Source organism: Streptomyces sp. NPDC030021 (genome assembly GCF_055574035.1).
This window is the reverse complement of sequence record NZ_JBVIAH010000014.1, coordinates 1-54,416: the sequence shown is the minus strand read 5'-3', so window position 1 is coordinate 54,416 and position 54,416 is coordinate 1. Positions and strand designations below refer to the sequence as shown.

Annotated in this window: 53 protein-coding genes, 1 tRNA gene and 2 pseudogenes (1 of these 56 running past the window's edge); 23 read left to right on the top strand and 33 right to left on the bottom strand. The window is 71.5% G+C overall.

All coding sequences use genetic code 11. From position 1 onward, the window contains the following. The 11 genes from ACZ4YL_RS25970 to ACZ4YL_RS25920 form a co-directional block, all read right to left on the bottom strand. On the bottom strand, positions 1–492 hold the 5' portion of the coding sequence (locus ACZ4YL_RS25970) for a pilus assembly protein TadG-related protein (RefSeq protein WP_468119711.1). The gene continues 150 nt to the left of window position 1, outside the view; only the first 492 of its 642 coding nucleotides appear in the window; the start codon lies at positions 490–492; its stop codon lies off the left edge, out of view. Continuing rightward, complete coding sequence (locus ACZ4YL_RS25965) at positions 489–746, bottom strand: hypothetical protein (protein ID WP_468119709.1); 258 nt, start codon at positions 744–746, stop codon at positions 489–491. The genes ACZ4YL_RS25970 and ACZ4YL_RS25965 overlap by 4 nt, the downstream gene beginning before the upstream one ends. 110 nt (positions 747–856) lie before the next feature. Next, on the bottom strand, positions 857–1,543 hold the full coding sequence (locus ACZ4YL_RS25960; RefSeq protein WP_468119707.1) for a response regulator: 687 nt from the start codon (positions 1,541–1,543) through the stop codon (positions 857–859). A gap of 3 nt (positions 1,544–1,546) precedes the next feature. Then, entirely contained in the window at positions 1,547–2,437 is an 891-nt protein-coding gene (locus ACZ4YL_RS25955) for a DUF5936 domain-containing protein (protein ID WP_266353438.1), read from the bottom strand. Positions 2,438–2,456: 19 nt separating this feature from the next. Next, complete coding sequence (locus ACZ4YL_RS25950) at positions 2,457–3,395, bottom strand: type II secretion system F family protein (RefSeq protein ID WP_468119705.1); 939 nt, start codon at positions 3,393–3,395, stop codon at positions 2,457–2,459. Beyond that, positions 3,392–4,735 carry a CpaF family protein gene (locus tag ACZ4YL_RS25945; protein ID WP_468119703.1) on the bottom strand — a complete coding sequence of 448 codons (1,344 nt, stop codon included), beginning with the start codon at positions 4,733–4,735 and terminating at the stop codon, positions 3,392–3,394. The genes ACZ4YL_RS25950 and ACZ4YL_RS25945 overlap by 4 nt, the downstream gene beginning before the upstream one ends. Continuing rightward, positions 4,732–5,100: a TadE/TadG family type IV pilus assembly protein gene (locus ACZ4YL_RS25940; protein ID WP_369475522.1), complete on the bottom strand. Its 369-nt coding sequence runs from the start codon at positions 5,098–5,100 to the stop codon at positions 4,732–4,734. Before ACZ4YL_RS25940 ends, ACZ4YL_RS25945 begins: the two co-directional genes overlap by 4 nt. Before the next feature lies 1 nt (position 5,101). After that, positions 5,102–5,473 carry a TadE/TadG family type IV pilus assembly protein gene (locus ACZ4YL_RS25935; RefSeq protein WP_369475521.1) on the bottom strand — a complete coding sequence of 124 codons (372 nt, stop codon included), beginning with the start codon at positions 5,471–5,473 and terminating at the stop codon, positions 5,102–5,104. Positions 5,474–5,476: 3 nt separating this feature from the next. Then, complete coding sequence (locus tag ACZ4YL_RS25930; RefSeq protein ID WP_468119702.1) at positions 5,477–6,751, bottom strand: AAA family ATPase; 1,275 nt, start codon at positions 6,749–6,751, stop codon at positions 5,477–5,479. Between the two features lie 7 nt (positions 6,752–6,758). Further along, positions 6,759–7,460 (bottom strand): Flp pilus assembly protein CpaB, encoded by a 702-nt coding sequence (gene cpaB / locus ACZ4YL_RS25925; RefSeq protein ID WP_468119701.1) that lies wholly within the window; start codon positions 7,458–7,460, stop codon positions 6,759–6,761. A gap of 48 nt (positions 7,461–7,508) precedes the next feature. After that, positions 7,509–8,411: a hypothetical protein gene (locus ACZ4YL_RS25920; RefSeq protein WP_468119700.1), complete on the bottom strand. Its 903-nt coding sequence runs from the start codon at positions 8,409–8,411 to the stop codon at positions 7,509–7,511. A gap of 420 nt (positions 8,412–8,831) precedes the next feature. Here ACZ4YL_RS25920 and ACZ4YL_RS25915 point away from each other — a divergent pair, with 420 nt between their 5' ends. Then, positions 8,832–10,535: a chitinase gene (locus ACZ4YL_RS25915; RefSeq protein ID WP_468119698.1), complete on the top strand. Its 1,704-nt coding sequence runs from the start codon at positions 8,832–8,834 to the stop codon at positions 10,533–10,535. Between the two features lie 125 nt (positions 10,536–10,660). After that, positions 10,661–11,998 (top strand): M14 family metallopeptidase, encoded by a 1,338-nt coding sequence (locus tag ACZ4YL_RS25910; protein WP_468119696.1) that lies wholly within the window; start codon positions 10,661–10,663, stop codon positions 11,996–11,998. Between the two features lie 96 nt (positions 11,999–12,094). Here the strand turns inward: ACZ4YL_RS25910 and ACZ4YL_RS25905 are convergent, their stop codons facing one another. Together ACZ4YL_RS25905 and ACZ4YL_RS25900 are read right to left on the bottom strand one after the other, a co-directional pair. Then, complete coding sequence (locus ACZ4YL_RS25905) at positions 12,095–12,505, bottom strand: RidA family protein (protein WP_468119980.1); 411 nt, start codon at positions 12,503–12,505, stop codon at positions 12,095–12,097. Between the two features lie 11 nt (positions 12,506–12,516). Further along, positions 12,517–13,269, bottom strand: coding sequence for an IclR family transcriptional regulator (locus ACZ4YL_RS25900; protein ID WP_468119694.1), 753 nt, complete (start codon positions 13,267–13,269; stop codon positions 12,517–12,519). A gap of 293 nt (positions 13,270–13,562) precedes the next feature. Between ACZ4YL_RS25900 and ACZ4YL_RS25895 the strand changes: the two genes are divergently transcribed. From ACZ4YL_RS25895 to ACZ4YL_RS25885, 3 genes are read left to right on the top strand one after another with little or no spacing between them, the layout of a single operon-like run. Then, positions 13,563–14,849: an amino acid deaminase gene (locus tag ACZ4YL_RS25895; protein ID WP_468119693.1), complete on the top strand. Its 1,287-nt coding sequence runs from the start codon at positions 13,563–13,565 to the stop codon at positions 14,847–14,849. A gap of 10 nt (positions 14,850–14,859) precedes the next feature. Next, positions 14,860–16,440, top strand: coding sequence for an N-acyl-D-amino-acid deacylase family protein (locus ACZ4YL_RS25890; protein ID WP_468119691.1), 1,581 nt, complete (start codon positions 14,860–14,862; stop codon positions 16,438–16,440). A 23-nt stretch (positions 16,441–16,463) separates the two neighbouring features. Then, positions 16,464–17,480 carry a YdcF family protein gene (locus ACZ4YL_RS25885; protein ID WP_468119689.1) on the top strand — a complete coding sequence of 339 codons (1,017 nt, stop codon included), beginning with the start codon at positions 16,464–16,466 and terminating at the stop codon, positions 17,478–17,480. A gap of 78 nt (positions 17,481–17,558) precedes the next feature. Here ACZ4YL_RS25885 and ACZ4YL_RS25880 read toward each other — a convergent pair. Next, a pseudogene (locus tag ACZ4YL_RS25880) lies at positions 17,559–17,801 on the bottom strand (carbohydrate-binding protein); the annotation flags it as partial. A gap of 70 nt (positions 17,802–17,871) precedes the next feature. Here ACZ4YL_RS25880 and ACZ4YL_RS25875 point away from each other — a divergent pair. Further along, complete coding sequence (locus tag ACZ4YL_RS25875) at positions 17,872–18,057, top strand: hypothetical protein (protein WP_030013293.1); 186 nt, start codon at positions 17,872–17,874, stop codon at positions 18,055–18,057. A 174-nt stretch (positions 18,058–18,231) separates the two neighbouring features. Here the strand turns inward: ACZ4YL_RS25875 and ACZ4YL_RS25870 are convergent. Further along, a pseudogene (locus ACZ4YL_RS25870) lies at positions 18,232–18,621 on the bottom strand (type 2 periplasmic-binding domain-containing protein); the annotation flags it as partial. A gap of 122 nt (positions 18,622–18,743) precedes the next feature. Here ACZ4YL_RS25870 and ACZ4YL_RS25865 point away from each other — a divergent pair. Continuing rightward, entirely contained in the window at positions 18,744–19,196 is a 453-nt protein-coding gene (locus ACZ4YL_RS25865) for a nitroreductase/quinone reductase family protein (RefSeq protein WP_468119687.1), read from the top strand. An 18-nt stretch (positions 19,197–19,214) separates the two neighbouring features. On the opposite strand, the gene ACZ4YL_RS25860 is transcribed toward ACZ4YL_RS25865, so the two are convergent. Then, complete coding sequence (locus ACZ4YL_RS25860) at positions 19,215–19,766, bottom strand: GNAT family N-acetyltransferase (protein ID WP_468119685.1); 552 nt, start codon at positions 19,764–19,766, stop codon at positions 19,215–19,217. A gap of 191 nt (positions 19,767–19,957) precedes the next feature. On the opposite strand from ACZ4YL_RS25860, the gene ACZ4YL_RS25855 reads away from it, so the two are divergent. Continuing rightward, positions 19,958–20,317, top strand: a complete 360-nt coding sequence (locus ACZ4YL_RS25855; protein WP_468119683.1) for a hypothetical protein — start codon at positions 19,958–19,960, stop codon at positions 20,315–20,317. 11 nt (positions 20,318–20,328) lie between these two features. Here ACZ4YL_RS25855 and ACZ4YL_RS25850 read toward each other — a convergent pair whose 3' ends face one another. The 3 genes from ACZ4YL_RS25850 to ACZ4YL_RS25840 all read right to left on the bottom strand — a co-directional run bounded on the left by ACZ4YL_RS25850 (position 20,329) and on the right by ACZ4YL_RS25840 (position 21,451). Beyond that, on the bottom strand, positions 20,329–20,805 hold the full coding sequence (locus ACZ4YL_RS25850; protein WP_468119681.1) for a macro domain-containing protein: 477 nt from the start codon (positions 20,803–20,805) through the stop codon (positions 20,329–20,331). Positions 20,806–21,054: 249 nt separating this feature from the next. Further along, complete coding sequence (locus ACZ4YL_RS25845; RefSeq protein WP_266353139.1) at positions 21,055–21,288, bottom strand: hypothetical protein; 234 nt, start codon at positions 21,286–21,288, stop codon at positions 21,055–21,057. A 13-nt stretch (positions 21,289–21,301) separates the two neighbouring features. Beyond that, positions 21,302–21,451 carry a hypothetical protein gene (locus ACZ4YL_RS25840; protein WP_468119678.1) on the bottom strand — a complete coding sequence of 50 codons (150 nt, stop codon included), beginning with the start codon at positions 21,449–21,451 and terminating at the stop codon, positions 21,302–21,304. Positions 21,452–21,752: 301 nt separating this feature from the next. Here ACZ4YL_RS25840 and ACZ4YL_RS25835 point away from each other — a divergent pair, with 301 nt between their 5' ends. The 3 genes from ACZ4YL_RS25835 (at position 21,753) to ACZ4YL_RS25825 (ending at position 24,344) form a co-directional block, all read left to right on the top strand. After that, entirely contained in the window at positions 21,753–22,964 is a 1,212-nt protein-coding gene (locus ACZ4YL_RS25835; protein ID WP_351162591.1) for a pyridoxal phosphate-dependent aminotransferase, read from the top strand. Positions 22,965–23,087: 123 nt separating this feature from the next. Continuing rightward, positions 23,088–23,480: an SCO4983 family protein gene (locus ACZ4YL_RS25830; protein WP_468119676.1), complete on the top strand. Its 393-nt coding sequence runs from the start codon at positions 23,088–23,090 to the stop codon at positions 23,478–23,480. 210 nt (positions 23,481–23,690) lie between these two features. Beyond that, the gene (locus tag ACZ4YL_RS25825; RefSeq protein ID WP_468119674.1) at positions 23,691–24,344 is read left to right on the top strand and encodes an RDD family protein; all 654 of its coding nucleotides are present in this window, start codon (positions 23,691–23,693) and stop codon (positions 24,342–24,344) included. A 45-nt stretch (positions 24,345–24,389) separates the two neighbouring features. Here ACZ4YL_RS25825 and ACZ4YL_RS25820 read toward each other — a convergent pair whose 3' ends face one another. After that, positions 24,390–24,812: a hypothetical protein gene (locus ACZ4YL_RS25820; protein ID WP_468119673.1), complete on the bottom strand. Its 423-nt coding sequence runs from the start codon at positions 24,810–24,812 to the stop codon at positions 24,390–24,392. 143 nt (positions 24,813–24,955) lie between these two features. On the opposite strand from ACZ4YL_RS25820, the gene ACZ4YL_RS25815 reads away from it, so the two are divergent. The 4 genes from ACZ4YL_RS25815 to ACZ4YL_RS25800 are packed head-to-tail and all read left to right on the top strand — an operon-like array spanning position 24,956 to position 29,496. Then, positions 24,956–26,050, top strand: a complete 1,095-nt coding sequence (locus tag ACZ4YL_RS25815; protein ID WP_468119671.1) for a hypothetical protein — start codon at positions 24,956–24,958, stop codon at positions 26,048–26,050. Next, positions 26,047–27,234, top strand: coding sequence for a toxic anion resistance protein (locus ACZ4YL_RS25810; RefSeq protein ID WP_468119669.1), 1,188 nt, complete (start codon positions 26,047–26,049; stop codon positions 27,232–27,234). The genes ACZ4YL_RS25815 and ACZ4YL_RS25810 overlap by 4 nt, the downstream gene beginning before the upstream one ends. Continuing rightward, positions 27,231–28,898, top strand: a complete 1,668-nt coding sequence (locus ACZ4YL_RS25805) for a substrate-binding and vWA domain-containing protein (RefSeq protein WP_468119668.1) — start codon at positions 27,231–27,233, stop codon at positions 28,896–28,898. Before ACZ4YL_RS25810 ends, ACZ4YL_RS25805 begins: the two co-directional genes overlap by 4 nt. Further along, positions 28,885–29,496: a hypothetical protein gene (locus ACZ4YL_RS25800; RefSeq protein ID WP_468119667.1), complete on the top strand. Its 612-nt coding sequence runs from the start codon at positions 28,885–28,887 to the stop codon at positions 29,494–29,496. Before ACZ4YL_RS25805 ends, ACZ4YL_RS25800 begins: the two co-directional genes overlap by 14 nt. Before the next feature lie 116 nt (positions 29,497–29,612). On the opposite strand, the gene ACZ4YL_RS25795 is transcribed toward ACZ4YL_RS25800, so the two are convergent. Continuing rightward, entirely contained in the window at positions 29,613–31,439 is a 1,827-nt protein-coding gene (locus tag ACZ4YL_RS25795; protein WP_468119666.1) for a phosphoenolpyruvate carboxykinase (GTP), read from the bottom strand. Positions 31,440–31,659: 220 nt separating this feature from the next. Between ACZ4YL_RS25795 and trhA the strand changes: the two genes are divergently transcribed. Next, the gene (gene trhA / locus ACZ4YL_RS25790) at positions 31,660–32,373 is read left to right on the top strand and encodes a PAQR family membrane homeostasis protein TrhA (protein ID WP_030765123.1); all 714 of its coding nucleotides are present in this window, start codon (positions 31,660–31,662) and stop codon (positions 32,371–32,373) included. 48 nt (positions 32,374–32,421) lie between these two features. On the opposite strand, the gene ACZ4YL_RS25785 is transcribed toward trhA, so the two are convergent. The 6 genes from ACZ4YL_RS25785 to ACZ4YL_RS25760 form a co-directional block, all read right to left on the bottom strand. Beyond that, positions 32,422–32,973: a hypothetical protein gene (locus ACZ4YL_RS25785; RefSeq protein WP_468119664.1), complete on the bottom strand. Its 552-nt coding sequence runs from the start codon at positions 32,971–32,973 to the stop codon at positions 32,422–32,424. Positions 32,974–33,122: 149 nt separating this feature from the next. Beyond that, entirely contained in the window at positions 33,123–35,567 is a 2,445-nt protein-coding gene (locus tag ACZ4YL_RS25780; RefSeq protein WP_468119662.1) for a galactose oxidase-like domain-containing protein, read from the bottom strand. Between the two features lie 23 nt (positions 35,568–35,590). Further along, positions 35,591–36,862, bottom strand: coding sequence for a glycosyltransferase (locus ACZ4YL_RS25775; protein WP_468119660.1), 1,272 nt, complete (start codon positions 36,860–36,862; stop codon positions 35,591–35,593). A 6-nt stretch (positions 36,863–36,868) separates the two neighbouring features. Beyond that, entirely contained in the window at positions 36,869–38,536 is a 1,668-nt protein-coding gene (locus ACZ4YL_RS25770) for an ArnT family glycosyltransferase (RefSeq protein ID WP_468119658.1), read from the bottom strand. After that, a complete protein-coding gene (locus ACZ4YL_RS25765; RefSeq protein WP_468119656.1) occupies positions 38,533–39,903 on the bottom strand; it encodes a glycosyltransferase in 1,371 nt (456 codons plus the stop codon). Before ACZ4YL_RS25765 ends, ACZ4YL_RS25770 begins: the two co-directional genes overlap by 4 nt. A gap of 241 nt (positions 39,904–40,144) precedes the next feature. Further along, on the bottom strand, positions 40,145–42,199 hold the full coding sequence (locus ACZ4YL_RS25760) for a thioredoxin domain-containing protein (protein ID WP_468119654.1): 2,055 nt from the start codon (positions 42,197–42,199) through the stop codon (positions 40,145–40,147). Positions 42,200–42,315: 116 nt separating this feature from the next. Here ACZ4YL_RS25760 and ACZ4YL_RS25755 point away from each other — a divergent pair. Next, positions 42,316–42,389: transfer RNA gene (locus ACZ4YL_RS25755), tRNA-Met, on the top strand. 28 nt (positions 42,390–42,417) lie between these two features. Here the strand turns inward: ACZ4YL_RS25755 and ACZ4YL_RS25750 are convergent. Next, positions 42,418–43,176, bottom strand: coding sequence for a DUF4344 domain-containing metallopeptidase (locus ACZ4YL_RS25750; protein ID WP_468119652.1), 759 nt, complete (start codon positions 43,174–43,176; stop codon positions 42,418–42,420). A 152-nt stretch (positions 43,177–43,328) separates the two neighbouring features. Here ACZ4YL_RS25750 and ACZ4YL_RS25745 point away from each other — a divergent pair, with 152 nt between their 5' ends. Next, a complete protein-coding gene (locus ACZ4YL_RS25745; protein ID WP_468119650.1) occupies positions 43,329–46,607 on the top strand; it encodes a tetratricopeptide repeat protein in 3,279 nt (1,092 codons plus the stop codon). Between the two features lie 391 nt (positions 46,608–46,998). Here ACZ4YL_RS25745 and ACZ4YL_RS25740 read toward each other — a convergent pair whose 3' ends face one another. Together ACZ4YL_RS25740 and mca are read right to left on the bottom strand one after the other, a co-directional pair. Further along, positions 46,999–47,223: a hypothetical protein gene (locus tag ACZ4YL_RS25740; RefSeq protein WP_468119649.1), complete on the bottom strand. Its 225-nt coding sequence runs from the start codon at positions 47,221–47,223 to the stop codon at positions 46,999–47,001. A gap of 2 nt (positions 47,224–47,225) precedes the next feature. Beyond that, positions 47,226–48,107, bottom strand: a complete 882-nt coding sequence (gene mca / locus ACZ4YL_RS25735) for a mycothiol conjugate amidase Mca (RefSeq protein ID WP_468119647.1) — start codon at positions 48,105–48,107, stop codon at positions 47,226–47,228. A gap of 107 nt (positions 48,108–48,214) precedes the next feature. Here mca and ACZ4YL_RS25730 point away from each other — a divergent pair, with 107 nt between their 5' ends. Together ACZ4YL_RS25730 and greA are read left to right on the top strand one after the other, a co-directional pair. Continuing rightward, on the top strand, positions 48,215–48,628 hold the full coding sequence (locus ACZ4YL_RS25730; protein ID WP_468119646.1) for a DUF4307 domain-containing protein: 414 nt from the start codon (positions 48,215–48,217) through the stop codon (positions 48,626–48,628). Positions 48,629–48,766: 138 nt separating this feature from the next. Continuing rightward, on the top strand, positions 48,767–49,264 hold the full coding sequence (gene greA, locus ACZ4YL_RS25725; RefSeq protein ID WP_030009952.1) for a transcription elongation factor GreA: 498 nt from the start codon (positions 48,767–48,769) through the stop codon (positions 49,262–49,264). Between the two features lie 107 nt (positions 49,265–49,371). On the opposite strand, the gene ACZ4YL_RS25720 is transcribed toward greA, so the two are convergent. The 3 genes from ACZ4YL_RS25720 to ilvA all read right to left on the bottom strand — a co-directional run bounded on the left by ACZ4YL_RS25720 (position 49,372) and on the right by ilvA (position 52,685). After that, positions 49,372–50,241 carry an ABC transporter permease gene (locus ACZ4YL_RS25720; protein WP_468119643.1) on the bottom strand — a complete coding sequence of 290 codons (870 nt, stop codon included), beginning with the start codon at positions 50,239–50,241 and terminating at the stop codon, positions 49,372–49,374. Further along, positions 50,238–51,266, bottom strand: coding sequence for an ATP-binding cassette domain-containing protein (locus tag ACZ4YL_RS25715; RefSeq protein WP_468119641.1), 1,029 nt, complete (start codon positions 51,264–51,266; stop codon positions 50,238–50,240). The genes ACZ4YL_RS25720 and ACZ4YL_RS25715 overlap by 4 nt, the downstream gene beginning before the upstream one ends. Positions 51,267–51,452: 186 nt before the next feature. Next, on the bottom strand, positions 51,453–52,685 hold the full coding sequence (gene ilvA, locus ACZ4YL_RS25710) for a threonine ammonia-lyase (RefSeq protein WP_468119640.1): 1,233 nt from the start codon (positions 52,683–52,685) through the stop codon (positions 51,453–51,455). Positions 52,686–52,938: 253 nt separating this feature from the next. Here ilvA and ACZ4YL_RS25705 point away from each other — a divergent pair, with 253 nt between their 5' ends. Genes ACZ4YL_RS25705 through ACZ4YL_RS25695 form a run of 3 tightly spaced genes read left to right on the top strand, consistent with a single transcriptional unit; the run spans position 52,939 to position 54,191 of the window. After that, positions 52,939–53,460 carry a MarR family winged helix-turn-helix transcriptional regulator gene (locus ACZ4YL_RS25705; protein ID WP_468119638.1) on the top strand — a complete coding sequence of 174 codons (522 nt, stop codon included), beginning with the start codon at positions 52,939–52,941 and terminating at the stop codon, positions 53,458–53,460. A gap of 57 nt (positions 53,461–53,517) precedes the next feature. After that, positions 53,518–53,940: a sigma factor-like helix-turn-helix DNA-binding protein gene (locus ACZ4YL_RS25700; RefSeq protein WP_468119636.1), complete on the top strand. Its 423-nt coding sequence runs from the start codon at positions 53,518–53,520 to the stop codon at positions 53,938–53,940. After that, a complete protein-coding gene (locus tag ACZ4YL_RS25695) occupies positions 53,937–54,191 on the top strand; it encodes a hypothetical protein (protein ID WP_468119634.1) in 255 nt (84 codons plus the stop codon). Before ACZ4YL_RS25700 ends, ACZ4YL_RS25695 begins: the two co-directional genes overlap by 4 nt. The last annotated feature ends 225 nt before the right edge of the window (positions 54,192–54,416 follow it).

Sequence of the window (54,416 nt, the reverse complement as noted above, 5' to 3'; positions counted from 1 at the left end):
CGCTGTGGGGGTGGGGCTCGGAGTGGGGGCCGCGCTTAGGGAGCATTTCGCCTGCACCAAGGCGGTGGCCGTGGCCGTTCCATGCCGACTGCCCGTCTCAGGAATCACCGAATCGCCGACTGTTGCATTCGTCTCCACAGAGACGGTAAATCGCGGAGGGGCGGGATCACACAGTGTCACCCTGCCATCATTCTTCGCCGCGAAAGCGTCTGCAGCTGCGCAAGCTTCGTCGCGTTTGAAGAGTTCCCCGTCAACGATCTTCTGCCAGTCCACAGGCTTCAGTGCGGCAAGATCGAGATTGAGCAGCACAGCGTCTCTGGCTTCCCGCCCAGCTGCCAGCGCCGCAGCATCCGCGGCGCCCTGAGCGTCACTTCGAGTGATGGCGGCTCGACCGACGACAAAGAACGCGAGCGCCGCAAAGAGCAGACCCGCGATCACCACAATGTAGATGGGAAAAGCCTGCCCTCGGTCGCTGCGGCGACCTGAGGTCATTTCCCTCCGCCACCAGCCGTGACGGCTTGGACCGCTGCCGCGATCCTGTCCGTGATCGCCGTACCGATACCTGTACCCACGATCGCGCCGATGATCACCACGACCACCAGGATGATGCCCAGGTATTCGAAGGCGGTCTGGCCGCGGTCGGGGTTCGCGTGGCGCTTGCGGAGTCTGGTCACGGCCGTGTCCGTCCAGCCGTTCACCCTGATCCGTGCCTCCACGGCGGCCTTCAGCAGCGTGTTCTGTGACATGGGGGTTCCCTCCCGGGCCGGTACCGGTGTCGATCTGCGGACGGTACGGCGAGTCACCAGTCGTCACCAAGGGTCCCGGGGCCCAATTACGGACCCACTGCGCACTCCGTCTACCCATGACCGGTCACTCCTGGACGGGCGGTTCCCAGCCAGCGGGCTATCGCCTCGCTGCGCGTGGCGCTCTGGAGCTTCGCGAAGATGCGGTTGATGTGGTTCTTGACCGTCTTCTCGCTGATGAAGCAGGCCGCCGCGATCCGCTGGTTGCTCATCCCGGACGCGATCAGATCCATGATCTCCACCTCCCGGGAACTCAGCCCGAAGACAACAGAGTTGTGCATCCGCTCAGAAGACTGTGCCACAACTCGTTGCGGATGCGAAGAGGCCCGGAGCTCCGCGAGAAGTGCGCTCGCCGCCGTCGGGGTGAAGTGGGGGCGGCCCAGCGGGACGTCGCGTACCGCCCTCAGCAGGTCGTCCGCCGTGAACTCGCCGTGCACGAGGTAGCCACCGGCGCCCAACGACAGGGCCTCGCAGATGATTTCGGCTTCCCTGCTGTACGTCAGCATCAGTACGGGAGCCAGCCGCACCAGGTGCGGCAGCGCGGAGATCCCGTCCACGCCCGGCATGCGGACGTCCAGCAGGACCACGTCGGGGGCGTGTCGGCGGGTCAGGCTCAGGGCTTCGCGGCCGTCCGCCGCCTGGGCGATGACGTCGAGGTCCTCGGCCGTGCGCAGGATGGCCGCCAGGCCCGCCCGGATGACCGGGTTGCCGTCCGCTATGAGCACGCTCAGCCGGGCCATGGCTCAGCCACCCCCGAACAGCGCGCCGAAGTCGACGTTCGCCCCGTACACGAAACCGCAGACGAGCAGGATCAGCGTGCCCGGCAGCATGAACATGGTCACGGCGAACGTCGCCTTGGGGACGGCCCGGGCCGCGCGGCGGCGGGCGTTCTGGGCGTCCGTGCGGCGCATGTCCTCGGCGATCGCGATCAGGGTCTCGACGATCGGCGAGCCGAGCTCCTCGCCCTGCTGCAGGGCCGTCACGAACTGTGCGACCTGTTCGCTGTCGTTGCGGCGGCGCAGTTCGTCGAAGGCCTGGCGGCGGCTGACGCCCATGTTCATCTGCTGCAGTGTGATGCGGATTTCGTCGGCCCAGGGGCCTTCGTACTTGTCCGCCACCCGCTCCAGCGCCTGCCGGAAGCCCAGCCCGGCGCTGACGACGACCGCGAGGACGTCCAGGAAGTCCGGCAGGGTGCGTTCGATGTGGTCGCGGCGGACCCGGATCGCCGACCAGAGGCCGGCCTCGATCCAGAACAGGCCGAAGGCCACCATGAGGAGTGCGGCGACCAGCTGCCCGTTGATCAGCATTGAGAAGGCGCCGAGGGCGCCCAGGGCCCCGTACACCGCCCGCCGGGCCGCGTAGCGGTCGATCGTGAGGCCGGCCGGGTTGCCCGCCATGTCGATCTGGCGGCGCTTGCGGGCCACCCGCGCCGGCCCCATCAGGCGCAGCACCGCCGGGGCCCAGCGGATGCCCATCCGGTCCACCAGGGAGCCGACCGCCGTCGTACGGGTGGCACCGACCTCCAGGGCGAGCGCGAGGTCCGTGGGCAGCTTCACGTCCGCGCGGTAGAGGCGGATGCCGTGGAACGCGCCGAGGACCGACAGGGCCACGGCCAGTGCGAGAAGGAGTCCGATCATCGTCCCGTCCGCCCCCTCACACGTCGATCTTCGACAGGCGGCGGATGAGGATGAACCCCAGGGCGAAGAGACCGAGGGCGATGAGTACCGCCGTCTGGCCGATGAACGCGCCCGTCATCCGGTCCAGGGCGCCCGGCATCATCAGGTCGACCAGCAGCAGGGACCCGAGGCCGATGGCGGGGACCAGGTACGCCGTCACCGTCACCTGGGACAGCTGGGTACGGATCTCCCTGCGGGTCTCCTTGCGCTGCTCCAGCGTCACCGTGAGGTTGCGCAGGCTGTCGACGATCGCGCCGCCCGCGCGGGCGGAGAGGACGAGCGTGGAGACGAGGACGACGAGTTCGCGGGAGGGCAGGCGCTCGGTGAGTTCGCCGAGGGAGTCGTCGATCGAATGGCCGACCGCGAGGCGGTCGGCGACGCGCGCCAGTTCCTCGCCGGCCGGTGCCTCCAGCTCCTCGGCGGCGATACCGATGGCCGTGCGCAGCGCCAGTCCGGCCTGGGTGGCGTTGGCGAGGATGCGGGCCAGGTCCGGGAGTTGGTTGATGAACCGTTCCGTACGGCGCGCCCGCTGCCAGTTGAGGAAGGCGTTCGCCGCCCAGATGCCGATGGCGCCCGCCACCGGGCCGAAGAACGGTGCGAGGAGGGAGGAGGCGATGAGCCAGACCCCCGCGATCGAGCCCAGCATGTAGACGAAGAACTCGCCGGGGGTGAGGTCCAGGCCGGTGGTCGCCAGCTTCAGCTCGATCCGGCGGCCGAGCTTCGTCTTGCGCAGCCGCCGGTCGACCGACGGGAAGCGGCGGCGCCGGCCGGCGGGCTCTGGGACACCGCTCGCCGAGAGGCGTTCGATGAGGGCGGCGCGCTGGGCGCGGCCGACCATGTACGCCTGGAGGCCGGCGACGACCAGTACGCAGGCGAGCAGCGTGGCGCCGAGGGTGGCGAGGACGAGTGGGTTCACAGGGCGGTCCGGGTGATGCGGGCGGTCAGGGGGTCTTCCGGCGCGACGCCGAAGGCCTGCGGGATGGGCTGGTTGTTCATGTAGAGGCGTTCGGTGATCCGGCGGGGCAGTGGGTAGTACTCGAAGTAGCCTCGGACGCGGCCGTCCGCCCCCATCGGCTGGGCCCCGAAGCGGCAGACCGTGGTGATCCGGAAGGGCTCGCGGCCGTGCGATTCGAGGACGGAGATCTCGGTGATGCGGCGCGAGCCGTCGCCGAAGCGGGTGAGCTGGACGATGACGTTCACCGCGCTGTTGATCTGGTCCTGCAGGGCTTCGAAGGGGATCTCGACCTCCGACATGGAGGCGAGGGTCTGCAGGCGCATCAGGGCGTCCGAGGAACTGTTGGCGTGGACGGTGGCCAGGGAGCCGTCGTGGCCGGTGGACATCGCCTGGAGCATGTCGAGGGTCTCGCCGCCGCGGACCTCGCCGACGATGATGCGGTCGGGGCGCATGCGCAGGGAGTTGCGGACGAGGTCGCGGATGGTGATCTGGCCCTTGCCCTCCACGTTCGCGGGACGGGATTCGAGGCGGATGACGTGGGCCTGCTGGAGCTGGAGTTCGGCCGAGTCCTCGATGGTGATGATGCGTTCGCCCTCCGGGATCAGGCCGGAGAGGGCGTTGAGGAGGGTGGTCTTGCCGGTGCCGGTGGCTCCGGAGACGATCACGTTCATCTTCGCCGCGACCAGGCCGGAGAGCAGGAGCAGCATCTGCTCGTCGAGCGAGCCGAGCGCGATCATCTCGTGCAGGGTGAAGGCACGCGGGAAGCGGCGGATGGTGAGGGTGGCGCCGGTCAGGGAGAGCGGCGGAATGATGACGTTGACGCGCTCGCCGCTGGGGAGGCGCGCGTCGACCATCGGATTGGCCTCGTCCACACGCCGGTTGACGGTGGAGACGATGCGCTCGATGGTCTGCATCAGCTGCTCGTGCGAGGCGAAGCGGATGGGGAGCTGTTCGACCCGGCCGGCGCGTTCCACGTAGATGTGGTCGGGGCCGTTGACCATGATCTCGGAGATCGAGGCGTCTTCGAGGAGCGGTTCGAGCACGCCGAGCCCGAGGGCCTCGTCGACGACGCGGCGGATCAGCTGGGCGCGCTCGACCGTGGAGAGGACGGGCCCTTCCCGGCTGATGATGTGGCCGAGTACGCGCTCCAGGCGCGCCCGGCGCTCGGCGGGCGCGAGCGCGGACATCTCGGCGAGGTCGATCTCCTCCAGCAGCTTGGCGCGGTAGGAGGAGACGAGCCGTCCGTCCTCGCGCGGGCTGTGGCGGTCGTCGGGGGTGTTGACCCGGGAACGCAGGCTCATGGTCCGGTCACCTTCGGGTCGTCGTTGGGCATGACCGCCGTGGCTTTGGCGTCCTCGATCTTGAGCCCGGGGATGATCGAGTTGATCCGGATGGTCACGGTCGCGGTCACCGCGTCGCCGCCCGGGGGCACGACCACCGTCGCCGGGAGCCCCTCGCGGATGGCGGCGTGCCCGGCCGCCTCCCCCCGTCCCGGGTGCTGGGCCTCCACGCGCGCCGCCGTACGGGCGGCGGTGTCCGCCTGCTCGTGGACGTACGCGACCCAGCCCAGCTGGATCCCGCACAGCGCGACGAACAGCAGGATCGGCACGAAGCCGATGTACTCCAGGGCCACTTGGCCCCGGTCGGAACGGATGCGCCGCCTCATGTCACTCGGCCTCCTTCTCCAGCGCGGCGCCGCCGGTGCCGTCGATCTCGCCGAAGTCGAGGCCCGGGAAGAAGACCGGGATGCCCAGGGTGACCTTCGCCTTGTAGATGTCGCCCGACTTGCCGCATTCGGCAGGCGGCATGTTCCATGCCTCCCCGATGTGTTTCCGCGCCGCCGCCATACAGGCGGCATCCCCGTGCACCGCCCCCGCCCGCGCCGCCTCGTCCGCCGCGTTGCCCGCCAGCGAGAAGGCGTACCCGATCAGTACGCACTCCCACACCGCCGCCACGAGCAGCAGGATCAGCGGCACCGTGCCCACGAACTCGATCGCCACCTGGCCCCGGTCCCCGCGCCCCGGTCTGCGGGCGGGCATGCGTCAGCCCTCCCGGCCGCGGCGCAGGCGGGCCACCGGGCCCGTCGCGCGGACCGCGAGCGAGGCGCCCGGGGCGGTGGCGGCGGACGGGGTGGGCTCCGGGGTCGACAGGAGGCCGAGTTCGCCGGCCAGGGTCCACAGGGCCTGTTTGACCGTCGAGCGGTTGTCGAGGTCCTGGACGCGGCCCGCGTCGACCACGGCCTGGAGTTCCTTGAACGCGGCCGGGACCGGGGTGCGGGTGGCGCGGGTCTTGGTGATCTTCTCGATCAGGGCGGGCTGGATCTCGGTGTGCTTGCTCCAGCGGTTGACGACCATCGCCGTGTCCTCCGCCTTGCGGACCTGGAGCCGTTCCCACATCCGGACCATGCGCTTGGCCGCCCGTACCGCGACCACGTCCGGGGTGGTGACCAGCACCGCCACGTCCGCCATCTCCACGGCCGCCGCGTTGGCCCCGGTGACCTGGGTGCCGCAGTCGACGACGACGAGTTCGTAGCGGCTGCGCAGGGCTCCGACGATGTGCCGGGCGGCCCGGTCGTCGACCTCCTCGCCGCGTTCCCCGTCCGCCGGGGCGAGCAGCAGCGCGAGGCCCGAGGCGTCGTCGTAGACGGCGTCCTGGAGGACCCGCGGCGAGATGTCCTGGATCCCGGCGAGGTCGGCGATGGAGCGCCGGAACTGCACGTCGAGGTACGAGCCCACGTCGCCCGCCTGGAGGTCCAGGTCGACCAGTGCGGTACGCCGTCCCGAGGCGGCCGCGGCCAGCGCGAACTGCACGGCGGTGAAGGTGGTGCCCACGCCGCCCTTGGCTCCGGTGACGGTGACCACCCGGCCGCCCGGGCCCGTGAACACGTCGGCGGCGGCGCCCCCGCCCAGGTGGCGGCGTACGCCCACGGACCACTGGGCGGCGGCCTGGACGCGGGCGGCGAGTTCCTCGTAGGAGAGCGGGAGACCGATCAGGCCGCGCGCGCCCGAGTCCATGGCGGCGGAGAAGAGCCCCGGGCCGGCGTCCGAGGAGACCAGGACGACGCCCACCGCCGGGAAGCGCAGGGCGACCTCCCGGATGAGCTCCAGGGCGGGCACCGGGCCGATCCGCTCGTGGACGAGGACGACCTCGGGGAGTTCGTCGATGGAGTCGGCGGCCAGCCGGGCGAGGGTGTCCAGGAGCGTGGTCGCGTCGGGGACGGGGGCGGCCGGCTCGGCGGCCGGGAGCTGGCTGAGCAGTGTCACGATGGCGCGCGCGGCGTCCGGGTCGCCGACCGCGGGGAGGATTCGGGTGGTCATCCGGGCCTCACCTGTCCCCGTCGAGGGTGTACGTGCGGTCGCCCGGGCTGGGCGCCGAGTCGGTGCCGGGGGCCACCAGGGCCAGGCGTACGTGCTCCGCGAAGGACTCGGCGTACGCGACGCGCTGGGTGTCCTTGGTGCTCAGGGCGAAGGTGATCGGGACGGCCTCGGCGGGGCCCTTGCGGTCGCTGTCCTTGTCCAGGGCGGTGAGCTTGCCGACGCCCAGGACCCGGGCGTTGGCGACGATGATCACCGATCGCGAGGGGTCGGTGTCCTTGGCGCCTTTGAAGGTGGCCAGGATGTTGACCTTGGCGCCGGAGGTGATCTTCCCGGCCACGCCCGTGGCCGCGTCGATCATGATGGCGATCTCCTGCTCACCGGGCTGCAGCTGCGGCCGGTCGACGAACATGTCCGACTGGAGCAGCGAGCCCTTCTTCAGCGTGGTGAGGGCGATCTTGTCCTTGAGTGCGCCGAGGTCGGTGACGGCGGTGTCGGAGAGCCACCGCTCGGGGATCCTGACCTCCTCGAACTGCCCGGCTGCCAGCGGGCTGTACGGGGCTATGTCGCCCTTGGCCCGGTACGCGACGACCTCGGCGCCGACCTTGGAGTTGACGTCGCCGATCACCACGAGGACTCCGGCGAAGGCCCCCAGTGCGCACAGGACCGACAGGAGCAGCAGGATGACGCCGCGGCGCTGGCGTGAGTTCATGGGCCTTACCTACCTCGCCGTTCTTCATTCATTCGTGCGTTCGGGTGATCAGGGTCTGGAGCGGGCGGTACTCGCGGGCGGCGGCAGTGCGGTGAGCGGTGCCGCGCAGAAGCCGCAGCGGTCGCCGATGAGTTCGAGGCCGCACCAGCGGCACTCCTCCCGGCGGACCGAGGCGACGAGCTGGTAGAGCACGGACAGGTCCGGGATGCCGGCAGCGAACTCGACGAGTTTCGGGGTGCCCCACCAGCCGGGGGACGCGGCGGGCAGCGGGTTCTCCAGGACGCCCTGGACCTGCCAGGCGGGGGCCAGTTCGGCCGTGACCCAGTCGGAGGTGAGCTGGCCGCGGGCGAAGGTGAGGTGCGTGGCGAACTCGGGGCCGGCCGGCAGCACCGCGCCGCGGGGGCCGTGGGCGCCGCCCTGGGATCCGCCGCCGCCCAGTTTCGCGAGGTGCGGTTTCGGGTGGGCCATGACGGCGAACTGCGCGCTCGGCGACCAGGACCGGGCGTGCGCCCCCAGTCCGACCGGGACCCGGACCCGGTCGAGTTTGGCGACCGAGCCCAGCAGGGCGCCCGCGTAGATGTAGTGGGACAGCAGCCGGGCCGCGGAGGCGATGATTCCGGGGCTGAAGTCGCAGACGCTGAGCTGGCGCAGCTGACGTACCAGCAGGGCCGTTCCCAGCGGCGGCAGATCGATGCCGAGGAGCGCGATCCGGTCGGTTTCCAGGATGGCGCGTACGGTGTGCAGGCGCTGGACGGTGGAGCGCGGGAGCCAGGGCGGTACGAGGACCACGAGGTGGCCGTGCCGCTCCAGCAGGGCGCCCGTCTCGGCGAGCGCGGACTCCAGGTCGAGCTGCTCGGGCGGGTGCAGTAAGGCGGCCCCGGGCGTGTGCCGGTCAGGGGCCGGAAGTACCAGATCGGCGCTGGTGACAGCGATGGCGGTCGGCACGCGCATTCCCCCGTTCCCCCACGTACACCCCGTACGCCCCGTATGTCGGGGGCACTTCACGTGCCCGACGCGCGCTCGACGCGGACCTGACGCGGACTCGACGCGGATCCGGCACGGACTTTTCACGTCCGCGCCCGCACTGCGCGACCGCATCCGATCGACCCGCTCCCCCCTTGCCCCAGCACCATATCCGCGTCACCCCTGGCGGGGCAGGGCCTTGAAGATTCCCGTGCTACCAGCACATGTCACAGGTGGCGGAAACCCGGACAACAGGGATCGCATAGCGGGCCATTTCAAGCCACATCGCGAAGACTCTTGACACGAGGATTGGTCTGGACCAACTTGGCAGCCAACGCCTTGAGTCGGACCCACCCCACTCGGTCCGCCTCTCCCCACACCCCTCTTCCTCCCCCCACCGGAGCCCACGTGAACCGCATACGCTCCCTCGCCCTCCCCATCGCCGTCACCCTGGCCGCGGGCGCCCTGTCCGCCCTCGCCGCCGGTACCGCACAGGCCGCCGACGTGAACGTCGCCCGCAACGGCGGCTTCGAATCGGGTCTCGCCAACTGGTCCTGCACCGGCGGAACCGGCGCCTCCGTCTCCTCGCCCGTCTACGCCGGATCCGGCGCCCTGAAGGCCACCCCGGCGGGCCAGGACAACGCCCGCTGCAGCCAGACCGTCACGGTCAAGCCGAACTCGACCTACACGCTGAGCACGCAGGTCCAGGGCAGCTACGTCTACCTCGGCGCGACCGGGACCGGCACCCAGGACGTCTCCACCTGGACGCCCGGGTCGGGGGCCGGCTGGCAGAAGCTCTCCACCACCTTCACCACCGGCCCCAGCACCACCCAGGTCACCGTCTACACGCACGGCTGGTACGGCCAGCCGGCCTACGTCGTCGACGAGTTCAGCGTCTTCGGCCCGGACGGCGGAGGCGGCACCGACCCCGGCCCGTCGGTCCCCGGCGCACCGGCCGGAACGGGCGTTTCCGGCCAGAGCGCGAACGCCCTCACCCTTTCGTGGAACGCGGTCAGCTCGGCCACCGGCTACTACGTGTATCAGGACGGCGTCCGCGTCAGGACCGTGACCGGCGGCGCCGCCTCCACCCAGATCACCGGGCTCGCGGCCTCGACCTCGTACTCCTTCCAGGTGAGCGCGTACAACACGGCGGGCGAGGGCCCGAAGTCCGCCCCGGTCACCGGCACCACCACCGGCACCGACCCGGGTCCGGGCCCCGGCCCGGGTGTCCCCAAGCACGCCCTGACCGGCTACTGGCAGAACTTCAACAACGGCGCGACCGTCCAGAAGATCTCCGACGTCTCGGCGCAGTACGACATCATCGCCGTCTCCTTCGCGGACGCCACCACCACGCCCGGCGCCATCACCTTCAACCTCGACTCAGCCGGCCTCGGCGGCTACACGGTCGACCGGTTCAAGGCCGACATCGCCGCGAAGAAGGCGGCCGGCAAGTCGGTCGTCCTCTCCGTCGGCGGCGAGAAGGGGACCATCTCGGTCAACGACTCGACCTCGGCGAACAACCTCGCGAACTCCGCGTACGCCCTGATGCAGGAGTACGGGTTCACCGGGATCGACATCGACCTCGAGAACGGCCTGAACCCCACCTACATGACGCAGGCCCTGCGCTCGCTGTCGTCAAAGGCCGGCTCCTCGCTCGTCATCACCATGGCCCCGCAGACGATCGACATGCAGTCCACGCAGGGCGGCTACTTCAAGACGGCGCTGAACATCAAGGACATCCTCACCGTCGTCAACATGCAGTACTACAACAGTGGATCGATGAACGGCTGCGACGGGAAGGTCTACTCCCAGGGCTCGGTGGACTTCCTCACCGCGCTCGCCTGCATCCAGCTGGAGGGCGGCCTCGACCCCTCGCAGGTGGGCATCGGCGTCCCGGCCTCGCCCAGCGGCGCGGGCAGCGGCTACGTGTCCCCGACGATCGTCAACAACGCCCTGGACTGCCTGACCAGGGGAACGAACTGCGGCTCCTTCAAGCCGTCGAAGACCTACCCCGGTCTGCGCGGCGCGATGACCTGGTCGACCAACTGGGACGCCAAGGCGGGTAGTGCCTGGTCGAACTCGGTGGGTCCGAAGGTTCACGAGCTCCCGTAGGCGGTACGTCTGGGGGTGGCCGGATCGGTACGGCCTGCACAGGGTGTCCTTGACCGGGACATGCCACGAGAGCACGCTGTGCGCGTCCGCACGGCTACCCCCACACTCCCGACCCAGGAGAACGCATGCGGCTCCATACCCGCCGGAGGGCCGCCCTCACGGCGGCCCTGCTGGCGCTCGCGCTGGGCGCACCCGCCTACGGCATGAGCGCGACGGCTTCCCCTCCGCCCACCCCTTCGACCGCCACCCAGGACGAGGCGATCGTCCAGTACCGGATCCACGGCCCCTCCACCGCCACCGACCGCACCGCCCTGCTCCGTACGGGCGTCTCGATCGACGAGGTGGACGACCACACCGTCGTGGTCAGCGCCGACACCATGCAGGCCAAGAAGCTCAAGGAGCTGGGCTACAAGCTGACCGCCCTGCCCGGGCCCCCGGACCGCTCGCTGCCCGGCATCGCGGCGAGCCCGATGGACTTCCCCTCGGCGGACTCGAAGTACCACAACTACGCCGAGGCGACGGCGGAGATCAACCAGCTCGTCGCGCAGTACCCCGCGATCGCGAGCAAGCAGGTGATCGGTAAGTCGTACCAAGGCCGGGACCTCTTCGCCATCAAGATCAGCGACAACGTCGCGACGGACGAGGCCGAGCCCGAGGTGCTCTTCACCGCCCACCAGCACGCGCGTGAGCACCTGACCGTCGAGATGGCGCTGTACCTGCTCAAGGAGTTCACCTCCAAGTACGGCAGCGACTCCCGGGTCACAGGTGCCGTCAACGGCCGCGAGATCTGGATCGTCCCGGACCTCAACCCGGACGGCGGCGAGTACGACATCGCCACCGGCTCCTACCGCTCCTGGCGCAAGAACCGCCAGCCGAACTCCGGCTCCTCCTACGTCGGCACGGACGAGAACCGCAACTGGAACTACAAGTTCGGCTGCTGCGGCGGCTCCAGCAGCAGCAAGAGCTCCGAGACCTACCGGGGCGCTTCCGCGGAGTCGGCGCCCGAGGTGAAGGTCGTCGCGGACTTCGTCCGCAGCCGGGTCGTCGGCGGCAAGCAGCAGATCAAGGCCGCCATCGACTTCCACACCTACAGCGAGCTCGTCCTGTGGCCCTTCGGCTGGACCTACAACGACACCGCCCCGGGCCTGACCGCCGACGACCTCGCCGTCTACAAGAAGATCGGCACCAGCATGGCGGCGAGCAACGGCTACACGCCGGAGCAGTCGAGCGACCTGTACATCACGGACGGGACGATCGACGACTGGCTGTGGGGCAACCAGAAGATCTTCTCCTACACCTTCGAGATGTACCCGGAGAGCGGCGGCGGCGGCTTCTACCCGCCGGACGAGGTCATCGACCGCGAGACCGCGCGCAACAAGGACGCGGTGCTCCAGCTGCTGGAGAACGCGGACTGCATGTACCGCTCGATCGGCAAGGAAGCCCAGTACTGCGCGACGCCGTGACCGGCTGACCGTTGTGAAAGGGGGCGCCCCACCGCCAGGGGGGCGCCCCGCCCGCGCGTCCGCCCGCGCGTCCGGACGCCCGGCCTCAGACCCGACTCAGCCGAGAACGGCCAGGGCGTCGATCTCGATGAGCAGCCCGGCCGGCAGGCCCACGTACACGGTGGTGCGGGCGGCGGGGGCCTCCTTCAGGCCCTGCTCCTCGAAGTAGGCGTTGTAGATGCCGTTCATCTCGGCGAAGTGCCCGGTGTCGGTGAGGTAGACGCGGATCATCATCACGTCGTCCCAGCCCGCACCGCCGGCCTCCAGGACGGAACGGACGTTCTCCAGCGTCTGGAGGGTCTGCTCGCGCAGGGTCGGCCCGGCGGGGGTGGGCGGCTGCCCGTCGACGTGCGGGAGGAAGCCGACCTGACCGGCGACCTGGAGGATGTTCCCCTTCCGCACGCCGTGCGAGAACCTCGCGGGCGGGGCGGTGTGGGTGCCGGGCGTGATGGCGGTCTTCTCGGTCACGTTCTTCTCGCTCACGTGCTCTCCTGTACTCCTGAGTAGTCCTGGCTGATGGCTTCGGCGGTACGCAGCACCTGCGGCAGCAGTTCGAGCAGCCCCTCGGCGGAGACGACCACACCGGGCGCGGACACCGACAGCGCGGCTACGACCCGCCCGTCCGGCCCGTGCACGGGCGCCCCGAGGCAGTTGACGGACTCCTCGTGCCCGCCGAGATCGGTGGCCCAGCCCTGCTCCCGTACGAGGTCCAGCTCACGCAGGAAGGCCGCCGCGTCCGGGGTCGAACGGGCGGTGTAGCGCGGGTACTCGATCCGGCCGGCGAGGGCCCGGAGCTCGGCCTCGGGCAGGTCGGCGAGGAGCAGCTTGGCCACGGCGGCGACCGTGAGGGGCACGGGCCTGCCGATGCGGGAGTACATGCGGACCGGGTAGCGGCTGTCGACCTTGTCGACGTACACGACCTCGTCGTCCTGGTGGAGGGCGAGGTGAACGGTGTGCCCGGTGGCCCGGTTCAGCTCGACGAGGTGGGGGTGCGCGATCTCCCGGACGTCCAGGTTCTCGATGGCCTCGGCGGCGAGCGCGAAGAGCTGTGCGCCGAGGCGGTAGCGGCCGTCGGGGCAGCGGTAGACGAAGCCGCGCTCGTGCAGGGTGCGCAGGAGGCGCAGCGCGGTGCTCTTGTGCACGCCGAGCTCGTCGGCGACGTCGCCGAGGCCGGCGGGGCCTCGCGCGAGCAGCGGCAGGATCCGGAGCGCCCGCTCCACCGACTGACTCATGCCGCGTCCTTTCGTGACCGTTACTGCACCACCGGCTCCGCCGGCGCCTCGGGCTCCGCCCGAACCCGCGCCGCAATCGCCGGCGGGGCTTGATCTGGCCGCGTCCGCAGACAAAGGCTCGCGCCGGCACAAATCCAGCCTCGCCGGCGTTTGAGGCGCGGGGTCTGGGGCGGAGCCCAAGCAGCGGCGCCGCGCCGGGCAACGTTGACCCACCGTCACCCCGGATGTTAGACAGCATGCAGCGGCACACGCAACGACCGTTGCACAACACGCAACCCCGGGAGGCACCCCGTATGGCCAGCGACAGCGACCCCGTCAAGGACCTCGCCGACGAGCCGGTCGACCACCGGTTCAAAGGCCTCCCCCCGGACGCCCAGACGCACGGCCTCACCGTCGGCGGGCTCGCCGCCGAGCGCCGTGACCTGTACACCGGCGGCTTCACCACCCCCGTCCTGACCCTCGACGCGGACGCGCTGGAGCACAACCTCGCCGCGCTCGGCGCCTACGCCGCCCGTCACGACCTGGCCTTCGCCCCGCACGGCAAGACCTGCATGTCCCCGCAGCTCTTCCGCCGCCAGCTGGAGCACGGCGCGTGGGGCATCACCGCTGCCGTCCCCCACCAGGCCCGCGTCTACCGCGCCTTCGGCATCCAGCGGATCTTCCTCGCCAACGAGCTCGTCGATCCCGCCGCCCTGCGCTGGGTGGCCGGCGAGCTCGCCGCCGACCCCGACTTCCGCTTCGTCTGCTACGTCGACTCCGTACGCGGGGTCCACCTCATGGACCGCGCCCTGCGCGACTCGCCCGCCGTCGTCGACGTCGTCGTCGAGCTCGGCGCCGGCGAGGGCGCCCGTACCGGGGCCCGTAGCGAGGAGGACTGCCGCGCCGTCGCCGACGCGGTCGCCGCCACCGCCACCCTGCGCCTGGTCGGCATGGGCGGCTACGAGGCCGAGGTCCCCGGCGCCGACCCCGGATCCGTCCACGCCTACCTGCGCCGGCTCACCGCGCTCGCCGTCGAGTTCGACAAGGCGGGCCGCTTCCCCGCGGACCTGGACGAGATCGTCGTCAGCGCCGGCGGCTCGGCCTGGTTCGACGCGGTCGCCGACGTGTTCGCCGAGCTCCCGGAGCTCTCCCGCCCGGTTCTCAAGCTGCTGCGCTCCGGCGCGTACGTCTCCCACGACCACGGCTGGTACACCCGGCTGACCCCCTTCAACCGGCACCCGGAGGAGGGCGGGCTGCGCCCGGCGTTCCGGCTGTGGACCCAGGTCGTCTCCCGTCCCTCCCCCACCCAGGCCTTCGTCAACGCGGGCAAGCGCGACATCGCCTACGACCTGGGCCTGCCCGAGGCCGAGCTCGTCCGTGACGCCCTCACCGGCGCGGAGCGCCCCGCCACCGGCGTCCGCGTGGTCAAGCTGTCCGACCAGCACGCCTGGCTGGAGACCGACTCGGCCGACGACGTGCAGGTGGGCGACTGGGTGGCCCTCGGCATGTCCCACCCCTGCACGATCTTCGAGAAGTGGCCGCTGATCCCGGTCGTGGAGACCGACGGCACCGTCACCGACTACGTCCGCACCTTCTTCTAGGCGCGGTCCGGTGGACCTGGTCATCCGGGGGGCCCGCGTCGTCGACGGCACGGGCGGGCCCTCGTACACCGCCGACGTCGGCGTCCACGAGGGCCGGATCGCCGGGATCGGCAGGTTGTCCGGGGGCCGCGAGACCCTCGACGCGCACGGGCTCGCCCTCGCCCCGGGCTTCGTCGACATGCACGCCCACAGCGACCTCGCCCTGCTCCGCGACCCGGACCACGGCGCGAAGGCCGCGCAGGGCGTGACCCTCGAAGTCCTCGGCCAGGACGGCCTGTCGTACGCGCCCGTCGACGACCGCACCCTCGGCGAGGTGCGGGCCGCCATCGCCGGCTGGAACGGCCCCGGCGACGACATCGACTTCGACTGGCGCACGGTCGGCGAGTACCTCGACCGGCTGGACCGCGCCCACGACGGTCGGGGCATCGCCGTCAACGCCGCGTACCTCGTCCCGCAGGGCACGGTCCGCGCGTACGCCCTCGGCTGGGACGACCGCCCGGCGACCGGGGCCGAGCTGGACCGGATGCGGCAGCTCGTCGCCGACGGCCTGGCCCAGGGCGCCGTAGGCCTGTCCTCCGGGCTCACCTACACCCCCGGCATGTACGCCACCGGGGCCGAACTGACCGAGCTGTGCCGGGTCGTGGCCCGCTACGGCGGCTACTACTGCCCGCACCACCGCAGTTACGGCCACGACGCGCTGGCCGCCTACGCCGAGATGGTCGCCCTCACCCGGGAGGCCGGCTGCGCCCTGCACCTCGCGCACGCCACCATGAACTTCGGCGAGAACCGGGGCCGGGCCCCCGAGTTGCTCGCCCTGCTCGACGCGGCGCTGGCCGAGGGCGCCGACATCACCCTCGACAGCTACCCGTACACCCCCGGCTGCACCACCCTCGTCGCACTCCTCCCGAGCTGGGCGAACGAGGGCGGCCCGGAGGCGGTCCTGGCCCGGCTGCGGGACGACGCCCAGGCCGAGCGGATCCGCCACGCGCTGGAGGCCGAGGGCTCCGACGGCTGTCACGGGGTGCCCGTCGACTGGTCGACGATCGAGATCTCGGGCACCGCCGACCCCGCCTACGGCCCGTACGTCGGCAGGCGCCTGGACGGCTGGGAGACCGCCCGCGGGCTCCTGCTCGGCGACCGGCTCGCGCCGACGATCCTCCAGCACGTCGGGGACGAGGAGAACGTCCGGGCGATCATGCGTCACCGGGTCCACACCGGCGGCTCCGACGGCATCCTCCAGGGCGCGAAACCGCACCCGCGCGCCTACGGCACCTTCCCCCACTACCTCGGCCACTACGTCCGCGAACTCGGGCTGCTCTCCCTGGAGGAGTGCGTGGCGCACCTGGCCGGCCGTCCCGCGGCGCGCCTGCGGCTGCCCGACCGGGGCCTGGTCCGCGTGGGGTACCGCGCCGACCTCGTCCTCTTCGACCCGGACACGGTCGCGGCCGGGTCCACGTACGAGCGGCCGCGCGTACTGCCGGCCGGTGTCCCGCACGTCCTGGTCGACGGGCGTTTCGTCATGCGCGACGGGCGCCGGACGGACGTGCTGGCCGGACGGGCGGTGCGCCGAACCGCCCGCGATCTTCGGTAGATCCGACATCTACGATGGGCCGCATGGTCGCCTTCGCCCTCGCCGCCCTGCTCTTCCTCGCGTTCTGCATAAGCGTCCGGCAGGACCGGCGGCGCTTCCAGAACGCCGTGCTCCTGGGGCTGACCTTCCTCAGCGCGTTCTCCGCGCTGTTCCTCCAGGTCGGCAAGCTGCCCACCTGGGCGGCCGTCACGGTCGTCGTACTCGCCTTCGCCTCACCGGCGTTCGCCGCCGTGGGCCTGGGCGTCTTCCTCGTCCGCAACGGCATGGTCATGATCCGCAAGGAGGGCTTCCGGCCGGCCAACCTGCTGTCGATGCTCGCGGGCCTCACGATCTTCGCGCTGATCGCGCTGCTGGTCCTCGTCGGCGTGACGGGCTCCCCCCTCCTCGGCGGCATCGCCGGAACGGTCACCGTGGTCGCCGGCTACGTCTCCTTCGTCTTCTTCTGTTTCCTCGGCTACGCCTTCCTCTACGGGCGGATCAAGGTGCGCGGCGACGTCGACCACGTGGTCATGCTGGGCTCGGGCCTGGTCGGCGGCGACCGCGTGCCGCCGCTGCTGGCCTCCCGCCTGCGCAAGGGGCAGCAGATCTACGAGGCCCAGCTGGCCCGGAGCGGCCGGCCTCCGGTCCTCCTCGTCTCGGGCGGCAAGGGCTCGGACGAGAAGGTCGCCGAGGCCCGGGCGATGGCGGACTGGCTGATCGAGCAGGGCGTGCCCGAGCAGCACGTGGTGCTGGAGGACCGCTCCACCACGACCGAGGAGAACATGCTCTTCAGCCGGGACATCATGACGGCGCACGACCCGGCCTACCGGTGCGTGGTGGTCACCAACAACTTCCACGCCTTCCGGGCGGCGATGCTGGCCCGCAAGACCGGCGTCCACGGGCAGGTGCTGGGCTCCCCCACCGCGAAGTACTACTGGCCGAGCGCCACCATCCGCGAGTTCGTCGCGGTCTTCTGGGAACACCGGATCGTGAACCTGTCGGTCTGCGCCCTGCTCACCGTCTTCGGCGCGCTGGGCACGCTGGCGGCGGTCCTCGTCTGACCCGCGCGCACGCGGAGGTGCCGTGACTCCCCCGCTTGGCAGTCACGGCACCGGTCCGCGCGTGCGCGGCCGTACGGGCTACACCCGCTGCCAGAGCGCCGGGACGTTCGGCGGCTCCCAGCCCGTCTGGGCCTGGTGCCCCTGGAGGCAGCGGTAGGCCGAGCCGCCGTAGGTGACGGTGGCGCCGGCCGCGTAGACGGTGCCCGCCTTCCAGGTGCCGCCCGGCTCGGGGTCACCTGGGCCGGGGCCCGGGCCGGGATCGCTGCCGCCGACCTTGAGGGTCAGTCCGTACGCGGACAGGATCGGGTTCAGCGGCTGGAAGCGCGGTCGAGGTGCGTTCATGGGGCGGCGGCCGGACGATGGGGCCAGGGGAAACCGTAGGAGGTACGCGATGGTCAGTGAACCCGACGAGCAGCCCACACGGTCGGACCGCCTCTTCACGGGCGGGGAGCGACCGTACGACCCCGAGGACCTCGTGATGGTGACCGGCCACGACCCGACTCCGGAGCGGATCGAGAAGGCCCGGAAGCTCATGGAGAAGGAGGGCCCGCAGGTCATCGAGCGCTACCTGCCGTAGCGACGGCACCGCACCCGAGGACTGCCGCAACCGCCCCCGGCCCCGCCGGGGGCGTCCCCGCACCAGATTTCAGCCCCGCCAGGGGGCACCTCCCGGCGGTAGCTGGGGGAGTTTGAGGCGCGGGGGCCGGGGGCAGCGCCCCCGCAACGGCGCCGCACCCGCCCCACTGCGCAGCTACGCCGCAGGCGACGGCGCGGCCGGCCGCAACGGCGCCGCCCGCAGGGCCGCGGCTCTGGCCGACCTGGCCAGGGCCTCCGTATGCGCAGCCCGCGCAGCGACCCGCGCGGCAGGGTGCCGGCCCAGCAGGTGCCGCCAGATGAGCGGGGTCCCGGCGAGGGGCCGCGTGACCACCCCCGGGGTCACCGGGAACGCGGCCCGGCCAGTCCGACCGCCCGCCCCCACCTGCACCAGGTGCACACAGGAGGCGGTGTCGGTCTCGTAGACGCAGGCGGGAGTGAACCCGGCCCGCACGCAGGCCGCGGCGAAGCAGTCGCCGAAACACCCGTCGCCGGGGACGTCCGTCCACGCCTCGGCGGCCAGCTCGGCCAGCTCGATCCCGGTACGCGGGCTCCAGATCCATACGACGAGCTTGGTCCAGACCTGTGGGCATGCGCTGCGGGTCGGGCGCATCCAGAATCGTTAATGCTCGTTAGCCGCAAGGGGGACACGACCCTAAGGACAGGAAAATGCACGCACTCGATGTCGACTGGGACCACCCCACCGACCCGCGACCCGGCCCACGGCTCGACCACGTACGCGCCTACGTGAGCACCGCGGGAGCCGACGGGCACCTCTGGCACGGAGTCCGCACCCTCCTGCTGACCACGCTCGACCGCGCCAGCGGCCGCACCGTCCGCACCCCGCTGATCTACGCGGAGGACGCGGGCCGCCACATCGTCCTGGCCTCCGCCTACGGCGCCCCGGACCACCCCCACTGGTACCGGAACCTCACCGCCCACCCGGAGGTCCGCCTCCAGGTCGGCGCCGCCACCTTCACGGCGCGGGCGCGCACCGCCACGCCCCAGGAACGGGAGGTGTACTGGGAGATGATGACGGCCCTGTGGCCCCCGTTCGAGGACGACCGCGCCGCGGCCCGGCCCCGCGAGATCCCGCTGGTGATCCTGGAGCGCGTGGCCTGAGCACTGCGCGCGCAAGGGTCAGAGCGTCGCCGCGGCGACCGCGCTGTACGTGCGCCCGCCCGCGACGAAGTCGCCCAGCGGGACCATGCCGAAGCCGTCGACGTGCACCTTCCAGGACGGCACGTTCCCGGCCTCGATGAAGGCGACCACGGCGTCGGCGCGCTCCGAGGCCGCCGCCACCGCCATGGTGAACAGCGCCCGGGCCACACCACGCCCCCGGTACGCGGCGGCGACCACGACCGGCCCGTAGAGCAGCCACCGCGCCTCGGCCAGCGGGCGCCCCTGCCACTCCAGGGCCTCCTGGGCCTGGAGCAGGCCCGCGACCGGCGGCGACGGGTCGGCCAGAGCCGCGGGCGCCGACAGCGCGAGCAGCCCGGCGATCCGGCCCCCGTCGTCCGCGACCAGCAGCTCCCGCGCACCGGCCATCGCCCGCAGCGCGCCGACGTCGAAGTGACCCTGCACGAAACCCTGTTCCGCCCGCTGCCGTTCCGTCAGCGCGTCGTGGTGGTTGGCGGCGAAGAGCTCAGCCATGGCGGGCGCATCGGCCTCGGCGGCGTACCGGTACTCCATCCCGCGATCGTGCCACGCCCCCACGGCCGGACCGGGCCGCCGACACCGGGGCCTACGGGTGACACCGGGGGCGGTGTTGAACACGTTCAACGTTCTGGCAGTATGGCCTCCGGTGAACCTGCCGGAACAGCGGGAATGCGAATCCGTCTGCCCTCGCGACCGGTCGCCCCGAGTCCGGAGGTCGGCACGACATGGGCCTGCCCCTGCTTGTCCTCGCGTTCGTCCTCTGGCTTGCCGTCACGCTCGTGGCGCTCGCCGTGACCCTCACGGCGAGCGCCGTCCTCGGGTACGCGACCGTCGCGGTGAGCGGCAGGCTGCCGCTCTGGGCCAGGATCACGCTGCTGCTGGTCCTGGCTGCCGCTTCCTCGGCGGCGTGGGTGAGCGCCCTGGGATTCTGGGCCGTCTGGCGGCCGGCCGCCCTGGCGCTGCCGTTCCTCGCGGCAGTCGTCTCGGGGGCCGCCTTCCTGGCACGCGAAGCCCACAAGCGGCGCGCACCCCGGATCCCGGCGGCGGCATGGCCCGTCCGCCACCCACCGGCCGCCGGCCGCTGAGGACGCGCGACTCACCCGTGGTCGTACACGGTCACTTCCACGTCGCGCGCGCACAACGCCCCGGTGATCAGCGGTTCGATACGCGACCACGTACCGCCCGCGAGCCCGCACCCGATGCGCGGCATGTGAACACTCGCCCCGAGCTCGACCGCATGGTCGGCGAGCGCGGTGAGGCAACGCTCCACGGCGTCGTAACGAATGGGCGGCCCCGCGCTCCCGGTCCGGATGCCGCGCTGACCGACCATGTTGGCCACCCACACGTCGGGCTTCACCCGCACCACTTGCACGGCGCCCAGCCCGAAGTCGTTCCCGCTGCGCCCCCGATGCCAGGCCCGGAACGCGGCCTCAGGCTCGCCCCACCGCTTCGAAACGGCCAGCACGAAGCCCTTCCCCCACCCCCCGAGGTCATTGCAGACATGCGCGATGATCTTGGGCCCTTTGGCCTGGGGACTCGTCGCATCCCCGGCAATGATCCTGAGCGGCTTCACACCTCGAACGGTATGCGCCACCACTGACATTGATACTCGTAGCGGGTTCCGGTGGTCGTGGCTCTGCCACTGACTGACGCCCTGCAGCGGGGAGGTGGGGCGGGGGCGCCGGAAGCCGGGATCTGCTCGATCGGAATCAGAGTGACGTATGGGGGTTTCCCGTCAGTCCCATCGCCCCTCCGCGTCGGGCCGGTCCCGCTCACCGAAGCCACCGCCCCGCCCCGACCCGACCGCCGAAGCCGCCGCCCCTCAGAGGTACTCGCGGGCGAACTCCACCGCCCATTCCACCGCCGCCAGGGGGACGCTGCCCGAGTGGGGGTCGATGGCGAGGCGGGCCGATTCCCAGTCCTGGTCGTGTTCGCGGAAGATCGCGAAGCGGGCCTCCTCCAGGACTCCTTCCGGCCTGACCAGGAACTCGATCGCCCGGTCGTCGCCATCCGTGCCGACCGTGGCGATCTCCATGTCACCGACTACGAAAACCACTGTCCCGCGCTCCTCAGTTGCCGCTGTACACGTACACCAGCAGGACGGACCCGATGAAGATCGCCCCTGCCGCCATGAAGGCGCCCGCCACCGCGACGACGACCGCGCCGACCCGTTCGGTGCGCCGGCGGTAGTCCGCCGGCTTCCACTCGCCCTGGTTCATGCACCCAGCCTCCGTCGCGGCACCGGCGCCCACATGAGTGCACGTACTCATCCGTGGTACTCATGCGGCCTACCCGGTCCCTCCCGATCCAGCCGGCCACCTGGGGTGACGAGCGCAACACCAGGTGCTCGCACAAGCCCGCGTCCCACTCATTCCGCAGGTCGGAACGCGGGCGCGGCCCCGGATTCCAAGGGGGGATCACTCCCCCACCCACTCATTGCCCGAAATGGGACAAATCACCCCTCGGGCCTCTCTTCGAAAACACACGTCAAGCGCGCACCCGGGCCCGTAAGCTCCCGTCATGCAGGTGATCCAGTCAACCAAACTCGCCAATGTCTGTTACGAGATCCGCGGCCCCGTGCTCGAAGAGGCGATGCGGCTCGAAGCAGCAGGTCATCGCATCCTCAAGCTCAACACGGGCAACCCCGCGGCCTTCGGCTTCGAGTGCCCTCCGGAGATCCTTGAGGACATGCTCCGCAACCTGGGCACCGCCCACGGTTACGGTGACGCGAAGGGGCTGCTCTCCGCGCGCCGCGCGGTCATGCAGCACTACCAGACCAAGGGCATCGACCTGGACGTCGAGGACATCTACCTCGGCAACGGCGTCTCCGAGCTGATCCAGATGTCGATGCAGGCGCTGCTCGACGACGGCGACGAGGTCCTGGTCCCCGCGCCGGACTACCCGCTGTGGACCGCCTCCGTGTCCCTCGCCGGCGGCACGGCCGTGCACTACCGCTGCGACGAGCAGGCCGACTGGATGCCCGACCTCGCCGACATCGAGCGCAAGGTCACCGATCGCACCAAGGCGATCGTCATCATCAACCCGAACAACCCGACCGGCGCCGTCTACGACGAAGAAATGCTGCGCGGGCTCACGGACATCGCGCGCCGCCACAACTTGGTCGTCTGCTCGGACGAGATCTACGACCGGATCCTGTACGACGGCGCCGTGCACCACAACACCGCCGCCATCGCCCCGGACCTGCTGACGCTGACGTTCAACGGCCTCTCGAAGAACTACCGCGTCGCCGGCTACCGGGCCGGCTGGATGGCGGTCTGCGGCCCCAAGAAGCACGCCACCTGCTACATCGAGGGCCTCACGATCCTCGCGAACATGCGCCTGTGCGCGAACATGCCCTCGCAGTACGCCGTGGCCACCGCGCTCGGCGGCCGGCAGTCGATCGAGGACCTGGTCCTGCCCGGCGGGCGGATCCTTGAGCAGCGCAACGTCGCGTACGACCTGCTCACCCAGATCCCGGGCGTCACCTGCGTGAAGCCGAAGGGCGCGCTGTACGCCTTCCCCCGGCTGGACCCGTCCGTCTACAAGATCAAGGACGACCGGCAGATGGTCCTGGACCTGCTGCGGGCCGAGAAGATCATGGTCGTGCACGGCACGGGCTTCAACTGGCCCGAGCCCGACCACTTCCGGATCGTGACCCTGCCGAACGCCAAGGATCTGGCCGATGCCGTGACCCGGATCGGGAACTTCCTCGACGGCTACAGCCAGCTGTAGCGGCGCACGGTGCGACTCGCCGGAGTCCAGCCGGCGAGACACGCCCCCCAGCAACAGGATTCAGCTCAATTTTAGAACCAATCCAATGTAGGATGGTCCCCTGACCACGCAGGAGGCCACCTCATGTACGAGCCGATCCGCACGAAGCCGGTCGTCCACCGCATGGGCGACACTCCGGCCGACTACCCGCACAGCAGCCGCGGCGAAGCACTGGACATCCAGCTCGCCGGCCATCTCGCGGCCCTGCTCGCCGTGACCGACGAGCTCGGGCTCGACAAGGGGGCCGCCGAGATCGCCGCCCAGGTCGCACGGCTGCGCGGGGCCCGGCCCGCCCGTGCGCCGCGCCACTCCGCCGAGGACGCCGCCGCGCTGCACCAGCGCGCCCACGACCTCGCCGCCCGCGCGCTCCTTGTCGCCGCGTCCCGCGCCGACACCACCGTCGCGATCCTCGCCGCCGAGCGCATGGACGCGCACGCCGCCGCCCTGAAGTCCTCGGACCTGGCCGGCGCCCTCTAGACGGCCCCGGTCCGGGGCCGCGGAGGCTCCGGACCGGGTGCCACGCTCCTTGCGCGAGAGCCTGCGGCAGGGGCGGAAATTGGACAGAATCCGATGCTCCGAACACGATGAGGGCTGAAAGATCGCGGTTGCACGGGGGAGGCCGCTCCACATGGCCAATCTCCTCCACTCCGCTTCGTCCCCGTTCGAGCATTCTGGAGAGATTCGCCCATGAGCTTCGGCGACCCGAACAACCCCTACGGCCAGCAGCCCCCGCAGGGTCAGCCCGGCTACCCGCAGCAGGCCCCGCAGGGCGTACCTCCGCAGTACGGCTACCCGCAGCAGCCGCCGCAGGGCGCCGTCCCGCAGTACGGCTACCCGCAGCAGGCCCCGCCGCCGTACGGCGCGTACCCGCCGCCGGGGATGCCCGCGCCGGGCATGCCGGGCTCGGGGATGCCGCCGCTGGCCCACTGGGGTCTGCGCGTAGGTGCGACCCTGCTCGACGCACTGATCATCGCGGGCCCGATGTACGCGCTCATCGGTGTCGGCGCGGCCGTCGCCACCAACGAGACGGGTGAGACGATCGCCGGCATCCTCAGCCTGATCGGCATGCTGTACACCCTCGGCATGTTCCTCTTCCAGAAGTACCGGGAAGGCACCACCGGCCAGACGATCGGCAAGAAGATCGTCGGCATCAGCGTGCACCGCGAGGCCGACGGGGCCACGCTCGGCTTCGGCATGGCGCTCGTCCGCTGGCTGGCGCACTTCCTCGACGGCATCGCCTGCTACATCGGCTACCTGTGGCCGCTGTGGGACGAGAAGAAGCAGACCTTCGCCGACAAGGTGTGCAGCGCCGTCGTCATCAAGGTGAACAAGAACGGCTGATCGCCCCACGGTGAGGACCGGTGGCGACTCCCTGCGCGATCCCTTCTAGGTCGTCCGCGCGAACTCCGCGCCGGCGACCCCGCACCAGGGCACCGTCGCCACCGGCCACACCGGGCCGACCGCCTCCCCGTACTCGGTCGCGCCCGGGGCCACGCCCGGGATCTTCACCAGCGCCTGCGCGGCCCGCCTCTGCGGGTCCGCTTCGGCGCTGTCGCGGAACTCCACCGTGACGACGTACGCGCCGGGGCCCTCGGCCCGCCCCGTCGCCTCCACGGCGGCCACCACCCGGCGGCTGGCCGGATCGATTCGGCACCCGGTGACCCGTACGTCCTCCACCGCCGCCCGCGGTGGCGCCTGCGGCGGATCGCCGCCGCTCGCCCACACGTACAGACCCAGCGGGGCGAACACCAGCAGCCCGGCCACCGTCACCAGGCCGACCAGCCAGCCCTGCCATTTCAACGTGCTCACGCCCATGCCCCGATCCTCCCGGGCCGCCGCCCCGCCCACCAGCACCCAAGGGCTCACACAGCATTTCGAAGTGGGACCGCCTGGACACCTGACGTTCATTCAAATCGGCGCGGAATGTGGGTTTCCGCGAGCACTCTGCACCCGTGAGACGCATCCTAGGAATCGTCCTGGGCCTTCTCCTGATCGGCGGCGTGCTCTACGTCGTCGCATTCCAGGGGCAGGATCACCCAGAAACCACGGCAACGAAGACCGTGCGTGGCGTCATCGGCTCGGAGAAGTCCGAATTCTTCCGCGACCCCGACGTCGTCAAGGCCCTTGCCGCCAAGGGCTACACCGTCAAGACGGAGACCTCGGGCTCCTGGGCGATGGACCAGCTCGCCCTCAAGGAATTCGACTTCGCCTTCCCCAGCAGCAGTGAACCCGCCAAGGAGGTCGCGGCCGCCGCCGGGATCAAGGGGGCCCAGGAGACCAAGCCGTTCTTCTCCCCCCTCGTCGTCATCGCCCGCCGCGGCGCGGCCGAGGTGCTGGCCGGCAACGGCCTCGCCAAGATGACCGGCAAGAACTCCGGGACCCTGCTCATGGGTCCCTTCCTCAAGGCCTCCGGCGAGGACCGCACCTGGCAGCAGCTGCCCGGCTCCGCGGCCCACGCCGAGCTGACCGGCACGGTGTTCATCAAGACCACCGACCCGTCGTCCTCCAACTCCGGCGCCCTCTTCCTCGCCGCCACGTCCAACGTGGCGAACGGCAGCACCGTGGTCGCCGACGACGCCGGCATCGCCCGCACCGCGCCGCTGATGCGCAAGCTGATCTCCGTCCAGGGCGCGCTGGAGCCCAGCACCGACGACCCCTTCCGGGCCTTCATCAGCGGCAGCGGCGAACCGCTGATCCTGGTGTACGAGTCCCAGGTGGCCTCGCTGCTGATGCAGAAGCAGGATCCCGGCGACATGGTCGTGCTCTACCCGGACACCACCGTCAACTCGGCGCACACCTTCGTGCCGCTGACCGAGCAGGCGAGGGAGCTGGGCACGCTCCTCGCCACCGATCCGAAGCTGCGCGAACTGGCCGTGCTCCGCGGGTTCCGCCCGCAGGAGGGCGTGGCCGAGTTCGCCGCGGCGACGGCCCCGCACACCGCCTACCTCAACACGGGGCTGACCGGTATCCGCCAGGTCGGCACACCCACCGTCAAGATCCTGATGGCGCTGGCCCAGCGCGCCAAGGGCCAGGGGGACACGCCATGACACTGACACCGCCCGAGGACACGTCCTTCCGCCTGAGTCCTCCGGAGCCCGTCGCCCCCCTGCGCAAGGAGCAGGCCGCCGGGCTGGTCCCGCTGCAGGACGGCGTCCGCGAGGAGATGGCCCGCCGGGCCGGGGAGTACGTCGGCTCGCTCGCCGCGATCGATGCCCGCTCCCCCGAGTTCGCGCAGCGCATCGGCGAGATAGCCGGCCTCGGCCAGGCCGACATCCGCAGCGCCGCCCAGCAGTCCAACCGGATGCTGGAGCGGGCCGTGCGCTCGCTGGGCCCGGACGGCGGCGGCGACGCCCAGGCCCGGGTCGCCGGCTCCCTGGTGGAGCTGCGGCGCACGGTCGAGGACCTCGACCCGCGGGACACGCCCGCCAAGGGGGCCCGCAAGCTGCTCGCGAAGCTGCCGGGCGGCAACAAGTTCCGCGACCACGTGGCGAAGTACGCCTCCTCGCAGGCCACCCTCAACAAGATCGTGGGCTCGCTGCGCAGCGGCCAGGACGAACTGCGCCGCGACAACGCGGCCCTGCACACCGAGCGCTCACGCCTGTGGGAGACGATGGGCAAGCTCCAGGAGTACGCCGTCCTGACCGAGGCCCTGGACAGCGCCGTCGAACAGCGGGTCGCCGAGGCGGAGCACACCGATCCGGGTGCGGCCGACGCGCTGCGCGCGGACGTGCTCTTCCCGGTCCGGCAGAAGCACCAGGACCTGCTGACGCAGCTGGCCGTCTGCGCGCAGGGCTACCTGGCGATGGACGTGGTCCGGCGCAGCAACGACGAGCTGATCAAGGGCGTCGACAGGGCCGCCACCACCACCGTGTCCGCGCTGCGGATCGCCGTGATGCTGGCCTCGGCCCTCGACAACCAGCGCAAGGTGATCGAGCAGGTCAACGCCCTGAAGGGGACCACCGAGGAGCTGATCCGGGGCAACGCGGAGATGCTGTCCACGCAGAGCGGCGAGATCCAGCGGATCGCGGCCGATCCGGCGGTGGGCGCGGAGACTCTGCGGACGGCGTTCGCGCAGATCTACAAGACGCTGGACGCGATCGACACGTTCAAGGTGCAGGCGACGGAGAACATGGCGGCGACGGTGGAGTCGCTGGCCGGGGAGCTGCAGAGCGCGTCGGCGTACCTCGCGCGGACGCGGACCGCCGGTGCGCTCGAAGGGGGTGCGCTGTGAGCGCGGCCGGGCGGGTACGGGCGGCGGCGGGGGCTCCGGGCCGGACGGGCTTCGCGCTCGCGCTCGCCCTCGCCGTGTTCACGGCGGCGACGGCCTGCACCTCCAAGGGTGCGGCCCAGCCGGCGGAGACGGCCTACAAGGAGGGCACCCTGCGGGTGCTGGCCTCCAGTGAGCTCAGCGACATGGAACCCGTGCTGAAGGCCGCCAAGGCCGCCACCGGGGTCACCGTGAAGCTCACCTGGTCCGGGACGCTGGACGCCGCCGAGCAGGTCGCCTCCGGGCAGGCCGACGGCAAGTACGACGCGATCTGGCTCTCCTCCAACGACTATCTGCGGCTGCGGCCGGAGGCGGCCGGGAAGCTCTCCAGCGAGACCTCGGTGATGTCCTCGTCCGTCGCCCTCGGCGTGAAGCCGGAGGCGCTGTCCCGGCTCGGCTGGAAGCCTGAGGAGGTCACCTGGCCGGCGGTGCACGAGGCCGTCGCCGCCGGGAAGCTGACGTACGGGATGACGGATCCGGTGCGCTCCAACTCCGGTTTCTCGGCGCTGGTGTCGGTGGCCTCGGGGCTGTCGGGCGCGCAGGCGGCGCTGAGCGACGCGGACGTGAAGGCGGCCACGCCCCGGCTGAAGGAGTTCTTCGCCGGGCAGAAGCTGACGTCGGGCTCCTCGGGCTGGCTCGTCACCGCGTACGGCAAGCGCGGGGACGTGGACGCGCTGGTGAACTACGAGTCGGTGCTGCTGTCCATGAACCGGGACGCGAAGGACGCCGGGGCTCGGCTGACGGTGATCCGGCCGCGCGACGGTGTGGTCACCGCCCACTATCCGCTGACGCTGCTGACCTCGGCCCCGGCCGGGGCCCGTGATGCGGGGCGGGCGCTCACGGAGTACCTGCGGGGCGCGGAGGCGCAGAAGGCGATCACCGGGCAGACCTTCCGCCGCCCGGTCGCGGCCGGGGTGGCGCCGGCCGCCGGGCTGGACGCCGAGAAGCGGCGCGAGCTGCCCTTCCCGGGTTCGCGGTCGGTCGCCGACGGGCTGCTGGCCTCGTACGAGAACGAGCTGCGCCGGCCGTCACGGACGGTGTACGTGCTGGACACCTCGGGTTCGATGAGCGAGGAGGACCGGATCGGGCGGCTGAAGTCGGCGCTCACCGATCTGACGGGCTCGGGGAGTTCGGGCACCGGGCAGCGGTTCCGGGACCGCGAGGAGGTGACGCTGCTGCCCTTCGGGTCCAAGGTGAAGAAGGTGCGCACCCACGTCGTCGAGCCCGGCAATCCGGGTCCGGCCCTGGACGCGATCCGGGGGGACGTGAAGTCGCTGGAGCCGGACGGGGGTACGGCGGTCTACGGCAGTCTGGAGGCGGCGTACCAGCACCTCGGCCAGGGCGGTGCGGACGCGTTCACCTCGATCGTGCTGATGACGGACGGCGAGAACACCGAGGGTGTCGGGGCGAAGCACTTCGACTCCTTCTACGCGGCCCTGCCGCCGGCGCAGAAGCAGACGCCCGTCTTCGCGGTGCTGTTCGGGGACTCGGACCGCAAGGAACTCACCCACATCACCGAACTGACCGGCGGGCGGCTCTTCGACGCCACCGGCACGGGGGTCCCCCCAGCGGTAGCTGGGGGCGGTTCGCTGGCCGGAGCCTTCGAGGAGATCCGTGGCTACCAGTAGGACGGCCCGGGGCCTGAAGTACCTGGAGTCGAAGAAGAACCTGGCCGGCTCCGCCTGCGGCGTGGCCGGCCTGGCCCTCACCCTCGCCGGGGTGGCCGGTGCGTACTGGCCGGTGGTGATCGCCGGGCTGTACGGGGCGGGCGCGCTGATCGCACCGCCGGAGCGGACGGCGCCGCCGCCGTTCGATCCGCGGGAGGAGCTCGGCGTACTGCGCGAGGACTTCGGGCGGCTGCGGGAGTACGTCGCCGGGGTGGAGCTGCCGTCGGGGGCCGGGGAGGCCCTCGCGGAACTGCTGGAGCTGTACGGGGCGCTGCTGGAGCCGGGGTGGGTGGCCGATGTGCTGGTCATCGATCCGGAGGCGGTGCACGCGGTGTCGCGGGCGGTCCGGCAGGACGTGCCGGAGAGCGTGGACGCGTACAACCGGACCCGCTGGTGGAGCCGGATGACGCCGGGCGGCGAGTCGCCGGAGCGGCACCTGGAGCGGCAGCTGGGGCTCCTGCACGAGGAGGCGCAACGCGTAACGGCGGGCCTCCACGAGGTGGAGGCCCGCCGTCAGCAGACGCACACGGCCTACCTGGAGGAGCGCGGACGCTCCTGACGGGATAGGCCGGTGCTGCGGTGGGCGCCGCTTGGTCGGGGGCTCCCACAGCGGTGGGACGCCGCTTGGTCGGGGGCTCCCACGTTCATTGGCCCTTCTTCAGGGCGCGTCCTGGCTCAGCCCAGGCGCTCCACGAGTGCGTGGTACTGGTCCCACAGCTCCTTGGGAGTGTGGTCGCCGTAGGTGTTGAGGTGCTCGGGGACCAGGGCGGCCTCCTCGCGCCAGACCTCCTTGTCGACGGTGAGGAGGAAGTCGAGGTCCTCGGCCGGGAGGTCCAGGCCGTCGAGGTCGAGGGAGTCCTTGGTCGGCAGGACGCCGATGGGGGTCTCCACGCCTTCGGCGGTGCCGTCGAGGCGGCCGACGATCCACTTCAGGACGCGGCTGTTCTCGCCGAAGCCGGGCCACACGAACTTGCCCGCGTCGTTCTTGCGGAACCAGTTCACGTAGTAGATCTTCGGGAGCTTGGCCTGGTCCTTGTCGGCGGCCACCTTGACCCAGTGGGCCATGTAGTCGCCCATGTTGTAGCCGCAGAACGGCAGCATGGCGAAGGGGTCGCGGCGCAGTTCGCCGACCTTGCCCTCGGCGGCGGCGGTCTTCTCGGAGGCGATGTTCGAGCCGATGAAGACGCCGTGGTTCCAGTCGAAGGACTCGGTGACCAGCGGCACGGCGGAGGCGCGGCGGCCGCCGAAGAGGATCGCGGAGATCGGGACGCCCTTGGGGTCCTCCCACTCGGCGGCGATCGTCGGGCACTGCGAGGCCGGGACGGCGAAGCGGGCGTTGGGGTGGGCGGCCGGGGTCTCCGAGGCCGGAGTCCAGTCGTTGCCCTTCCAGTCGATGAGGTGCGCGGGCGCCTCTTCGGTCATGCCCTCCCACCACACGTCGCCGTCGTCGGTGAGCGCGACGTTGGTGAAGACGGTGTTCGCGTACATGGTCTTCATGGCGTTGGCGTTGGTGTGCTCGCCGGTGCCGGGGGCGACGCCGAAGAAGCCGGCCTCGGGGTTGATCGCGTAGAGGCGACCGTCCTCGCCGAAGCGCATCCAGGCGATGTCGTCGCCGATGGTCTCGACGGTCCAGCCGGAGATCGTGGGCTCCAGCATGGCCAGGTTGGTCTTGCCGCAGGCGGACGGGAAGGCGGCGGCGACGTACTTGATCTCGCCCTCGCCGGCCGGCGGGGTGAGCTTGAGGATCAGCATGTGCTCGGCGAGCCAGCCCTCGTCGCGGGCCATGACGGACGCGATGCGCAGGGCGTAGCACTTCTTGCCGAGGAGGGCGTTGCCGCCGTAGCCGGATCCGTAGGACCAGATCTCGCGGGTCTCCGGGAAGTGCGAGATGTACTTGGTGGTGTTGCAGGGCCACGGCACGTCGGCCTCGCCCTCGGCGAGCGGAGCGCCGAGGGTGTGGACGGCCTTGACGAAGAACCCGTCGGTGCCGAGCTCGTCGAGGACGGCCTTGCCCATGCGGGTCATGGTGCGCATGGCGACCGCGACGTAGGCGGAGTCGGTGATCTCGACGCCGATCGCGGAGAGCTCGGAGCCGAGGGGGCCCATGCAGAACGGGACGACGTACATCGTCCGGCCCTTCATGGAGCCGCGGAAGATACCTTCCTGCCCCGCGAAGATGTCCTTCATCTCGGCCGGGGCCTTCCAGTGGTTGGTCGGGCCCGCGTCCTCCTCCTTCTCGGAGCAGATGAAGGTCCGGTCCTCGACGCGCGCGACGTCGGAGGGGTCGGAGGCGGCGTAGTACGAGTTCGGGCGCTTCGTCTCGTCGAGCTTCTTGAACGTGCCCTTGCTGACGAGCTCCTCGCACAGGCGCTCGTACTCGGCCTCGGAGCCGTCGCACCAGACGACGCGGTCCGGCTGGGTGAGGGCTGCGATCTCGTCCACCCAGGAAATGAGTTCCTGGTGAGTCGTCGGGATGGTGGGAGCCGCGTTGTCGCGCGCCACGATTGCTCCTTGTTGAGGGGTGTGTTTGGTGTTTGCCCCGTGGGGGCTGCGACCCGGACGCTTCGCGCTCCGCTCATCCGGTGCCGACCGCACTCATCTGATCATCCGGTGGATGTGCGCATATGTCCAGAGGGCCTCTCACGTGAGCATTGCCACGTCCGTCAATCTTCCGTAAAGACCACTAACGGAAACCTACGGACCCGTAGGTAGCATGGCGCGCATGACTTCTGATGCCGCCGCCGTCCCGGCCGCCGAGGCCACACCGGTAGTCGAGGCCCTGGAGGCGGCGGAGACCGCCCTGGAGGAGAAGCCGCTGCTGCGCGGCTGGCTGCACCTCGGGATGTTCCCCGCCGTGGTCGTCGCCGGGCTGGTGCTGATGGCCTTCACCGACTCCACCCGGGCCCGCGTCGCCTGCGGGGTGTACATCCTCACGGCCTGCCTCCTCTTCGGCGTCAGCGCGGTCTACCACCGCGGCACCTGGGGACCGCGCGGCGAGGCCATCCTGCGGCGGCTCGACCACGCCAACATCTTCCTGATCATCGCGGGCACCTACACCCCGCTGACCGTCCTGCTGCTGCCGCCCTCCACCGGGCGGACCCTGCTGTGGGCGGTGTGGATCGCGGCCGCCGCCGGCATCGCGTTCCGGGTCTTCTGGGTCGGCGCCCCGCGCTGGCTCTACACCCCCTGCTACATCGCCATGGGCTGGGCGGCGGTCTTCTTCCTGCCCGACTTCATGCGCACCGGCGGGATCGCCGTCCTGGTCCTGGTGATCGTCGGCGGCCTCCTCTACAGCGTGGGCGGGGTCATCTACGGCATGAAGCGCCCGAACCCCTCCCCGCGCTTCTTCGGCTTCCACGAGGTCTTCCACTCGCTGACCCTCGCGGCCTTCGTGGCCCACTACGTCGGCATCTCGCTCGCCGCGTACCAGCACTGATCCAGGGGCGGGGCGGCCCGGCCCCGGCCCCGGTCGCGTTCCGCGCGCTCAGGCGGAGCCGGAACCGGAGTTGTGCAGGGCCGCGCCGAAGAGCCGGTCGGCCAGCTCGCCGAAGACGGCGCTCAGCTTCTCGTCGGCGATGCCGTCGGCGTACCCCTGGAACGCCAGCCCGGCCACCGCCTGGACGGCGGGCGTCGCGTACTGCGGGTCGACGAGGTCGATGGGGAAGGGTTCCCCGGGCGGCCAGGGTCCCGGCCAGTTCTTGGGCCAGGGGATCTTCGGATGCGGCGGCGTGGGGCACATGTCGTCACCGACCGCCTGCAGGATCTCCCGGGCGTCGCGGCCCCCCTGGTGCGCCCCGATCGCCGTGTCGGCGACCCCTTTCACCGTCTGCAGGACGGCGATCCGCAGCTGTTCGCGCGGCGGGAGCGGCTGTGGGTTGAGGGCGACTTCGGAGGCCCGGTCGAGGGAACGGACCCCTGCCGCTCCGGCGGCGAACACCGGCCCGTGCGGATTGATCGCATCCCACATCTCGGGCCTGACGCGTGCCGCCAGCCGCACGATGCGCGCGGTCTGCGATGCGCTGATCGGACTTGCCATGGTTCGGCCTCCCTGCCGGGTGACAGCAGCCACATCCCTCCCAGTGTGCGCGGATCAAGAGGGCCCGCAACCAGGACCCTGCCGCCCCCCGGGGGGCGGCAGGGTCCCGGTCCGTGGCCGTCGCCGTCGCCGGATCCGGCTTCAGCAGGTCAGCAGGCGTAGCCGTCGCGGTCGGGGTCCAGGCGCAGCGGATCGCTGCCGTTGACCTTGAGGCGCTTCGGGTACGTGTGGGAGGCCAGCCAGTCGCAGCGGGCCTTCGTCGTCGCCTGCACCTCGGCCGGGAAGCGGGTCGGTACGCACACGTTGGCCGTGCCGTAGTGCCGGTCGCAGCCGGCCACGCTCGGCGCGACCGGGGCGGAGTCCCGCTTGGCCGGGTTTTCCTTGGCCGGCCCCAGCTTGTCGGCGAAGGTGTGCTCGTGCGCGGAGGGCTGCTCCTGGGTGGCCGCGAGGGCGGACGGGCCGCCGAGGTGTACCCAGGTCGCGATCGACGGGATGCCGTTCGCGTCGACCGCGAAGAGCATGTACCAGCCGGGCGGCGCCAGGTTGGGGTTGCTGGTGACGTTCAGATCGATGTTGTTCCCGTCGACGGTCATGGGCAGGTCCACGAACCGCTGGTTCGGGTCCGAGGAGTGGGTGACCGCTGCCGGACGGATCAGCTCCGCCTTGGCGACCGGCCGGTTGACGGTGATCCGCTGCGTGTCCCCGTACACCCACTGCGTGTCGATCACCGAGGTGATCTGCGGGCGGGCGCCCTTGAAGAGATAGGGCGGTGTGTAGATCGACACGTTGTGGTTGTACGTCCCGTTGCCCGGGTTGTCGCCGACCGACATGACCCGGCCGTCCGGCATCAGGAACGACGCCGAGTGGTAGGTCCGCGGGATCGGGTCGGTGGCGAGACCCGCCTGGTAGGTGTTGGTCGCCGGGTCGAAGAAGGAGGCCTCGAAGACCGGGTCGGCCCGGTCGTGCAGCCCGCCGCCGGTCTCCAGCACCTTGCCGTCCGGCAGCAGCACCGCCGACACGAACATCTTGCCCTCGGCGCCGGTCTGCGGCCGCTTGCCCTGGCCCTGGTCGACCAGGCCCTGCGGGATCGGCGGGCCGGCCGTGTAGGCGGGGCTTGGCTGCTTGAGGTCGATGAGGTCGGTGAGCCGGTTGGCCGCCGGATTGCGCTCGTTGTTGCCGCCGCCGATGGTCAGCACCCGCTGGTCCTGGGCCGGGGGCAGCAGCACGCTCGCCGACTCGTCCCGCTCGTCCTTGTTCCGCAGGCCCGGCACGTCGGTGATGGTGTTGGCGTCGTAGTCGTAGATCGAGGCCCCGGTGCCCTGCGTGCCGTTGCCGAAGGTGTGGCTGCCCGAGTAGAAGAGCCGCCCGTCCTGCATGAGGATCATCGACGGGTACAGGCCCCAGTACGACCAGGTCTGGTTGACCTCGTTCATCGGCAGCCACTTGTTCTGCGCCGCCGAGAACTTCTCCGCCGTCACATTGCCCGTGGAGTCCTCCTTCAGCCCGCCGAAGGAGATCACGTCGCCGTTGCCGAGGATCGTCGCCGACGGGTACCAGTGCCCGCCGTTCATGTCGTTCGTCCTCGTGTACTTCTCGGTCACCGGGTCGAAGATGTACGAGTCCTTCAGCCCCTGGTAGCCGATCGACCCGTCGGCCGACGGGTACCCCTTGTTTCCGCTCATCACCAGCACCCGGCCGTCCGCCAGCTGCACATGGCCCGCGCAGAACATGTCGACGGGGGTCGGGATCGTCTTGAAGGACCCGTTCGCCGGGTCGTAGACGGCGGAGGTGAAGGTACCCGCGTTGAACTGGGCGATGTCGTTGCCCGAGCCCGCGATCAGCAGCACCTTTCCGCCCCCAGAGCCTCCGGCCTGGGAGGTGCCCCCGTTGAGCACGACCGCGTGCATCGAACGCACCGGGTTCTGCGCCGGGATCACCTGCCACTTGCCCTTGGCGCACTCCTCCGCGGTGCCCGAACAGGCCGGCTGCGGCGGGACGGCGCCCACCTCCTCCAGCGCGTAGTCGTCGGTGGTGAGCGTGCCCACCCCGTAGACCGACAGACCCCACGCGATCTTGTCGGTGCCCGGCGGAACGGCCGGCGTACGGACCTCCGTACGCGCCCAGGCCGCGCTGACGGGCGGATTCTGCAGGTCGGTCCAGTACTGCCAGCCCGCCGTCGTGTCACGGCGGAACACGGTCACCGACACGTCCGGGGTGTTCGACTTGTACCAGGCGGACAGGTCGTACTGCCTGCCAGGCGTGACGGACGGGGCGCAGGTGCTGTTCTCCGTGACCAGCGCCTTGCGGTCGCCGTCCACGCGGCGGGTGAGCGAGACCTTCATCGCCTTGGTGCCGCCGTGCGCGTCGGCGACGGTGGCGAAGGTGAAGTCGTTGTCGCCCCAGCCGGACTTGGACCAGCAGGACGGCATGTCGGAGCCGGCGGCTCCGGCGGTCTCGAAACCGGGATTGGAGAGCAGATTGGGCGGACCGGCCGTGGCCTGCTGCGGTGCGGTGAGCAGCAGGCTCGCGGTCATCGCCCCGACGGCAAGCAGGGCGGCCCGCCGCCCGGCCCTCCGCCGGATCGTCAGACGCATGGAAAGGTTCCTTTCTGTGCGGCTCAGCTCCTGGTGTGACGGCCCGCCTCCAACGGGACGTCCGGGTGGGTCGGCGTGGCCGAGGTGGTGGTCGGCGTGGCCGAGGTGGCCGATGTCGTCGTGGTCGTCGTGGTCGTCGAGGTGCGGCGCGGCAGATAGACCAGGGCCTCGGTGGCCGCGAACCGCAGGACGAAGGTGGTCACCAGCGCCAGAGCGGTGGCCGGCAGCACCTCCATCCCGAACCGGGCGACGAACAGCGCGATCAGCGGAATGCGCAGCAGCAGATCGGCGTTGGCGAGCAGCGCGAAGCGCCCGACCCGGTCCGCCCAGTGGCGGTGCCGGCGCCGGTCGCGGAAGAGCAGGGTCTCGATGAGGAGGAAGTTCCACAGGACCCCCGCCTGGTTGGCGACGATCTCGGCCGGCAGGTAGTGCATCCCCGCATGGGTGAGCAGCCACAGCGCGGCCAGGTTCGGGACGAAACCGGAGAGCCCGATCAGCCCGAAGCCGATCATGCGGGCCAGCGGGGCGGCCGAGCGCAGCGAGGCGAGGTGGGCGAGGAAGCGCATGCCCTCGCGGGCGGTGGACTTCGACTCCCCCGCGTAGCGGTCCTGGAAGACGAACGGCACCTCGGCGACCTTGCCGGGGCGGCAGCGCACCGCCAGCTCCAGCAGGATCTTGTAGCCCAGCGGCTTCAGGGCCTCGGCGGTGACGACGGAGCGGCGCATCGCGAAGAAGCCGCTCATCGGGTCGCTGATCCCGCGCAGGGCGCGCGGGAAGAGCCCCTTCGTCAGCCAGGTCGCGGCGCGGGAGACGGCGATGCGGTAACTCCCGGCGAGCCCGGCCCGGCTGCCGCCGCTGATGTAGCGGGAGGCGACGACGAGGTCGGCGCCGGTGCGCAGGCCCTCGCCGACGAGCTCGGGGACGAGGTGGGGCGGGTGCTGGAGGTCGGCGTCCATGACGACGATCCAGTCGGTGTCCGCGCGCTTGATCCCTTCGACGACGGCGCCGCCGAGCCCGCCGTCGGCCGTCTCCCGGTGCAGGACCGACACGGGGAAGGGGTGGTCGGCGGCGGCCTTCTCGATGACGGCGGGGGTGTCGTCCGTGGAGTCGTCCACGAACAGCACCTCGCAGGGCAGGTGGTCGGGCAGCGCCTCACCGAGCCGGCGCAGCAACTCGGTGATGTTCCCGGACTCGTTGAAGGTCGGGATGATGAGGGTCACGCTGCCGGTCAGGGCCTGCGGAGCGGTGAGCTCCGCATCGACCGGGGCATGGAGGTGCCACAGGTCCTCGCTCATACTCGCTCAGCTCCCACTCGTACGGTCGGTCCTGCGTATCTCGATGCGGTCCTCGCCCGACCCGAAGACCGCCACCACCGCCGAATGCTCCAGCGCCGCCTTCACGTTGGGCAGGTTCACCGCGTCACGGCGCACGGTGGGCGAGGAGACCACGTAGTCGATGTCCTGCCAGCCCCGCGGCAGGGTCCTGGTGACGGCCGGGTCGAGGTCCGCCTTGTAGAACCAGATCGCGCCGAGCCCCGGCTCGAAGCCGTGGTGCACCGCGTCCAGCCAGAGCGCGTCGTCCAGCAGCACCCGGGTGTTCGCCGGATCGGCCACCTCGCTGCCGAGCCAGGCCGCGGCCTGCCGGTACGGGGCGTTCGCGTCCACCGTCAGCGCGGTGCGGTTGCCGTCGTACCAGCGCGGCAGCACGTACACGGCGGCCGACGCGGCGAGTACGCCGAGCAGCGCCCAGCGCGCCCACACCCGCGACCGGCGCTCGCCCGGACCTCGGCGGCGGCGCAGCACGGCGTGCGTGATGCTGGCCGCGCCCCCGGCGAGGACGAGCGCGAGGAACGGCAGCGCCTGGATCACGTACATCGCCGGCAGGTAGCCGGAGGGCCGCATCGCGACGGCGGCGAGGATGACGGCGGCGAGCGCCGGGCCGGCCAGCGCGCGGGCGGTGACCGACCAGAGGACGGTGGCCAGCAGCAGGACGGCGCCGGCCAGCCCGCCGAGCGGCAGGACGGTGTCGTAGTAGAGCCAGGACCGGAAGACGCCGTTCGAACCGGACCCGGGGGTGAGGATGAAGCCGGAGCCCTCGCGGCCCATCTGGTAGGTGATGCCGTCGATGAGCGACACGTGCCCGGAGCCGGGCAGCAGCTCGCCGTTGAGCAGGGCGTACAGCGGGTACGAGAGCCCGATCAGCGCACAGGCGGTGATCGCACCGGTGACCGCGAACTTACGGGTGTCGCGGTGGCTGTGGCGCCACATGGTCACCAGCAGCGCCGGGAGCACCACCAGCATCGTCTCCTTCGTCAGGACGGCGGTGGCGGCCGCCAGCCCGGAGCCGAAGTGGTGCCACAGGTGGCGGCTCGGGGACGCGGCGAGGCAGAAGGCGAGCAGCATCCACATCACGGCGAGGTTGTCGAGGAAGATCTCCCGCTGGAGGACCACGGAGAGCGGCGACAGCCCGAAGAGGGCCATCGCGAGCCCGGCCGCCCAGCGCGGCAGCCACAGCCGGCGCGCCAGGACGTACAGCAGCACGCTGGAGGCGGCGGAGACCGCGAGCATCGAGAACCGCATCGGCGCGACGGTCATCCAGTCGGGCACGAAGAGCGACGGCAGGTACGTCAGGCCCGCGACCTGGATCCAGCCGAGCGGCGGATGGTCGTACCAGTACGTGTAGTGGGCGAGGCCGTCGCCCTGCTGGACGGCCCAGGCCTGCGCGAGGTACGTGCCCTCGTCGTCGCTCAGGGTCGGGAAGTTCGTGATGTTCCAGCCCTGGACCAGCACGATCACCAGCAGCAGGGCGCCGCACAGCAGCAGGTCGGGGCGGGAGGAGCGGAAGCGCACGAGGGGCCGGGCGGGCGCGGCCGGGCGCACCCCGAGGCCGCCGGCGACGGGCGTCCGCCGGTCCGGGACGGTGCGGGTCTCTGGCTGGGGATCAGTGGCCGTGGGCAGGGTGGCGGTCACTGGCGGCCGTCCTCTCGGATCGCGGTGGAGGCGGATACGACACCGGATGCGGCGGTGGCGGGGACGGGCGCGGGCGCGGTGACGTGCGCGGGCGTGCCGGCGGCGGCGGTCGGGGTCGCGGCGGCGGTCGCCGTCAGGTGGGCGCCGGTGTGGCTGGTCAGCTCCCACTCGTTGCGGCCGCGCTGCTCGCGCCAGACCGCACGGATCGCGGCCCCCGCGAGCAGCACCTGGTAGAACGGGCCGCCGACCACGAGCTTGACGTAGTGCACGAAACGGACGCGCAGACCGTACTGGCGGCCGAAGTCGTGCAGGCCGACGATCTCGAACACGAAGGTCACCATCGCCGTGATCATGGGGAGGAAGGTGATGATCGCGATGCCGACCGGTACGTCGAGGAGGACCGCGACGGCGAAGTTGAGTGGAATGATCACCCCCGACGCGGCCTGCATGAAGGGCGTCATCAGCGTGTAGCGGGCCAGCCAGCGCTGGCCGCGCCCGGGCAGCTGCTGCCAGTCCTTCTTCCGGTACACCTGAAGGAACCCCTGGTTCCAGCGGGTGCGCTGCTTGAGCAGGCTCACCAGCGAGCCGGGCGTCTCCTCGCGGGTCACCATGTCGGAGTCGTAGGCGACGACCACCTTCTTGCCGACCGAGGACAGCCGCACCCCGAGGTCGCAGTCCTCGGCGAGGCAGTTCTGGTCCCAGCCGCCGGCCTCGCGCAGCACCTCGGTGCGCACGAAGACGGTGTTGCCGCCGAGCGGGATGAAGCCCTTCTCGGCGTGCAGGTGCAGCCGGGAACGGAACCAGAAGAAGTACTCCAGGCAGTTGCGCAGGCTGTACCAGCTGGAGTGGAAGTTGATGAGCTGGACCCCGCCCTGGACCACGTCGGCGCCGGTGGAGCGGAAGGCGTGGTCGACGTGGGCGAGGAGCTCGGGGTGGACCTGGTCCTCGGCGTCGAAGACTCCGACGATGTCACCGCGGCAGGACGGGAGGGCGGTGTTGAGGGCCTTCGGCTTGTTCTTCGTCTCGTGGTGGTCGACCACGACCCGTACGCGGGCCGGGGCGCGGGCGGCGGCCCGTTCGGCGACGGCGGCCGTCTCGGGGTCGTCGTGTCCGACGATCACGATGATCTCGTAGTCGGTGTGGCTCGACTCCAGCAGCCGGTCGATGGTGTGCTCCAGGACCGCCTGCTCGTGGCGGGCGGGCAGCAGCAGCGAGAAGGCGAGGCGGCCCTCCCCGTCGGGGCGGTCGAAACGCGTGGAGGCGAGCACCTCGGGGGTCCGCCACGCGTGCATCTGCCACCAGAGCGTGAATGCGGCCATCCAGAAGAGCGCCAGGGAAATGACAGCGATGAACACAGACGTGTACACAAGGCCCCCCACAGACCCGCCGCCCCCCGGCGGCGATCGGCAAACCCCCCGGGGGCTCACGGCGGGCCCCCCGGCCCGCCGCCCCCGCTTCCCCCTTGCGCGCACCCCCCGGTGCGCCGTCTCGGTGACTCCCGAAGCCAAGAGATTAGGCAGTGAACATGACACTCAGCTGCATCGCAGATAAAAAGCACGTTTCTTAACTCATATACGTGCAACCGGAATTGACGGCACTCCGGTCACTTCAGGGATGAATCACACCCAACTGCTCGGCCAGTTCGACCGGTTCCGTCGTAGGCCGCGCGCAGACGAAATGTCGACACACATACGCCGTAGGAAGGTCGTGCACGAGTGTGCGCTCGGCAAGAAGGGGGAACTCACCGCCGGCGCCGTCCGCCGCACGCGGAAGACCGACCGCCACCACCGCCCCGGGAGCCGTCCCCAGCAACGCGGTCCGGTGCAGCAGCGCCAGCGCCGGATCCTCCGGATGGCCGACGACCGCCACCTCGCGCGGCCCGTCCAGGAGCGCCTCGGCCACCGACAGCCCGTGCCCGATGAAGCGCGGCACCCGCGGCCCGAGCGCGTGCACCACCCCGAGCGCCCGCTCCGCCGCCGTACGGTGCGCCTCCGATCCGGTGTGCGCCGCGTACGAGAGCAACGCGCCCGCGGCGGCCGTCCACCCCGACGGGGCGGCCGTGTCCGTCGGATCCTGCGGCCTGCGGATGAGCTTCTCCGCGTCGTGCGCCGTGTCGTACAGCGACCCGTCCTCGGCGGTGAACCCGTCCAGGACCAGATCGACGAGGAATCCGGCGAACTCCAGCCAGACCCCCTCGCCGGTCACGGACGCCAGCGCGAGGAAGCCGTCCGCCACGTCGCCGTAGTCCTCCAGCACCCCGTCGTTGGTGCCGACCTGCCCGTCCCTGCTGGTGCGCGACAGCCGCGCCCGGCCGTCCATGTGCACGCGCACCAGCAGATCGGCCGCCTCGGTCGCCCGCTCCACCAGGTCGGGCCGCTCGAAGTACGCCCCGCACTCGGCGAGCGCGGCGATCGCCAGCCCGTTCCACGCCGCGACGATCTTGTCGTCCCGGCCGGGCGCGGGCCGCCGCCCCCGCGCGGCCAGCAGCCGCTCCTTGATCCCGGCGAGCCTGCCCGCCTCCACCGCGGGACCGTCCTGGGGCAGCTGCAGCACGGACGCCCCGTGCTCGAAGGTCCCCTCCTCGGTCACCCCGAAGTACCCGGCGGCCAGATCCCCGTCGTCCTCCCCCAGCACCTCGCGCAGCTGGGCGGGCGTCCAGGCGTAGTAGGCGCCCTCCACGTGTGCCCCGGTCAGCGGATCCTCGCTGTCGGCGTCGAGCGCGGAGGCGAAGCCGCCCTGGTCGGTACGCAGCTCCCGGACCATGAAATCGGCGGTCTCCAGCGCGACCCGGCGCGCGAGACCGGACCCGGTGGCGCGCCACAGGTGCGCGTACACCCGGCACAGCAGCGCGTTGTCATAGAGCATCTTCTCGAAATGCGGAATCACCCACTCCCGGTCCACGGAGTACCGCGCGAACCCGCCTCCGAGCTGGTCGTAGATCCCGCCGCGCGCCATCGCCTCGCACGTGTCCACGGCCATCTGGAGCGCGCCCTCGGACCCCGTGCGCGCGTGGTGGCGCAGCAGGAACTCCAGCACCATGGACGGCGGGAACTTCGGTGCCCCGCCGAATCCGCCGCGCGCGGAGTCGTACTCCCGCGTCAGCCCGAGCAGTACCTGCGCGAGCTCCTCGGGCCCGGGCGTGCCGGCCTTCCCGTAGTCCAACTCCCGCCCGGCCAGGTCCCGTACGATCCGCTGCGCGACCTCGGCGACCTCCTCGGGCCGCCCCACCCAGGCGGTCCGCACGCCTTCGAGCACCTGCGTGAAGGAGGGCATCCCCTGCCGGGGCTCGGGCGGGAAGTAGGTCCCGAAGTAGAAGGGCTCGGCGTCGGCGGTCATGAAGACCGACATGGGCCAGCCGCCCTGGCCGGTGGCGGCCTGGACGGCCTCCATGTAGACGGCGTCGATGTCGGGCCGCTCCTCGCGGTCGACCTTGATGTTGACGAAGTGTTCGTTCATGTACGCGGCGGTCAGCTCATCCTCGAAGGACTCGTGCGCGAGGACATGACACCAATGGCAGCTGCTGTACCCCACGCTCAGGAAGACGGGCACGCCGCGCCTGCGCGCCTCGTCGAAGGCAGCGGGCTCCCACTGCCACCAGTCGACGGGGTTGTCCGCGTGCTGGAGGAGGTACGGGGACGTGGCGTGCGCAAGTCGGTTGGGCATGCCCCCATCCTCGCGCACCCGGTGGGGACCGGCCCGAATGCGGGGGTGCGGCCCGCCGGGCGTCGCATATTCGGGGGCGGCGGAGGTCTGGCGGCCCGTATTCCCGCGAGCGGGACGGGGCTCGTAGCGCAGCGGTAGTCGCGCCTTCACCGCATGCGGGAGGACGCCGGTTCGAATCCGGCCGGCCCCGTCCCGCCTATGCGTCGGCCCTCGCACGCTCACCGCAGCAGCGGGGCCAGGTCGGCGGTCCAGGTGTCGCGGGTGGCGGTCCAGGTCGCCGGACAGCTCGCGCGGGCCGGGGTCGCGAGGTCCGGGTGGCGGGCCGGGGCGTGGCCGTAGGCCGCGCAGCGGTGTGATTCCGCGCGGGCCGGGTCCGGGGCGTGTTCGTCGTCGGGGGCCGGGGTGGGGTCGGCCGCCGCCGCGAGGTCGTAGGCGCGGGCGGCGGTCAGCAGGGTGCGGTCGCCCTCCGGGGTGCGCAGGAGCATCAGCTGGGCGAAGCGGTCGGCGGCGTCCTCCTCGGCGCGGCCCTGGTCGCGGACCGGGAGGTCGAGGGCGTCGATGAGGGCGTGGCCCGCCTCGTGGTGGAGGGTCTCTCGGACGACCTCGGAGAGGGGCTCGTCGGCCGGGCGGCGGTCGGCCTCCTCGAACAGTTTCCGGTCCTCCGTCAGGTCGTCGTAGCAGAGCTCGATCCGGTGGGTCCCGGGGTCGTAGCCGCTGCCCTCGCCCTCACAGGAGCGGGCGACGACCGTGATCCGGTGGGGGACGTCGAGGTAGGCGTTGAGGTCGGCGGTGACGAGCTCGACGAGTTTCGACCGCTTCAGGAAGCCGGCGCTGTCGTGGTCGGCTTGGGCCGGTTTCTCGTGGCGCGGGACGAATCCCCGTGCGGGCGGCCTGGGTTCGCATCCGGTCAGGGCCGGCAGCAGTGCCGTCGCGCACAGGGCGGATGCCAGAGCCGTGCGTAAGCGACGTAGCGTCATGTTGCCCTCCGAATATGCCAGTTGACTGATTTCGACCCGACTGTAGGAGAGAGTGCGCAGTTCCCTCTGAACTAGCTCAGATTCCCTCGCGCTCGGAGGAGTCCCGAAGGACACTTGGGTCTCGTTGCCGGAGCTCTCTGAGGGGGATGCCGATGCGGGACAGCCATCGCGGTGAGGCCGAGCGGCTGTTGGAGCGGGCCGTGGACGACGCGGCGCAGCGGGGAACGGGTACGGGCATCGACCGGGCGACGCTGCTGGCCCGGGGCCGGGAGGCGCTGGACGCGCTCGCCGCGAGTGCCGCGCCGGAGTACGAGGCATACGTACGGGCTCTGGACGAGGCGGCGGCCGGGGACCAGTCGCTCGGTGAGGCCTTCCGGCGGGGCAACCATTCCACGGCGTTGCTGGTGACGGCGGTCGCGGCGGCCACGGCCGTGGGCGCGGACCTGTCGCTGGGTGTCGCGGCCGGTACGGCGCTGACCGCGGGGGCCGTGGTGGGGATCTCCGGTGCGGTGGCGACGGTGGTGAAGGTGACGGCGCTGCACCTGCCGGCCGCGAACCGGCGGGCCGGGGAGCGGGGCCGGCCGGGCGGGCCGGAGCAGTTGAAGCTGCAGTGGCTGTCGGCACTGGAGGTGCGCGGGATACGGCCGTTCCTGGAGCAGCAGCGTGCGGTGGCCGCTGCGGCCCGGGCGGCCCGGCCCGCAGCGGCCCGGCCGGCGGCGCGGCCCGCTCCGCGGTTGCGGGGTGCGGACCGCAGCGCGGAGGCGCGGCGCCGCAGTGCGCTGGAGCATTCCTTCGGGCAGCTGCCGGCTCCGGCGGAGGTGTTCGCCGGGCGGCGGTCCGAGCTGACGCGGATCGCGCAGTGGGTGCAGGCGGCCCGGGCCAGTACGGAGACCCGGCCGGTGGTGGTGGTGCTGCACGGTGAGCCGGGGGTGGGCCGTACGACGCTGGCGCTGCGGGCGGCGCACGCGCTGCGGGATCAGTTCCGGGGTGCGTGCGTGGTGGACCTGCGGGGCGGTTCGGCCGGGGAGGCGTCCGGGGAGGCGCCGCTGGCCACCCGGGAGGCGCTGCTGCACCTGATGAACCGGCTGGGTGCGCCCCGCGAGCAGTTGCTGTTCCGCGAGGGCGCGTCGGCGGAGCAGCAGGTGCGGCGCCTGGGCGAGCTGTACCACCAGCATCTGCAGGGGCTGCCGGTGACGGTGCTGCTGGACGACGCGGTGGACGCGGCGCAGGTGCGGATGCTGGTTCCGGAGCGTTCCGAGAGCCTGGTGCTGGTGACGGCGCGGGAGCCGTTGGAGCTGCCGGCGGATCTGGCGGCGTGGGTGTACCAGCTGCCGGTGGAGCGGTTGGCACCGCAGGAGGCGGCGGAGCTGCTCCGGGAGCCGCGGGCGGGTGCGGCGGGTCCGGCGGGTGCGGCGGGTCCGACGGGTGTCGCGGGTGTCGCGGACGAGGACGTGGCCGCGGTGGTGGAGCTGAGCGGCGGGCTGCCGCTCGCGCTGCGGTTGCTGGCTCCGCTGGCGGGCGAGGGCCGGGCCCTGGCCGGCGGTGCGGCGGCGCACCCGGTGGAGGCGGCGCTGCGTGCGGCGGACGCGCGGCTGGCCGAACCCGCCCGGCAGCTGCTGCGGCGGTTGCCGCTGGCCGGGCGGGCGTCGCTGGGCGGTGCGGCGGCGGCCGCGCTGGCGGACGTACCGGAGGCGGCGGCGCTGCGCACGCTGGAGGAGCTGTGGGAGGCGGGGCTGATCGAGCGGGTGCGCGGCCAGCGGTTCCGGATGCACGACGCGGTGCGTTCGTACGCGGCGGCGCGGTCGGTGGCGGACGAGGACCGGGCGCAGGCCGCGGCGGCGCACGAGCGGCTGATCCGCGATTACGCGCGGCTGGCGGACTCGGTGATCAGGATGGTCGACGGGAAGATGTCGACGCGGGCGAACACGTTCCTGAAGGGGCCGGTCGGGGGGCACGGTTTCACCTCGCTGGATGCGGCACTGCGCTGGCTGGACGACGAGTCGAGCTTCATCACGGCGGCGCTGCGGCATTCGGAGGGGGTGGATCAGCAGGCGGTGCTGGATCTGCTGGGTGCGCTGTGCGATTTCTGTCTGCTGCGCGGGGACCTGTACCGGCTGGGTGAGATCGATGAGCTGACGCAGGTGGTGGCGGCGGGTCAGAACGGGCTGAAGGGGCAGCAGGGGCGGCTGGTGCGGTCGGTGCAGTGGCGTACGGGTATCGCGGCGCGCCAGCTGGGCGAGCTGGACAAGGCCCGCACCACGCTGGCGTCGGTGGTGGACCAGTACATGGAGGCCGATCAGGAGGCGGCGGCCGCGATGGCCCTGGTCTCGCTCGGGATCACCCTGCACCACCAGGGCAATCTTCCGGAGGCGGCGGTGCGGATCCGGGAGGCGCTGGTGCTGCAGGAGCCGCCGGAGCTGGCGGGTGACCGGGCGTGGGGGCTGCACGCGCTGGCGGCGGTGGAGCGGGACCGGGCGCGGCTGGCGGAGGCGGCACGGCTGCTGGAGACCTCGCTGGCGCTGCACCGGGAGAGCGAGAGCGTGCACGGGGAGGCGTGGGCGCATTTCCAGCTGGGTCAGGTGCACCTGCGGTTCGGGGACGTGGAGCGGGCGGAGGTGGAGCTGCGGCTGGCTCTGGAGCTGTACGGGCGTACCCGCGACGACCGTGGCGAGGCGTGGGCGCTGACGCAGCTGGGCCGGGCCCGGGTAGTGGACGGGGATCCGGGGCCGGCGGTGGACGGGCTGCGGGAGGCGCTGGCACGGCACCGGGAGGCGGAGGACGCGCGCGGGGAGGCGTGGACGCAGTACTACCTCGGGCAGGCGCTGGAGGTGGGCGGCGAGCGCGACGAGGCGGTACGGGAGCTGGAGCGGGCGCGGACGATGTTCTCGCGGATGCGGGACGTGTACGGGCTGGCGTACGCCCGCCACCATTCGGGCCGGGTGACGCGGGACCAGCGGGCGGCGCAGACGGGGAACCTGCGGAACTCCGGCTTCGCCCGTCAGCTGCTGGTGGACGCGCGGGCGGATTTCCGGCGGATCGGGCTGGCGCACGGTGAGGCGTGGACGTGTCTGGAGCTGGCGGTGATCGACGCGGGCAACGGCCGGCTGTCGCAGGCACTGGGTCTGTGCGAGGAGGCGGTGCGGCTGTTCATCGCGTACGGGGACCGGCGCGGGGAGGACTGGGCGCGTTTCCTGCGGTGCACGATGCTGCCGTACGCGGTGCCGGCGGCGCCGGAGGAGGCGCGGGCGGAGCTGGGGCGCCTCGCGCAGGCGCCGCATCCGGCGCGGGACGGCAGGCTGGAGGACTGCCTGGAGACCTACGGGGTGATCCTGGGCCGGGGGGTGGATCCGGCGGAGGGCTGGCAGGCGTGGCGGCTCGGCCTGGTCCCGAACCTGCACTCGCGGGAGGTCATGGGGGTCCCGCGGGTCTGACGCGCTCGCGTCCCGACGGGCAGGGTGGGTCACGGCGCGTCCCGGGCGCGCTCCTCGGCCGGCCACCGGCCCGACGGGCGGCTCCCTGGTGGCCCAGGGACCGGAAGCGGCGGGAACCCGCCGGGGCCGCAGGCCGGAAGCGGACCGAGGGCGGAGGGAAACCGCGGGAAGCGCCCCGCGGCGGACCCGGCAGCCGGATCGCGCACGCGCGCAGGCCCCCGCCCGCCGGCTTCCCGGCCGGGGCGGCGGCATGCACGCGAAGGTCCCCGCAGCGCCGCACCGGTCCCGGCCCGGCCGTACGGGGCCCGGGGTGCCGTCCGCGCCGGAGGCGGCCCGGGCGGCGGCGTGCACGCGAAGGCCCCCGCAGGCCCCTACCGACCCCGGACCGGCCTTACGGGGTCCGGGTGCCGTCCCCGCCGGAGGCGGTCGGCTCCGGGGCCTCCTCGAAGTTCACCCGGCCCATGTGCCGGTTCATGGACTTCATCAGGGCCCACACGCCGACGGCGAGGGCCGCGAACACGATGAAGCCGAGGAGGCCGGGCGTCACCTTGTTCTTGTCGAAGGTGTCACCCGCCAGCGGAAGGAGCTGGGTCAGTGCTGCCTGCGTAGCGCTCATAGCTACGCATTCTCCCGGATGCCCGCGAAGAGGTCGGACTCGGGGAGGGAAGTGTCGACGAGCGACTTCGCGAGCTCGTACTCCTCGGTGGGCCAGACCTCCTTCTGGATGTCCATGGGGACGCGGAACCAGCCGCCGTCCGGGTCGATCTGGGTGGCGTGCGCGATGAGCGCCTTGTCGCGGATCTCGAAGAAGTCGGCGCAGGGCACGTGGGTGGTCAGGGTCCGCTCCTTGCGCTCGAACTCCTTCCACCGCTCCAGCCACTCCCCGTAGGGGGACTCCAGGCCGCGCGCGAGCAGCGCCTCGTGGAGGGCGATGGTGCGCGGCTTGTTGAAGCCCTGGTTGTAGTAGAGCTTCTGCGGCTGGTAGGCCGGGCCGTACTCGCTCTCCGGGTACTTCTCGGTGTCGGCCGCGCTCTCGAAGGCCAGCATGGAGATCGTGTGGGTCATGATGTGGTCGGGGTGCGGGTAGCCCCCGTTCTCGTCGTAAGTGGTGACGACCTGCGGCTTGAAGGCGCGGATCTTCTTCACCAGCTCACCGGCGGCCTCGTGGACGTCCGCGAGCGCGAAGCAGCCCTCGGGCAGCGGGGGCAGCGGGTCGCCCTCGGGAAGGCCGGAGTCCACGTAGCCGAGCCATTCCTGCTCGATGCCGAGGATGTCGCGCGCCTCGTCCATCTCCCTGGCGCGGACCTCGTGGATGTTCTCCTCGATGTACTTGTCGCCCTGGAGCTTGGGGTTCAGGACCGAGCCGCGCTCGCCACCGGTGCAGGTGACGACCAGCACGGGAACCCCCTCGGACACGTACTTGGCCATGGTGGCCGCGCCCTTGCTCGACTCGTCGTCGGGGTGGGCGTGGACGGCCATCAGTCGAAGCTGCTCGGTCAAAACAGGATCCTCTGCGATTCGGCGCGACACTCAGCTCCTATAGTGACCGAACTGGAGGGCGGAAAATTCCAGGGGTGACCAAGCCGTCTCCGGCGAGAGGAACGATCATGAGCGCGGTGCGCGAGGGACTGCCCGAGGGCCGGTACGGCCGGTCGGCGGACGAGCGTGCGGACCGGAAGCTCAAGATCATCGGATCGGTGCTGGGTGCGGCGCTGCTGGGCGTGGTCGGCTGGATCGGCTGGGACTACGTCGCGGGACAGAGCGTGAGCGCCGAGGTGATCAAGTTCCAGGTGATTTCGGACACCGAGGTGAAGGTGCACCTGGAGGTCCGCAAGGACGCCTCGGTCGCCGGGGTCTGTTCCCTCAGCTCCCAGAACAAGGAGCACGCCGAGGTGGGCCGTGCGGACTTCACCTTCGCGCAGAACCGGTCGCGGGTGGACGAGATCGTCACCCTGAAGACCACCGGCCGGGCCACGATGATCGAGCTGGTCGGCTGCCAGTCGGCGCCTTCCGCCCACTGAGGTCCGAAGAGGGTTGAAGTGGCGCCCCACGAGGCAATGAGCCTCTGGGGTCCTCCCCCTTTTCTTCCCGAATTGTTAGGCTCGTGGTTTCGTCCGCCGACGGCGGCCAGTAGTCCCCTGTACCGACGAGGAGCACCCGTGACCCAGACGAGCGAAAGCGTCACCTGGCTGACCCAGGCGGCGTACGACCAGCTGAAGGCGGAGCTGGACTACCTCTCTGGTCCCGCCCGCACGGAGATCGCCACGAAGATCGCAGCCGCCCGCGAGGAGGGCGACCTGCGTGAGAACGGTGGTTACCACGCGGCGAAGGAGGAGCAGGGCAAGCAGGAGCTCCGGGTCCGCCAGCTCACGCAGCTCCTGGAGAACGCCAAGGTCGGCACCGCGCCCGCGTCCGACGGCGTGGTGGCCCCCGGCACGCTCGTGAAGATCGCCTTCGACGGCGACGAGGACGACACCATGGAGTTCCTGCTGGCCTCGCGCGAGTACGCGTCCTCGGACTTCGAGACGTACTCCCCCCAGTCCCCGCTGGGCAGCGGCGTGCTGGGCAAGGCGATCGGCGAGGACGCCGAGTACGAGCTGCCGAACGGCAAGAAGGCCTCGGTCAAGATCCTGGACGTCAAGCCCTTCACCGGCTGATCACCCTCGGTCACCGTTTTCTTCCTGCGTGACAACGCGCGATGCCCGGCCGGATCCTCCCGGCCGGGCATCGCGCGTTGCTGCGGGTACGGGCGTCCCTGCGGACCTCAGCCGTCCGCCCCGCGGTACTTGCGGACCGCGAGCGTGCGGAAGAGCAGGATGATCAGGGCCGACCAGATCAGCGAGGCCCATACCGGGTGGACCATCGGCCAGGCGTCGGACCGGGAGACACCCGGGTTCCCGAAGAGCTCGCGGCAGGCCTGGACGGTGGCGCTGAACGGATTCCACTCGGCGATGGGCTGGAGCCAGCTCGCCATGTTCTCCGTGGGGACGAACGCGTTGGAGATGAACGTGACGGGGAACAGCCAGATCAGCCCGCCCGAGGTGGCCGCCTCCGGAGTGCGCACGGACAGCCCGATCAGGGCGCCGATCCAGGAGAACGCGTACCCGAGCAGGAGCAGCAGGGCGAAGCCGGACAGCACCTCGCCGACGCTGGTGTGGGTGCGCCAGCCGACGAGGAGGGCGACCATCGCCAGCACCACCATGGTCAGCGCCGTCTGCATCAGGTCCGCCAGGGTGCGGCCGGTCAGGACGGCGCCGCGCGCCATGGGCAGCGAGCGGAAGCGGTCGATCAGCCCCTTGTGCATGTCGTCGGCGATGCCCGCGCCGGCACCCGCGGTGGCGAAGGTGACGGTCTGGGCGAAGATGCCGGCCATCAGGAAGTTCCGGTAGTCGCTGGCGCTGGTCGAGCCGCCGATCATCATCGAGCCGCCGAAGACGAAGCTGAACAGCACCACGAACATGACCGGCTGGATCAGCCCGAAGATCAACATCTCGGGGATCCGGCTGAGGCGGATGACGTTCCGCTTGGCGATCACGAGGGAGTCGTTCACGCTCTGGACGACGCCGCCGCGCGGACGGGGCGCCGTGAGTTGGCGGTGCGGGGAGGCGCCCGGGTTCGGGGAGGTGAGGGTCACTTCGCCACCTCCTTGCGGGCCGTCTTGCGGTCCTTGGCCGCGGGAGCGGCCGGCGCGTCGCCGTTCTCGTTCTCTTCTGCGGCCCGTTCGGCGGCGTGCCCGGTCAGGGAGATGAACACGTCGTCGAGGGTGGGGCGGCGCAGGCCTATGTCGTCGATCTCGATGCCCCGGCCGTCGAGTTCGCGGATGACCTCGGCGAGCAGCTTGGCGCCGCCCGACACGGGCACGGTCAGTCTGCGGGTGTGCTCCTCGACCGTGGTCTCGCCCTTGCCGAAGCCGGCGAGCACCTCGCGCGCGGTGGTCATGTGCTGCCGTTCGTGGACGACGACCTCCACGCGCTCGCCGCCGGTACGGGCCTTGAGCTGGTCGGAGGTGCCGCGGGCGATGACCTTGCCGTGGTCGACCACGCAGATGTCGTGCGCGAGGTGGTCGGCCTCCTCCAGGTACTGGGTGGTGAGGAGCAGGGTGGTGCCGCCGGCGACGAGTTCCTGGATGATGCCCCACAGCTGCTGGCGGTTGCGGGGGTCGAGTCCGGTGGTCGGCTCGTCCATGAACATCACGGGTGGGCTGACGACGAGGGCGGCCGCGAGGTCCAGGCGCCTGCGCATACCGCCGGAGTACGTCTTGGCCGTGCGGTCCGCGGCGTCGGAGAGGTTGAAGCGTTCGAGGAGTTCGGTGGCCCGGGCTTTGGCCGCCTTGGCCTTCATCTGGTAGAGCTGGCCGACCATCTGGAGGTTCTCGCGGCCGGTCAGGTACTCGTCGACGGCCGCGAACTGGCCGGACAGGCCGATGGCGCGGCGGACTTCGTTGGGGTGCTTGAGCACGTCGATGCCGGCGACGACGGCCCTGCCGCTGTCGGGCCGCAGGAGGGTGGTCAGGACACGTACGGTTGTGGTCTTGCCCGCGCCGTTCGGGCCGAGCAGACCCAGGACGGTGCCTTCGGGGACATCGAGGTCCACGCCGTCGAGAGCCCGTACATCGCCGAAGGTCTTGACCAGACCTTCGGCGTAGATAGCGCCTGGCATATGGATTCTCCCAGTGAATCGGGCCAGTAGAATCAGGATATTCAGGGCATTTCTACGCAAATCCTATGAGCGCCGGACGGGTCCTGCTCGGCCGAACGGGGGATGTCCGGTGGTCGGAGGCGACCGGACGGTCGGGAACGCCCGGGGACGGCCGGGGCCGGCTGAGGACGCCCCCTGGCTCATCGCCTAGCTCATCACCTTGTATCCCGCGCCGTGCAGGGAACGCGCGACTTCCGCGCAGTGCTCCGGGCCCTTCGTCTCCAGGTGCAGCTCCACCTCCACCTCCGTGAGCCCCAGCCGCGGGTCCGTCCGCACATGGCTCACGTCCAACACGTTCGCATCCACCACTGACAACACCGCCAGGAGCCCGGCCAGGGCGCCCGGCCGGTCGGCCACGCGCAGCCGCAGGGACAGGTACCGGCCCGCCGCCGCCATGCCGTGGCGCAGGATCCGCTGGAGCAGCAGCGGATCGACGTTCCCGCCGGACAGGACGGCCACCACCGGGCCGCCGCCGTACAGTTCGGGCTCGCTGAGCAGGGCCGCGACCGTGCTGCACCCGGCCGGTTCGACCACCAGCTTGGCCCGCTCCAGGCAGAGCAGCAGAGCACTGGAGAGGGCGTCCTCGGAGACTGTACGCACGTCGTCGACGAGCTCGCCGATGATTTTGAAGGGGACGTCCCCGGGGCGGCCGACCTTGATGCCGTCGGCCATCGTGACCGGTTCGTCGATCGAGATCGGGTGTCCGGCCTTGAGCGAGGGCGGGTACGCGGCCGCGCCCGCCGCCTGCACCCCGATGACCCGCACGTCCGGCCGCAGCGCCTTCACGGCGACCGCGACACCGGCCGCGAGTCCGCCGCCGCCGATCCCGACGAGGATGGTCCGCACCTCCGGGCACTGCTCCAGGATCTCCAGGCCGACCGTGCCCTGGCCCGCGATGATGTCGCGGTGGTCGAAGGGGTGGATGAACACCGCGCCGGTGCGGTCCGCGTACTCCTGGGCGGCCAGGAAGGTCTCGTCGACGACCTGCCCGTGCAGACGCACGTCGGCGCCGTACTCCTGGGTCGCGGCCACCTTCGGCAGCGGCGCCCCGACCGGCATGAACACGGTCGAGCGGACCCCGAGGAGGGACGAGGCCAGCGCCACGCCCTGCGCGTGGTTGCCCGCGCTCGCGGCGACGACACCGGCGGCCCGCTGCTCGGGGCGCAGGCCGGCGATGCGTACGTAGGCGCCGCGGAGCTTGAAGGAGCCGGTGCGCTGGAGGTTCTCGCACTTGAGGTGGACCGGGGAGCCGGTGAGTGCGGAGAGGTGCCGGCTGCCCTCCATGGCGGTGACCCGCGAGACCCCGGACAGCATCTTCTGGGCCCCCCGGACGTCGTCGAGGATGACCTGCGGGACGGGCTGGGGCACGCGGTAGTTCATGCCGCCAGTCTCGCAGCCCGGGCGGGAGCCGGCTCCGGGCAGCGGGAGGGGCCGCGGGAGCGCCCGTCCGAGGGCGTGCGCGAGGGCGTACGCGAGGGCCCGCGCGAGGGGCGATATCTCGCCAACCGGGACACCTGCGGGGCAGGGGCCCCAACCGGTCGTATCAGTTCTCGTACGAGGCGTACGAGCCGCCGCACGGCCGCGTACTCTGTCCCCCATCCTTGTCGGACCCACGCGAAGAGAGCCCACGGCCATGCCTTCCACCCCGGCCAATTCCGATCTGCCCGCGGCGCCCGACGCGCCCGCCGGAGCCGGTCTCCTCGACGCGCTCCAGCACCAGGTGGCGGTCTTCGCCCGCCGTGCCGAGCAGACCCGTCTGGGCGGTGTGGGCCAGGCCCGCAACTCGATGGACCGCGCCGCCTACCTGCTGCTGAACCGGCTCGACCTGGAGGGCCCGATGGGCGTGAAGGCGCTCGCCGGCGGCATGGGGATCGACTCCTCCACGGTGACCCGGCAGGTCGCGCCGCTGGTCGACAGCGGTCTGGTCAAGCGGACCTCGCACCCCGAGGACGGGCGCGCCGTGGTGCTCGCGCTGTCCCCGCGGGGGCTGGCCCGGCTGGAGGAGGTCCGCTCCTCGCGGCGCGAGCTGATGGCCCGGGTGACGGAGGGCTGGAGCGAGGTCGAGCGGGAATCCTTCACCGGTCTGCTGACGCGCTTCAACCTGTCGCTGTCGGAGCTCATGGCGGCCGTGGCCGAAGCCGGTCCCGCCTCCTGAGCGGAGTCCGTCCGTCCTCTTGACCCGGGCGGCCCCGCTGCCCGCACTATGTGGACTATGCGGGTGGTTGATCAACAGGCGGGCTCCTACGCGGAGTTCGAAGCCTTCGTCGCGGGCGCGGCCGGGCGTCTCCTGCATGTCGCGCTCCTGCTGACCGGTGAACCGGAGCCGGCCCGGCGGCTGCTGGCGGGCGCGCTGGCCCGCACGTACGCGAACTGGCGGCGCCTGCGCGGGGACGATCCGTACGACTTCACCCGCCAGGAGCTGTGCGCGGCCTTCGCCCGGACCGGCTGGCGCCATCACGGTGGCGCCGGTGTGCTGGCGCGGCTGAGCCCGCCGGAGCGGCTCGTACTGGTCCTGCGGCTCTACGAAGGGGTCGCGGAGGAGGTCACGGCGGCGCAGCTCGGGATGCCGGTGGAGCGGGTACGGGTGCTGTGCAACCGGGCCGTGGAGGCGCTGCGGAACCGGGAGGCGGCGTGAGCGGGCTCCCCGACCGGAAGGAAGCGCAGGTCAGACGGCTCCTGGAGGGCCCGTACCCGCCGGTGCCGACGGGGCTCGCGGCGGGCGCCGCAGCCCGGGGCGACCGGCTCCTGCGGCGGCGGCGGGCCCTGCGCCGGTTCGGCTGGGCCGTGCTCTTCGCCGCGGCGGTGGCCTTCGTGGTGTGGGCCTCCCTGACCCACCCCTGGACCACCCCGCCGACCGGCATCTCCCCACCCCTACAGGGCTGGTAGCCCGCCGACCCCATTTCGGCTTCGCCGGGCCGTATTTCAGCCTCGCCGGCGTTTGAGGCGCGGGGTCTGGGGCGGAGCCCCAGGAAACCCGGCTCCGCCGGGCACCGGGCTCCGCCCGGACCTGCGCCCAAAACGCCGGCGAGGCTGAATCGGGCTAGAAGCCCGGGCCGTCTTTGCGGTTGCCGGCGGTGGCCAGGCGGCCCCAGAGGAGGTCGGTGAGGCCCG

Bases quoted from the DNA above. Each gene is read 5' to 3' on its own strand.
- ACZ4YL_RS25965 (WP_468119709.1), bottom strand. From the start codon at position 746: ATGTCACAGAACACGCTGCTGAAGGCCGCCGTGGAGGCACGGATCAGG.
- ACZ4YL_RS25960 (WP_468119707.1), bottom strand. From the start codon at position 1,543: ATGGCCCGGCTGAGCGTGCTCATAGCGGACGGCAACCCGGTCATCCGG.
- ACZ4YL_RS25945 (WP_468119703.1), bottom strand. From the start codon at position 4,735: ATGAGCCTGCGTTCCCGGGTCAACACCCCCGACGACCGCCACAGCCCG.
- ACZ4YL_RS25940 (WP_369475522.1), bottom strand. From the start codon at position 5,100: ATGAGGCGGCGCATCCGTTCCGACCGGGGCCAAGTGGCCCTGGAGTAC.
- ACZ4YL_RS25935 (WP_369475521.1), bottom strand. From the start codon at position 5,473: ATGCCCGCCCGCAGACCGGGGCGCGGGGACCGGGGCCAGGTGGCGATC.
- ACZ4YL_RS25930 (WP_468119702.1), bottom strand. From the start codon at position 6,751: ATGACCACCCGAATCCTCCCCGCGGTCGGCGACCCGGACGCCGCGCGC.
- cpaB (WP_468119701.1), bottom strand. From the start codon at position 7,460: ATGAACTCACGCCAGCGCCGCGGCGTCATCCTGCTGCTCCTGTCGGTC.
- ACZ4YL_RS25920 (WP_468119700.1), bottom strand. From the start codon at position 8,411: ATGCGCGTGCCGACCGCCATCGCTGTCACCAGCGCCGATCTGGTACTT.
- ACZ4YL_RS25910 (WP_468119696.1), top strand. From the start codon at position 10,661: ATGCGGCTCCATACCCGCCGGAGGGCCGCCCTCACGGCGGCCCTGCTG.
- ACZ4YL_RS25900 (WP_468119694.1), bottom strand. From the start codon at position 13,269: ATGAGTCAGTCGGTGGAGCGGGCGCTCCGGATCCTGCCGCTGCTCGCG.
- ACZ4YL_RS25895 (WP_468119693.1), top strand. From the start codon at position 13,563: ATGGCCAGCGACAGCGACCCCGTCAAGGACCTCGCCGACGAGCCGGTC.
- ACZ4YL_RS25885 (WP_468119689.1), top strand. From the start codon at position 16,464: ATGGTCGCCTTCGCCCTCGCCGCCCTGCTCTTCCTCGCGTTCTGCATA.
- ACZ4YL_RS25875 (WP_030013293.1), top strand. From the start codon at position 17,872: ATGGTCAGTGAACCCGACGAGCAGCCCACACGGTCGGACCGCCTCTTC.
- ACZ4YL_RS25865 (WP_468119687.1), top strand. From the start codon at position 18,744: ATGCACGCACTCGATGTCGACTGGGACCACCCCACCGACCCGCGACCC.
- ACZ4YL_RS25860 (WP_468119685.1), bottom strand. From the start codon at position 19,766: ATGGAGTACCGGTACGCCGCCGAGGCCGATGCGCCCGCCATGGCTGAG.
- ACZ4YL_RS25855 (WP_468119683.1), top strand. From the start codon at position 19,958: ATGGGCCTGCCCCTGCTTGTCCTCGCGTTCGTCCTCTGGCTTGCCGTC.
- ACZ4YL_RS25840 (WP_468119678.1), bottom strand. From the start codon at position 21,451: ATGAACCAGGGCGAGTGGAAGCCGGCGGACTACCGCCGGCGCACCGAA.
- ACZ4YL_RS25835 (WP_351162591.1), top strand. From the start codon at position 21,753: ATGCAGGTGATCCAGTCAACCAAACTCGCCAATGTCTGTTACGAGATC.
- ACZ4YL_RS25830 (WP_468119676.1), top strand. From the start codon at position 23,088: ATGTACGAGCCGATCCGCACGAAGCCGGTCGTCCACCGCATGGGCGAC.
- ACZ4YL_RS25825 (WP_468119674.1), top strand. From the start codon at position 23,691: ATGAGCTTCGGCGACCCGAACAACCCCTACGGCCAGCAGCCCCCGCAG.
- ACZ4YL_RS25810 (WP_468119669.1), top strand. From the start codon at position 26,047: ATGACACTGACACCGCCCGAGGACACGTCCTTCCGCCTGAGTCCTCCG.
- trhA (WP_030765123.1), top strand. From the start codon at position 31,660: ATGACTTCTGATGCCGCCGCCGTCCCGGCCGCCGAGGCCACACCGGTA.
- ACZ4YL_RS25785 (WP_468119664.1), bottom strand. From the start codon at position 32,973: ATGGCAAGTCCGATCAGCGCATCGCAGACCGCGCGCATCGTGCGGCTG.
- ACZ4YL_RS25780 (WP_468119662.1), bottom strand. From the start codon at position 35,567: ATGCGTCTGACGATCCGGCGGAGGGCCGGGCGGCGGGCCGCCCTGCTT.
- ACZ4YL_RS25775 (WP_468119660.1), bottom strand. From the start codon at position 36,862: ATGAGCGAGGACCTGTGGCACCTCCATGCCCCGGTCGATGCGGAGCTC.
- ACZ4YL_RS25760 (WP_468119654.1), bottom strand. From the start codon at position 42,199: ATGCCCAACCGACTTGCGCACGCCACGTCCCCGTACCTCCTCCAGCAC.
- ACZ4YL_RS25750 (WP_468119652.1), bottom strand. From the start codon at position 43,176: ATGACGCTACGTCGCTTACGCACGGCTCTGGCATCCGCCCTGTGCGCG.
- ACZ4YL_RS25745 (WP_468119650.1), top strand. From the start codon at position 43,329: ATGCGGGACAGCCATCGCGGTGAGGCCGAGCGGCTGTTGGAGCGGGCC.
- ACZ4YL_RS25740 (WP_468119649.1), bottom strand. From the start codon at position 47,223: ATGAGCGCTACGCAGGCAGCACTGACCCAGCTCCTTCCGCTGGCGGGT.
- ACZ4YL_RS25730 (WP_468119646.1), top strand. From the start codon at position 48,215: ATGAGCGCGGTGCGCGAGGGACTGCCCGAGGGCCGGTACGGCCGGTCG.
- ACZ4YL_RS25715 (WP_468119641.1), bottom strand. From the start codon at position 51,266: ATGCCAGGCGCTATCTACGCCGAAGGTCTGGTCAAGACCTTCGGCGAT.
- ilvA (WP_468119640.1), bottom strand. From the start codon at position 52,685: ATGAACTACCGCGTGCCCCAGCCCGTCCCGCAGGTCATCCTCGACGAC.
- ACZ4YL_RS25705 (WP_468119638.1), top strand. From the start codon at position 52,939: ATGCCTTCCACCCCGGCCAATTCCGATCTGCCCGCGGCGCCCGACGCG.
- ACZ4YL_RS25700 (WP_468119636.1), top strand. From the start codon at position 53,518: ATGCGGGTGGTTGATCAACAGGCGGGCTCCTACGCGGAGTTCGAAGCC.